48 protein-coding genes (2 of these 48 only partly in view) are annotated in these 57,325 nt (G+C 72.2%); 21 read left to right on the plus strand and 27 right to left on the minus strand.

Going from position 1 to position 57,325, the window contains the following annotated elements; all coding sequences use genetic code 11:
* Positions 1-12, minus strand: the 5' end (the start) of a protein-coding gene (locus tag ABGB17_RS13640; protein WP_347629153.1) for a VOC family protein. Its footprint begins 477 nt before the window's first position; the window shows 12 of its 489 coding nt (coding positions 1-12); the start codon lies at positions 10-12; its stop codon lies off the left edge, out of view.
* A gap of 129 nt (positions 13-141) precedes the next feature.
* On the opposite strand from ABGB17_RS13640, the gene ABGB17_RS13645 reads away from it, so the two are divergent.
* Positions 142-5,307 (plus strand): DEAD/DEAH box helicase, encoded by a 5,166-nt coding sequence (locus ABGB17_RS13645; protein WP_347629155.1) that lies wholly within the window; start codon positions 142-144, stop codon positions 5,305-5,307.
* Positions 5,308-5,366: 59 nt separating this feature from the next.
* On the opposite strand, the gene ABGB17_RS13650 is transcribed toward ABGB17_RS13645, so the two are convergent.
* A complete protein-coding gene (locus ABGB17_RS13650; RefSeq protein WP_347629157.1) occupies positions 5,367-6,035 on the minus strand; it encodes a M15 family metallopeptidase in 669 nt (222 codons plus the stop codon).
* A 221-nt stretch (positions 6,036-6,256) separates the two neighbouring features.
* Here ABGB17_RS13650 and ABGB17_RS13655 point away from each other — a divergent pair, with 221 nt between their 5' ends.
* Positions 6,257-7,207, plus strand: a complete 951-nt coding sequence (locus ABGB17_RS13655) for a hypothetical protein (protein WP_347629159.1) — start codon at positions 6,257-6,259, stop codon at positions 7,205-7,207.
* A gap of 13 nt (positions 7,208-7,220) precedes the next feature.
* On the plus strand, positions 7,221-8,456 hold the full coding sequence (locus tag ABGB17_RS13660; RefSeq protein WP_347629161.1) for a hypothetical protein: 1,236 nt from the start codon (positions 7,221-7,223) through the stop codon (positions 8,454-8,456).
* Between the two features lie 51 nt (positions 8,457-8,507).
* Here ABGB17_RS13660 and ABGB17_RS13665 read toward each other — a convergent pair whose 3' ends face one another.
* Positions 8,508-9,680 carry an ROK family transcriptional regulator gene (locus tag ABGB17_RS13665; RefSeq protein WP_347629163.1) on the minus strand — a complete coding sequence of 391 codons (1,173 nt, stop codon included), beginning with the start codon at positions 9,678-9,680 and terminating at the stop codon, positions 8,508-8,510.
* A gap of 213 nt (positions 9,681-9,893) precedes the next feature.
* Between ABGB17_RS13665 and ABGB17_RS13670 the strand changes: the two genes are divergently transcribed.
* The 4 genes from ABGB17_RS13670 to ABGB17_RS13685 are packed head-to-tail and all read left to right on the plus strand — an operon-like array spanning position 9,894 to position 14,616.
* Positions 9,894-11,228 (plus strand): sugar ABC transporter substrate-binding protein, encoded by a 1,335-nt coding sequence (locus tag ABGB17_RS13670; protein ID WP_347629165.1) that lies wholly within the window; start codon positions 9,894-9,896, stop codon positions 11,226-11,228.
* Positions 11,228-12,244 carry a sugar ABC transporter permease gene (locus ABGB17_RS13675; RefSeq protein ID WP_347629167.1) on the plus strand — a complete coding sequence of 339 codons (1,017 nt, stop codon included), beginning with the start codon at positions 11,228-11,230 and terminating at the stop codon, positions 12,242-12,244. The genes ABGB17_RS13670 and ABGB17_RS13675 overlap by 1 nt, the downstream gene beginning before the upstream one ends.
* Complete coding sequence (locus tag ABGB17_RS13680) at positions 12,241-13,092, plus strand: carbohydrate ABC transporter permease (protein WP_347629168.1); 852 nt, start codon at positions 12,241-12,243, stop codon at positions 13,090-13,092. The genes ABGB17_RS13675 and ABGB17_RS13680 overlap by 4 nt, the downstream gene beginning before the upstream one ends.
* Before the next feature lie 45 nt (positions 13,093-13,137).
* Positions 13,138-14,616, plus strand: coding sequence for a glycoside hydrolase family 3 N-terminal domain-containing protein (locus ABGB17_RS13685; protein ID WP_347629170.1), 1,479 nt, complete (start codon positions 13,138-13,140; stop codon positions 14,614-14,616).
* A gap of 283 nt (positions 14,617-14,899) precedes the next feature.
* Here ABGB17_RS13685 and ABGB17_RS13690 read toward each other — a convergent pair whose 3' ends face one another.
* Together ABGB17_RS13690 and ABGB17_RS13695 are read right to left on the minus strand one after the other, a co-directional pair.
* Positions 14,900-16,579 (minus strand): substrate-binding domain-containing protein, encoded by a 1,680-nt coding sequence (locus ABGB17_RS13690; protein WP_347629172.1) that lies wholly within the window; start codon positions 16,577-16,579, stop codon positions 14,900-14,902.
* A 133-nt stretch (positions 16,580-16,712) separates the two neighbouring features.
* Positions 16,713-17,891 (minus strand): ROK family transcriptional regulator, encoded by a 1,179-nt coding sequence (locus ABGB17_RS13695; protein ID WP_347629174.1) that lies wholly within the window; start codon positions 17,889-17,891, stop codon positions 16,713-16,715.
* Between the two features lie 142 nt (positions 17,892-18,033).
* Between ABGB17_RS13695 and ABGB17_RS13700 the strand changes: the two genes are divergently transcribed.
* The 3 genes from ABGB17_RS13700 to ABGB17_RS13710 are packed head-to-tail and all read left to right on the plus strand — an operon-like array spanning position 18,034 to position 21,276.
* Complete coding sequence (locus ABGB17_RS13700; protein ID WP_347629176.1) at positions 18,034-20,028, plus strand: endonuclease/exonuclease/phosphatase family protein; 1,995 nt, start codon at positions 18,034-18,036, stop codon at positions 20,026-20,028.
* 8 nt (positions 20,029-20,036) lie between these two features.
* Positions 20,037-20,486, plus strand: coding sequence for an Rrf2 family transcriptional regulator (locus ABGB17_RS13705; protein ID WP_347629178.1), 450 nt, complete (start codon positions 20,037-20,039; stop codon positions 20,484-20,486).
* Between the two features lies 1 nt (position 20,487).
* Positions 20,488-21,276, plus strand: coding sequence for a DNA-formamidopyrimidine glycosylase family protein (locus ABGB17_RS13710; RefSeq protein ID WP_347629180.1), 789 nt, complete (start codon positions 20,488-20,490; stop codon positions 21,274-21,276).
* Between the two features lie 331 nt (positions 21,277-21,607).
* On the opposite strand, the gene ABGB17_RS13715 is transcribed toward ABGB17_RS13710, so the two are convergent.
* The 6 genes from ABGB17_RS13715 to ABGB17_RS13740 all read right to left on the minus strand — a co-directional run bounded on the left by ABGB17_RS13715 (position 21,608) and on the right by ABGB17_RS13740 (position 28,248).
* Positions 21,608-21,973 carry a helix-turn-helix transcriptional regulator gene (locus ABGB17_RS13715; RefSeq protein ID WP_279778349.1) on the minus strand — a complete coding sequence of 122 codons (366 nt, stop codon included), beginning with the start codon at positions 21,971-21,973 and terminating at the stop codon, positions 21,608-21,610.
* A 253-nt stretch (positions 21,974-22,226) separates the two neighbouring features.
* Positions 22,227-22,724 carry a nicotinamide-nucleotide amidohydrolase family protein gene (locus tag ABGB17_RS13720; protein ID WP_347629183.1) on the minus strand — a complete coding sequence of 166 codons (498 nt, stop codon included), beginning with the start codon at positions 22,722-22,724 and terminating at the stop codon, positions 22,227-22,229.
* Entirely contained in the window at positions 22,721-23,326 is a 606-nt protein-coding gene (gene pgsA, locus ABGB17_RS13725; protein WP_347629185.1) for a CDP-diacylglycerol--glycerol-3-phosphate 3-phosphatidyltransferase, read from the minus strand. The genes ABGB17_RS13720 and pgsA overlap by 4 nt, the downstream gene beginning before the upstream one ends.
* Complete coding sequence (rimO, locus tag ABGB17_RS13730) at positions 23,323-24,729, minus strand: 30S ribosomal protein S12 methylthiotransferase RimO (RefSeq protein WP_347629187.1); 1,407 nt, start codon at positions 24,727-24,729, stop codon at positions 23,323-23,325. The genes pgsA and rimO overlap by 4 nt, the downstream gene beginning before the upstream one ends.
* Before the next feature lie 121 nt (positions 24,730-24,850).
* Positions 24,851-25,600 (minus strand): helix-turn-helix domain-containing protein, encoded by a 750-nt coding sequence (locus ABGB17_RS13735; protein ID WP_347629189.1) that lies wholly within the window; start codon positions 25,598-25,600, stop codon positions 24,851-24,853.
* Between the two features lie 113 nt (positions 25,601-25,713).
* The gene (locus tag ABGB17_RS13740) at positions 25,714-28,248 is read right to left on the minus strand and encodes a DNA translocase FtsK 4TM domain-containing protein (RefSeq protein WP_347629191.1); all 2,535 of its coding nucleotides are present in this window, start codon (positions 28,246-28,248) and stop codon (positions 25,714-25,716) included.
* Between the two features lie 131 nt (positions 28,249-28,379).
* Between ABGB17_RS13740 and ABGB17_RS13745 the strand changes: the two genes are divergently transcribed.
* Positions 28,380-29,879 carry a sodium:solute symporter family protein gene (locus ABGB17_RS13745; protein WP_347629193.1) on the plus strand — a complete coding sequence of 500 codons (1,500 nt, stop codon included), beginning with the start codon at positions 28,380-28,382 and terminating at the stop codon, positions 29,877-29,879.
* A 62-nt stretch (positions 29,880-29,941) separates the two neighbouring features.
* Here the strand turns inward: ABGB17_RS13745 and ABGB17_RS13750 are convergent, their stop codons facing one another.
* Positions 29,942-30,127, minus strand: coding sequence for a tautomerase family protein (locus tag ABGB17_RS13750; protein ID WP_184984263.1), 186 nt, complete (start codon positions 30,125-30,127; stop codon positions 29,942-29,944).
* Between the two features lie 75 nt (positions 30,128-30,202).
* Here ABGB17_RS13750 and ABGB17_RS13755 point away from each other — a divergent pair, with 75 nt between their 5' ends.
* Genes ABGB17_RS13755 through ABGB17_RS13770 form a run of 4 tightly spaced genes read left to right on the plus strand, consistent with a single transcriptional unit; the run spans position 30,203 to position 33,703 of the window.
* Positions 30,203-31,141: a sugar kinase gene (locus ABGB17_RS13755; protein ID WP_347629195.1), complete on the plus strand. Its 939-nt coding sequence runs from the start codon at positions 30,203-30,205 to the stop codon at positions 31,139-31,141.
* 40 nt (positions 31,142-31,181) lie between these two features.
* Positions 31,182-31,946, plus strand: a complete 765-nt coding sequence (locus tag ABGB17_RS13760) for an IclR family transcriptional regulator (protein WP_347629197.1) — start codon at positions 31,182-31,184, stop codon at positions 31,944-31,946.
* A 16-nt stretch (positions 31,947-31,962) separates the two neighbouring features.
* Complete coding sequence (locus ABGB17_RS13765) at positions 31,963-32,934, plus strand: NAD(P)-dependent alcohol dehydrogenase (protein WP_347629199.1); 972 nt, start codon at positions 31,963-31,965, stop codon at positions 32,932-32,934.
* Positions 32,935-32,944: 10 nt separating this feature from the next.
* Positions 32,945-33,703 (plus strand): GNAT family N-acetyltransferase, encoded by a 759-nt coding sequence (locus ABGB17_RS13770; RefSeq protein WP_347629202.1) that lies wholly within the window; start codon positions 32,945-32,947, stop codon positions 33,701-33,703.
* Positions 33,704-33,753: 50 nt separating this feature from the next.
* On the opposite strand, the gene ABGB17_RS13775 is transcribed toward ABGB17_RS13770, so the two are convergent.
* The 8 genes from ABGB17_RS13775 to ABGB17_RS13810 all read right to left on the minus strand — a co-directional run bounded on the left by ABGB17_RS13775 (position 33,754) and on the right by ABGB17_RS13810 (position 41,482).
* Positions 33,754-34,524, minus strand: coding sequence for an SDR family oxidoreductase (locus ABGB17_RS13775; protein WP_347629208.1), 771 nt, complete (start codon positions 34,522-34,524; stop codon positions 33,754-33,756).
* Positions 34,521-35,336 (minus strand): 5-dehydro-4-deoxy-D-glucuronate isomerase, encoded by an 816-nt coding sequence (kduI, locus tag ABGB17_RS13780; RefSeq protein ID WP_347629210.1) that lies wholly within the window; start codon positions 35,334-35,336, stop codon positions 34,521-34,523. The genes ABGB17_RS13775 and kduI overlap by 4 nt, the downstream gene beginning before the upstream one ends.
* Before the next feature lie 91 nt (positions 35,337-35,427).
* Positions 35,428-36,210, minus strand: a complete 783-nt coding sequence (locus tag ABGB17_RS13785; RefSeq protein WP_347629212.1) for an IclR family transcriptional regulator — start codon at positions 36,208-36,210, stop codon at positions 35,428-35,430.
* A gap of 42 nt (positions 36,211-36,252) precedes the next feature.
* Complete coding sequence (locus ABGB17_RS13790) at positions 36,253-37,020, minus strand: NAD(P)-dependent oxidoreductase (RefSeq protein ID WP_347629214.1); 768 nt, start codon at positions 37,018-37,020, stop codon at positions 36,253-36,255.
* Entirely contained in the window at positions 37,014-38,165 is a 1,152-nt protein-coding gene (locus ABGB17_RS13795) for an enolase C-terminal domain-like protein (RefSeq protein ID WP_347629216.1), read from the minus strand. Before ABGB17_RS13795 ends, ABGB17_RS13790 begins: the two co-directional genes overlap by 7 nt.
* Positions 38,166-38,348: 183 nt before the next feature.
* Positions 38,349-39,665 (minus strand): sugar ABC transporter substrate-binding protein, encoded by a 1,317-nt coding sequence (locus ABGB17_RS13800; RefSeq protein WP_347629218.1) that lies wholly within the window; start codon positions 39,663-39,665, stop codon positions 38,349-38,351.
* 27 nt (positions 39,666-39,692) lie between these two features.
* On the minus strand, positions 39,693-40,583 hold the full coding sequence (locus ABGB17_RS13805; RefSeq protein WP_347629220.1) for a carbohydrate ABC transporter permease: 891 nt from the start codon (positions 40,581-40,583) through the stop codon (positions 39,693-39,695).
* 11 nt (positions 40,584-40,594) lie between these two features.
* Complete coding sequence (locus ABGB17_RS13810) at positions 40,595-41,482, minus strand: sugar ABC transporter permease (protein ID WP_347629222.1); 888 nt, start codon at positions 41,480-41,482, stop codon at positions 40,595-40,597.
* A gap of 218 nt (positions 41,483-41,700) precedes the next feature.
* Here ABGB17_RS13810 and ABGB17_RS13815 point away from each other — a divergent pair, with 218 nt between their 5' ends.
* Complete coding sequence (locus ABGB17_RS13815; protein WP_347629224.1) at positions 41,701-42,642, plus strand: 5-dehydro-4-deoxyglucarate dehydratase; 942 nt, start codon at positions 41,701-41,703, stop codon at positions 42,640-42,642.
* A 65-nt stretch (positions 42,643-42,707) separates the two neighbouring features.
* A complete protein-coding gene (locus tag ABGB17_RS13820) occupies positions 42,708-44,027 on the plus strand; it encodes a pectate lyase (protein WP_347629226.1) in 1,320 nt (439 codons plus the stop codon).
* A 109-nt stretch (positions 44,028-44,136) separates the two neighbouring features.
* Here the strand turns inward: ABGB17_RS13820 and ABGB17_RS13825 are convergent, their stop codons facing one another.
* The 3 genes from ABGB17_RS13825 to dapA form a co-directional block, all read right to left on the minus strand.
* Positions 44,137-44,688, minus strand: coding sequence for a DUF402 domain-containing protein (locus ABGB17_RS13825; protein ID WP_347629228.1), 552 nt, complete (start codon positions 44,686-44,688; stop codon positions 44,137-44,139).
* 50 nt (positions 44,689-44,738) lie between these two features.
* Entirely contained in the window at positions 44,739-46,424 is a 1,686-nt protein-coding gene (locus ABGB17_RS13830) for a ribonuclease J (protein WP_347629230.1), read from the minus strand.
* Between the two features lie 234 nt (positions 46,425-46,658).
* Positions 46,659-47,573: a 4-hydroxy-tetrahydrodipicolinate synthase gene (gene dapA / locus ABGB17_RS13835; RefSeq protein WP_347629232.1), complete on the minus strand. Its 915-nt coding sequence runs from the start codon at positions 47,571-47,573 to the stop codon at positions 46,659-46,661.
* Positions 47,574-48,032: 459 nt separating this feature from the next.
* Here dapA and ABGB17_RS13840 point away from each other — a divergent pair, with 459 nt between their 5' ends.
* Positions 48,033-48,773 (plus strand): GntR family transcriptional regulator, encoded by a 741-nt coding sequence (locus ABGB17_RS13840; protein WP_347629234.1) that lies wholly within the window; start codon positions 48,033-48,035, stop codon positions 48,771-48,773.
* Positions 48,774-48,804: 31 nt separating this feature from the next.
* Here ABGB17_RS13840 and ABGB17_RS13845 read toward each other — a convergent pair whose 3' ends face one another.
* Entirely contained in the window at positions 48,805-49,743 is a 939-nt protein-coding gene (locus tag ABGB17_RS13845; protein ID WP_347629236.1) for a DMT family transporter, read from the minus strand.
* Here ABGB17_RS13845 and ABGB17_RS13850 point away from each other — a divergent pair.
* The 3 genes from ABGB17_RS13850 (at position 49,742) to ABGB17_RS13860 (ending at position 52,909) form a co-directional block, all read left to right on the plus strand.
* Entirely contained in the window at positions 49,742-51,169 is a 1,428-nt protein-coding gene (locus tag ABGB17_RS13850) for a PLP-dependent aminotransferase family protein (protein ID WP_347629238.1), read from the plus strand. The two genes, ABGB17_RS13845 and ABGB17_RS13850, sit on opposite strands and share 2 nt — an antisense overlap.
* 130 nt (positions 51,170-51,299) lie before the next feature.
* On the plus strand, positions 51,300-51,920 hold the full coding sequence (locus ABGB17_RS13855) for a GNAT family N-acetyltransferase (protein WP_347629240.1): 621 nt from the start codon (positions 51,300-51,302) through the stop codon (positions 51,918-51,920).
* Between the two features lie 119 nt (positions 51,921-52,039).
* Positions 52,040-52,909: a 1,4-dihydroxy-2-naphthoate polyprenyltransferase gene (locus ABGB17_RS13860; RefSeq protein WP_347629241.1), complete on the plus strand. Its 870-nt coding sequence runs from the start codon at positions 52,040-52,042 to the stop codon at positions 52,907-52,909.
* Positions 52,910-52,912: 3 nt separating this feature from the next.
* On the opposite strand, the gene dapB is transcribed toward ABGB17_RS13860, so the two are convergent.
* From dapB to ABGB17_RS13875, 3 genes are all read right to left on the minus strand, one after another.
* Positions 52,913-53,650: a 4-hydroxy-tetrahydrodipicolinate reductase gene (dapB, locus tag ABGB17_RS13865; protein ID WP_347629243.1), complete on the minus strand. Its 738-nt coding sequence runs from the start codon at positions 53,648-53,650 to the stop codon at positions 52,913-52,915.
* A gap of 63 nt (positions 53,651-53,713) precedes the next feature.
* A complete protein-coding gene (locus ABGB17_RS13870; protein ID WP_347629374.1) occupies positions 53,714-55,021 on the minus strand; it encodes a pitrilysin family protein in 1,308 nt (435 codons plus the stop codon).
* Positions 55,021-57,325, minus strand: partial view of a polyribonucleotide nucleotidyltransferase gene (locus ABGB17_RS13875; RefSeq protein WP_347629245.1) — the 3' portion only. The gene runs 20 nt beyond the window's last position; only the last 2,305 of its 2,325 coding nucleotides appear in the window; its start codon lies beyond the right edge, outside the window; its stop codon occupies positions 55,021-55,023. The genes ABGB17_RS13870 and ABGB17_RS13875 overlap by 1 nt, the downstream gene beginning before the upstream one ends.

Here is a 57,325-nt window from a genome sequence, read left to right on the forward strand (position 1 = left end):
GTCGATGTCCATGCTCCCAGGTGACGTCCCTGGTGTCCTGGATGTCAAGACCGGTGACGGTGGCGCCTCACGGCCGGGGTACGGCCCGTCCGGTGCCGGGCGACGGCCGTTTCTGTCGGTGGCGGGTTGCATGATGGGACGGTGACCGCTTCGGTGTTCGACCACTTCACGCCGGTGACCAGGCGATGGTTCACCGGCGCCTTCGCCGCGCCCACGGCGGCGCAGGAAGGCGCCTGGCGGTCCATCGCCCAGGGCGACAACACCCTCGTGGTGGCGCCCACCGGCTCGGGCAAGACCCTCGCCGCCTTCCTGTGGTCCCTGGACCGCCTGGCCGCCACCCGCATGACCGCCGGGTCCGGTGGCGTCTCAGGGTCCCGTGCGGCCGGGAAGGGCACCAAAGGGGGCAAGGGTGAGAAGGGTGCCGGGCGTGGGAAGAGCGGTGACGGGCCGCGGCGGTGCCGGGTGGTGTACGTGTCGCCGCTCAAGGCGCTGGCGGTGGACGTCGAGCGCAACCTCCGCGCGCCGCTGGCCGGCATCGGGCAGGCGGCCCGCGCCATGGGGCTGCCCGCGCCGGACGTCTCGGTGGCCGTCCGCTCCGGTGACACCACCACCGAGGACCGGCGCCGGTTCGCCGCCCGGCCCTCCGACATCCTGATCACCACACCCGAGTCGCTGTACCTGCTGCTGACCAGCAAGGCGCGGGACGCCCTGCGCGAGGTGGAGACCGTCATCGTCGACGAGGTGCACGCCGTCGCGGGCACCAAGCGCGGCGCCCACCTGGCGCTGACCCTGGAACGGCTGGACGCGCTGCTGCCGCGCCCGGCCCAGCGCATCGGCCTGTCCGCCACGGTCCGCCCGGTGAGCGAGATCGCGGCGTTCCTCGGCGGCTCCCGCCCGACGACGGTCGTGCAGCCCCCGTCCGAGAAGGTCATCGAGATCGAGGTGATCGTCCCGGTCGAGGACATGACCGAGCTGGACGGCCCACCGCGCGGAGCCCCCCGCCCCGGCGGACAGCTCGTCGATCCCGCTCTGTGGGAAACCGCCGGGCCCGGTCTCCCGGAAGACGGCCGGCCCGGGTTCCCCGCCGACGGCGAGCCCGCCCTGCGGAAGAACGGGGAGCCGGGGTTCCCCGAGGACGACGAGCTCGCTCTGGGGAAGAACGGGGAGCCGGGGTTCCCTGACGGCGACGAGCTCGCTCTGGGGAAGAACGGGGAGCCGGGGTTCCCTGAGGGCGGGGACTCGTCGTGGGCCGTGGAGGAGCCGCCGCGGCGGTCCATCTGGCCGCATGTCGAGGAGCACCTGCTCGGGCTGATCGGCTCCCATCGCTCCACCATCGTCTTCGCCAACTCACGGCGGCTCGCCGAGCGACTGTGTTCGCGCCTCAACGAGCTGGCGTACGAGCGTTCCGCCGCGGCGCAGGGAGGTGTCCCTGGTGAGCTCACAGGCGGGGATGGCGAGGGGGGGCCGGCGGCCCGGTCGGCGCCGGCCGGGGTCATGGCGCAGGCCGGGGTGACCAAGGGGGGTGTGCCCGAGATCGTGCGGGCCCATCACGGTTCGGTGTCCAAGGAGCAGCGGGCGCAGATCGAGGAGGCGCTGAAGTCGGGGCGGTTGCCCGCCGTTGTGGCGACGTCCAGCCTGGAGCTCGGCATCGACATGGGGGCGGTCGACCTTGTGGCGTGTGTGGAGGCGCCGCCGAGCGTCGCGAGCGGGCTGCAGCGCATCGGGCGGGCGGGGCACCAGGTCGGTGCGGTCTCCAAGGGTGTGATCTTCCCCAAGTACCGCGGCGACCTGATCCAGACGGCCGTCGTGTCCGAGCGCATGAAGGCCGGGCAGATCGAGGAGACCCGTTACCCCCGCAACCCGCTGGACGTCCTGGCGCAGCAGATCGTGGCCATGTGCGCGCTCGACGAGTGGACGGTGGACGAGCTGGAGACCCTGATCCGCCGCGCCGCCCCGTACGCCACGCTGCCGCGCAGCGCGCTGGAGGCCACGCTGGACATGCTGGCCGGGCGCTACCCGAGCGACGAGTTCGCCGAGCTGCGGCCCCGCGTGGTGTGGGACCGGGTCACGGGCCGGGTGACCGGCCGTCCCGGCGCCCAGCGGCTCGCGGTGACCAACGCCGGCACCATCCCCGACCGCGGCATGTTCGGCGTGTTCCTGGCGGGCGGCGACACCGGGCGCGGCGGCCGGCGGGTCGGCGAGCTGGACGAGGAGATGGTGTACGAGTCCCGCGTGGGCGACGTCTTCGTGCTGGGCGCCACCTCCTGGCGCATCGAGGACATCACCGCGGACCGTGTGCTGGTCTCCCCCGCCCCCGGCCGTCCGGGCAAGCTGCCGTTCTGGCACGGCGACACGCCGGGCCGCCCGGCGGAGCTCGGCCGGGCGCTCGGGGCGTTCCTGCGCGACATGTCCGGCGGGGACTCCTCCCGGCTCACCGACGCCGGGCTGGACGGTTACGCCGCCGCCAACCTGCTCGCCTACCTCGCCGAGCAGCGTGAGGCCACCGGCTACGTGCCCGACGACCGCACCGTGGTGGTCGAGCGGTTCCACGACGAGCTCGGCGACTGGCGGGTGGTGATCCACACGCCGTACGGCGCGCGGGTGCACGCCCCGTGGTCCCTCGCCATCGGGCGGCGGCTGCGTGAGCGGTACGGCATGGACGTGCAGGCCCTGCACTCCGACGACGGCATCGTGCTGCGCATCCCCGACACGCTGGAGGGCCCGCCCACCGACGTGGCGGTGTTCGACCCCGACGAGCTGGAGCAGATCGTCACCGAGGAGCTCGGCGGGTCGGCGTTGTTCGCGTCGCGGTTCCGCGAGTGCGCGGGGCGGGCGCTGCTGCTGCCGCGGCGCAACCCCGGCAAGCGTTCGCCGTTGTGGCAGCAGCGGCAGCGGGCCGCCGACCTGATGAAGGTCGCGAGCAGGTACGGCTCATTCCCCATCGTGCTCGAGACGATGCGTGAGTGCCTTCAGGACGTGTTCGACGTGCCCGGCCTGGTGGCGCTGATGCGTGACGTCGCCGCGCGCCGGGTGCGGGTGGTGGAGGTCGAGACCGGGCAGGCGTCGCCGTTCGCGGCGTCCCTGATGTTCGCCTACGTCGGCGCCTTCATGTACGAGGGGGACGCGCCGCTGGCGGAGCGGCGGGCCCAGGCGCTGGCGCTGGACACCCATCTGCTGGCGGAGCTGCTCGGCCAGGCCGACCTGCGCGAGCTGCTCGACCCCGACGTCGTGGCCGACACCGAGCGGGAGCTGGCCCGGCTCGACCGGCCGCTCCGCGACGCCGAGGACCTCGCCGACCTGCTGCGCACCCACGGCCCGCTCCAGGCGGAGGACGTCGCGGTGCGGGACGGCGCGCCCGGGTGGCTGGCGGACCTCGAAGGGGCACGGCGCGCCATCCGCATCCGGCTGGCCGGGGTGGAGCAGTGGGCTGCGGTCGAGGACGCCGCCCGCCTGCGCGACGCGCTCGGCGTCCCGCTGCCCGTGGGGGTCCCGCACGCCTTCCTTGAGCCGGTCGCCGACCCGCTCGGCGACCTGCTGGCCCGGCACGCCCGCACCCGGGGGCCGTTCGCCACCGAGACGGCCGCCGCGCGGTTCGGCCTGGGCGTCGCGGTGGTGGCCGACGCGCTGCGGCGCCTCGCGGCCGCCGGCCGGGTGGTCGCCGGGGAGTTCCGGCCGGGCGGCCGGGGCGAGGAGTGGTGCGACGCCGGGGTGCTGCGGTCGCTGCGCCGCCGGTCCCTGGCGCGGCTGCGCAAGGAGGTCGAGCCGGTACCACCCGAAGCCCTCGGGGCGTTCTCACCCGCCTGGCACGGCATCACCGGCGGCCGGTCCATGCGGGGCATGGACGCGCTGGTGCACGCCTTGGAGCAGTTGCAGGGTGCGGCGGTGCCGGCGTCCGCGCTTGAGACGCTGGTGCTGCCCGGCCGGGTGCAGGGGTACGAGCCCTCGCTGCTGGACGAGCTGACCGCCTCGGGCGAGGTCGTGTGGGCCGGGCAGGGGTCTCTGCCCGGCGGGGACGGCTGGGTGGCGCTGTTCTTCGCCGACACGGCGCCGCTGCTGCTGCCCCCGCCCGCCGAGATCACCATGACCCCGCTGCACGAGGAGATCATGACGGCCCTCGGCGGCGGCGGTGCGCTGTTCTTCCGTGACCTCTCCACGAAGGTGGGCTCCCTGGACGACGGCGCGCTGGCCACCGCGCTGTGGGACCTGGTGTGGTCGGGCCGCGTGTCCGGCGACACCCTGGCCCCCTTGCGTTCCGTGCTGGGCTCCGGCCGGCCCGCGCACCGCCCCTCGTCCTCGCGCCGCCGCCGGGCCGTCCTCCCCACACGCTCCGGCCCTCCCACGGTCAGCGGCCGCTGGTGGACCCTCCCCGAGCCGTCCACGGACGTCACCCAGCGCGCCCACGCACAGGCGGACGTCCTCCTGGAACGCCACGGCGTCCTCACCAGGGGCGTGATGGGCGCCGAACGCCTCGCCGGCGGCTTCGGCACCGTGTACCCGGTCCTGCGCGCCTTCGAGGAGTCCGGCCGCTGCCGCCGGGGCTACTTCGTCGAGGGCCTCGGCGGCGCCCAGTTCGCCCTCCCGGGCGCCGTGGACCGCATGCGCGCCATCGCCGCGTCCCTGTCCTCCCACGAGCCCAGCGGGTCGTGGCCGGGTACTTTGCCTCCGTCCGCGCAACCGGGCTCGCCGCCCCTGGACCAGCCCCCGGGCTCCGCCCCCCTCACCTGGACACCGGGTCCCCCGCCCGGGAACCGGACACCGGGATCGGCGTCCCCAACCTGGACACCGGGTCCCACGCCCGGCCTGCCGTACGGCGAGGCACCCTCACCCCAGGGACCGGCTTCCTCCGGCAGGCCGTACGGGGAGGCACCCTCGCCTCAAGGGCCGGGCTTTCCCGGCAGGTCGTACGGCGCCGTGCCGGGCTCGCGCTCCGGTGATGGCGGTCGTCGGGCGGTGGTGCTGGCCGCTGCCGACCCCGCCAATCCGTACGGCGCCGCGTTGCCGTGGCCGCCGCACCCGGGGGAGGTGACCCACAAGCCTGGCCGTAAGGCCGGGGCCCTGGTGGTACTCGTCGACGGGCACCTGGTCCTTTATGTCGAAAGGGGGGGCCGCACCCTGCTCTCCTTCACCGACGGCGACCGCCTCCAGCCCGCCGTGGACGCCCTCGCCCTGGCGGTCCGCGACGGCGCGCTGGGGAAACTCACCGTCGAGAAGGCCGACGGCGAGTCCATCACCACGTCGCCCTTGGCCACGGCGCTCGAATCCGCCGGCTTCCACCCGACCCCGCGCGGCCTGCGCCTACGTGCCTGACCACTCAGAAGGACAGACTGCTTCTACGGACCTGACCACCCAAAAGGGCAGGACTGCGCCTACGCGCCTGACCATTCAGGAGGGGGGAAGGCGAGGGGGCCGTAGCGGGCGGTGGGGGTGCCGGTGGTCATGGCCCAGTAGCGGTCGCCGTGCGACCAGTGCCACCACTCGGTGGGGTAGTTGACCATGCCCGCGGATTCGAGGGCGGCGGTGAGGATCTTGCGGTGTTCGCGGGCGGCGGGTGAGATGTTGGGCGCCGCCGTGTAGCAGGCGCCGTCACTCTGCTCGGGGGTGGCGTTGACCTCGGTGCCCATGTCGAGTTCGGTGCCGTCGCCGGTGGTGAGGGTGAGGTCCACGGCCGCGCCGGCGGTGTGGGGGGCCACTTCTATGGGGGAGACGTAGCGGCTGGCGGCTGCGTGGAGGGCCTCGGGCGACATGCCGGGGTGGAGGCCGCGGAGCTGGTCCTTGTACTCCTCGAAGTACTTGCGCTGGAGGACCGGAGGACGGTAACCCTCCACGACGCGCAGACGGTAGCCGTACGGGAGCGCCGTCTCGGCCTCGCGGAGGCGGGCGAGCAGGCCCGCGCGCAGATGGGCGTAAGCACCCTCCGGGTCGGCGAGGCGGCCGTCCACCGCCAGGACGCCCCGCACGTCGGCCAGCGGCTCGCCGCAGTCCTCGACGGGGATCGAGGTCACGCGGGGGTCAGAGATCAGCACGACATTCCGCATGACCGGCAATTCTGGCACAAGCCCAGGTAAGAGGTTCGCCAGTGGTCCGCCAAGGGCCCGGCACCCGCCCGGGGGCACACCGCTGCCGCTCGATCCCGGTGTCCCGCCGGATCCGCCGGGAGCCGTCCCGATCGCCGGGGCGGATGAGTACAGGGTTACTCATGCCCGCTGAACCCGGACGCCCCTACGGTCGAAGTCTCCCTTCCCGCAGGAGGCGGCACATGTCCACTGTCGAGAACAAGACCAACGGAAACGAAGAGCCGGCGTTCCATGGAGTGGCCAACGGCGCCGCCGCCATCGCGATCTTCGGCCAGGGGGCCGCGGTCGGCGTCAGAGGCGACGGCAGCACGTGGCACGGCGTCGCCGGGATCAGCACGAGCACGACCGGCGGCGCGGGGGTGTGCGGGATCAACAACACGGGTGGTGCCGGCGTCATCGGGGAGAGCTCCGTCTGGCACGGTGTGTACGGGAAGACGGAGAGCACCACGGGCGGCGCGGGTGTCGTCGGCGAAGGCGGCGCCGCGGGCGGGCCCGGGGTGATCGGCACGAGCCGCCACTGGCACGGCGTCTACGGCGAGACCTCGTCGCCGGGCGCGACCGGCGCGGCCGCGGTCTGGGGCGAGAACAAGAGCGACGGGTCGGGTGTCGTCGGCAAGAGCGCCTCCGGCGCGGGCGTGTACGGCACGAGCACGCGGGGACCGGCGGCCGTCTTCGACGGCAAGGTCGCCGTGCGCGGCGACATCGAGGTCTCGGGCGACATCCGGCTCCTCGGCGCCGACCTCGCCGAGCTGTTCGAGACCACCGCCCCCGCGGAACCCGGCACGCTCATGTGCCTGTCCGACGACGGCCACGTCACCCCCAGCACCGGGGCGTACGACAAGAAGATCATTGGCATCGTCGCCGGCGCCGGACGCTACCGGCCAGGGATCATCCTCGACTCCGGCTGCGGCGCGCAGGTGCAGCCGATCGCCATGGTCGGCAAGGTCTGCTGCAAGGTCGACGCGACGTTCGGCCCGATCGAGGTCGGAGACCTGCTCACCTCCTCGCCGACCCCGGGCCACGCGATGAAGGCGAACGACCCGGTCCGCGCCTTCGGCACCGTCGTCGGCAAGGCGATGGCGCCGCTGGACAGCGGCACCGGCCTGCTGCCCGTCCTCGTCACGTTGCAGTGACCGGAGGGATCCCATGGGCAGAATCCGGATGTACGTCTACATCCACAACGAAACCGACGCGGTGCTCCAGCTCATCGAGAACAACCTCCGGCACGGCAGCTACACCGAGGGCTGGGAGCCGCCCCAGCGGATCGAGGCCGGGCAGACCAGGGCGTTCCAGGGCGAGGGTGAGCTGATCCTGGTGCCGACCACCGGCACCGAGGGGGACGTGAGCTACCGCGTCGGCGGCGCCGACCGGCTCTACATCCACTGGAACAGCCCGCTGGTCGAGTCCCAGTACCAGAACACCTTCCACATCTGGGCACCGCCCGGCTGGGAGGTGACGCACTCCGGCGGCCAGGGGCACGAGGCCCGCCTCGACATACGGCTCCGCAGGACCGCCCCCCGCCTCGTCCGCGGCTTCCACCCCGCGCGCAACGGCCTGCCGTTCCCCAACGCCGGCTGGGCCGGCGGCCTGCCGGTGATGACGGCCGGCTTCCTGTGGAACCGGCTCCTCGACGCGTCGGGCGACGTCGGCGACGCCCTCGGCATCCTGCGCGCCGACGAGAACTGGCTTCCGCTCACCCACGCCGACGCCGGCATGTGCGGCGGCATGGTCTACGCGGTGATGGACCACTTCGTCCATAACCTCGACCCCACCCAGCGGCGGCAGCCCACCACCGCCGACGACCCGTTCTTCCGCTATCTGCGCGACCGGCTCTGGGAGAGCTTCGACGTCGGCGGCCGGGGGATCCGGTTCCTGGCCTACTCCTCGCCGCACTACCCGAACGGCGACGAGGGCGTCATCCAGACCCTCGGCCTCACCCGGGGCAGGAGCTGGGTCACCTACCGCGAAGCCTGGCCGGAGATCCAGGCGGACATCGACGCCGGCCGGCTCTCCCCGGTCGGCCTGATCCAGAGCGACGACCTCGACATCGGGACCAACCACCAGGTGCTGGTGTACGGGTACAAGAAGGACGGCCAGGACGTCGAGCTGTACGTCTACGACCCCAACTATCCGCGCAAGGAGGTCGTCCACCGCTTCAACGTGACGGCGACCGACGGGGAGGTGCACGTCAGCGTCTCCGGCACCGGCACCACCTACCCGCACCGCATCTTCGCGTTCTTCCGCACCGACGGGATCCGCGCCGACCGGCTCCCCGTGGGCGCACCCCGCTCCGTCCGCGTCGCGGCCGCCAGAGCCGGCCTGTCCTCCGTCCGCCAGGCCATGGGGCACGGCGGATCCGTCCGCCGATGGATCACTGTCTGAACCGGCACGCCGCTCCCGCCCGCCAGACGCCGGCGCGGGGGCCCGCTCCGCTCAGGCGTCCACGGTGCTGGAGAAGACCTCCTCCCTGGCCTGGGCCAGGGCGGCGGTCAGGGCGCCGCGCAGGACGGGGGCGCCGGGGACCTCGGTGACCGTGACACGGGGGCGGCTGGGGCAGATGCGGGCCACGGCGTCCTCGACGCGGGTGGCCAGGGCGGGGCCGCCCGCCCGGCCGACGTCGCCGCTGAGGACGACCAGGCGGGGGTCGAGGACCACGGTCACGGCGGTGACGCCGATGGCGAGGCGCAGGGCCAGGGCGTCCAGGAACGGCTCGTGGCCCTCGGTCACGGCGGTGCGGACGATCTCGGCGGCGGTGGGGGCGGGGGGGACGCCGTGCTCGCGGGCCAGTCCGGTCACGGCCGCCAGGCCGACCAGGCGCTGGAAGGAGCCGGACTGCGGTGCCGTGACGTCCACGGGCAGCGGCTCGCCGGGGACCGGCAGCCAGCCGATCTCCCCGGCTCCTCCGGTGAAGCCCCGGTGGAGGCGGGACCCGAGCATCACGCCGAGGCCCTGCCCGACACCCGCCCAGACCAGGACGAAGTCCTCCACACCGCGGGCGGCGCCGTGGGAGTGCTCGGCCAGGGCGGCGAGGTTGACGTCGTTCTCGATCATGACGGAGGAGCCCAGGGCGGCACGCAGGTCGGCGAGGACGCCGGCGTGCCAGGCGGGCAGGTCGAAGGAGAAGCGGACGTCGCCGGTGCGCGGGTCCACGACGCCGCGGGTGCCGATGACCAGGGCGCGCAGCTTGGCCAGGCTGATCCCCGCCTCGTCGCACACCCGCCGCACGGCGGCGTGCACGGCCTTGACCGGGTCCACCGACCCGGCGACGTCCACGGTGCGCTGCGCGACGACCGTCCCGGTGATGTCGGCGACCCCGGCGGTGACGCTGCCGGGCAGCACCTCCAGGCCCGCGACGTAGGCGCTGGACGGCACCACGGCGTACAGCGCGGCGTTGGGCCCGCGTCCGCCGGGCCGTTCCCCGGAGATGGCGACCAGGCCGCGTTCCTCCAGGCGGGCCAGGAGCTGGCCGGAGGTCACCTTGGAGAGCCCGGTGTGCTCGCCCAGTTCGGCCCGGGTGAGCGGCCCGATGGACAGCAGCAGTTCGAGCGCCGCCCGGTCGTTGAGCTTGCGCAGCAGCCGGGGTGTTCCGGGATGTCCCTGGGGCATGGGGCGGGCCCTCTCGTCACGATCCGCTAACGGGCGTTTTTTTTAAGAAAGTTTCTTGTTAGTTTAGCGGCAGTCGCCCCGCAGGCAAGGGATCAGGGCCTCGGGGTGCCGCAGCGCAGAGCGCGAGGACGGCGCTTCACCTGGTCGCACGCCCTGACACGTGCCCGAGTGAGCGCGATGCCCGACGCGAAGCCGGGAAGGGAGAAACCAGACGTGAAGATCGCGAAGATCACCGCCACGGCGGCCGCCACCGCCGCACTCGCCCTCGCCGTCACCGCGTGCGGGAGCGGCGGTTCAGGCGAGCCGGCCCAGCCGCAGGCCTCGGCCAGTTCCTCAGGGCCGAAGTTCGCCGGCCAGACCCTGACGGTCTGGCGGCTAGGCGCGCCCAACGACGTGCAGGACAAGTACATGCAGGACGTCAACGCCGCGTTCAAGCAGCAGACCGGCGCCGACGTCACCGTCCAGTGGATTCCGTGGCCGGACGCCCAGAAGAAGTGGACCGCCGCGCTGGCCGGCGGCGAGGGCCCCGACGTCACCGAGTTCGGCAACGACCAGGTCGCCGCCTGGGTCGCGCAGGACGCCCTCACCGACATCACCGACCTGGTGAAGTCCACGCCGGACTTCCAGCAGATCCCGCAGAACCTGTGGGGCTACGAGACGATCGACGGCAAGATCTACGCCGCGCCGTGGGGCGGCGGCACCCGGGCCGTCCTGTACCGCAAGGACTGGTTCGACGACCTCGGCCTCAGCGCACCCAAGACCTGGGACGAGCTGGTGACCGCGGCCAAGAAGATCGTCGCCGAGAAGGGCAAGGACGTCGACGGCTTCGCCTTCAACGGCGGCTCCGACGCCAACATGTCGCTGTCGCCGTTCGTGTGGTCGGCCGGCGGCGACTTCGCGGCCTTCGAGGGCGGCAAGTGGGTCGGCAAGCTGACCGAGCCCGGCTTCAAGGAGGGCTTCCAGTTCTACACCGACCTGGTGACCAAGGACGGCGTGTCCGGCAAGGGCCGCCTGTCGCAGAACTCTGTGGACATCAGCCAGCGCTTCGCCGCGGGCAAGGTCGGCATGTACGTCACCGGCGGCTGGGACATCGCCACCATCAAGGAGCAGAGCAAGGGCAAGGTCGGCGACGACCAGATGGCCTTCTTCTCGCTGCCCGCCAAGGACGGCAGCGGCCCGGCCCCGGCGTTCCAGGGCGGCAACGACATCGCCATCTGGAAGGACGCCAAGAGCCCCGAGCTGGCCGCCGAGTACGTCAAGCTCGCCGCCGGCAAGGAGTACGGCACCCGGTACGCCAAGGAGGGCGGCCTGCTGCCCCTGTACCCGGACGCCCTCTCCGAGTACGCGAGCGACCCGGTGCAGGCGCCGTTCGCCGAGACGTTCAAGGTCGCCAAGGGCTTCCCCGCCGACCCCAACTGGGCCGAGGCCAACGACACCAAGGCCGTGCTGCAGAACGCGGCCCGCGCCGTCATCGAGGGCAAGAAGAACGTCGACACCGCCCTCGCCGACGCCAACACGGAACTCGAAGCCATCCTGAACCAGCAGTAATGATGGCCCAGACGTCCACGATCGCCCGGGGCGGGGGCACCTCCCCCGCCCCGGCGCGGCACCGGTCCGGCGGGCCGCGCCGGCGCGGCACCCTGTCCCCCAGGGCCGTCCCCTACGTGCTGCTGATCCCGGGCCTGCTGGTCATCGCGGCGCTGCTGCTGTACCCGCTGTACCAGATGACCGACATGGCCTTCCACAAGGTGGGTCTGCGGCAGATCCGCCCCAACCCCCAGCCGGCCGAGTTCGTCGGCACCGGCAACTTCACCCAGGTCTTCTCCTCCGACCTGTTCTGGACCTCGCTGCGCAACACAGTGGTGTTCGCCGCGGTCACGGTGGCGCTGACGCTGATCGGCGGCACCCTGGTGGGGCTGCTGCTCCACCGGCTCGGCAAGAAGATGTCGACCTTCCTGATCGTCGGCATCATGGCCGCCTGGGCGACGCCGCCGACCGCCGCGGCGATCATCTGGAAGTGGTTGTTCGACTCCGACGCGGGCGTCGTCAACTGGATGCTCAACCTGCTGCCGGACTGGTTGTCCTCGCTGGTGTTCGGCCGGTCGGACTGGTCGGGGCACCCCTGGCTGAACGACGCCGGCACGATCTACCTGGTGCTGGTCGTCGCGGTGGTCTGGGCGTCCTTCCCGTTCATCGCGGTGTCGGTGCTGGCGGGCCTGAAGAGCATCCCGTCCGAGCTGTACGAGGCGGCCCGGGTGGACGGGTCCACGCCGGTCAAGACGTTCACCCGCATCACGTTCCCGCTGCTCAAACCGGTGTTCTCGGTGCTGCTGGTGTTGTCCGTCATCTGGGACTTCAAGGTGTTCACCCAGCTCTACGTGCTGGCGGGCGGCACCACCAACCGCGACGCCTTCAACCTTTCGCTGTGGGCGTACACCGAGGCGTTCAGCGCGCCGCCCAAGATGGGCATCGGCGCGGCCATCGCGGTGCTGCTCACCGTCATCATGCTCGTGATCACCGCCGTGTACGTGCGGCAGATCGTCAGGACGGAGGACGTGCGATGAACCCGCGGACCGTCAAGCGCCTGAAGGGGTTCGGGCTGAACGGCCTGGCGATCGCGGTGTTCCTCGGCGCGGTGTTCCCCGTCTACTGGATGGTCGCCACCGCGTTCAAGCCGAACGACGAGATCTTCACCACGCGGTTCATCCCCTTCCCGCTGGCACCGACGTTCGACCACGTGGCCCGGGTGCTCACGCGGGGCGTCGCCGGGCACTCGATCTGGCAGTACCTCTGGAACAGCGCGATCGTGGCCGGCGGCACCGTGCTGATCGGCTCGCTGTTCGCGCTGCTGGCGGCGACCGCGGTGGCACGGTTCCGGTTCCGGTTCCGCACCTCGTTCCTGATCATGCTGCTCATCGTGCAGATGGTGCCCGCCGAAGCCCTGCTCATCCCGCTGTTCCTGATGGTGCGCCGGCTCGGCCTGTACGACCACCTGCTCGGGCTGATCGTCGTGAACGTCGGTTTCACCCTGCCGTTCGCGATCTGGATGCTGCGCACGTTCGTCGCGGCGGTGCCCAAGGAACTCGAGGAAGCGGCCGCCATCGACGGCGCCGGAAGGTTCGTCACCTTCTGGAAGGTATTGTTTCCCCTGGTGGCGCCGGGTCTGGTCGCGACAAGCATCTTCTCGTTCATCACGGCGTGGAACGAACTGGTCTTCGCGCTGACCCTGATCAACGACCAGGGCAAGTACACGATGCCGGTGGCGCTGCAGTTCTTCACCAGCCAGAGGTCCACGGACTGGGGCGGCATCATGGCCGCGTCCACGCTGATGACCATCCCGGTCGTCGCGTTCTTCCTGCTGGTGCAGCGGCGCATGGTGTCCGGCCTGGTCGCGGGCGCCGTGAAGGGCTGATCAACTTCCGCGCTTCCCCTTCTAGTCAAGGAGTCGAGTACAGCCATGTCTGAGTTCTCCGCAACGTCCGCCGGCGCGTCCGCCACGGACGGGGACGACCCGGGGCTGCGCCGCCTCGCCGCCGGCACGCTGCTCGCGGCCTTCCCCGGCACCACCGCGCCCGACTGGATCCTGCGCGACCTCGAGAACGGCCTCGGCGGGGTGACGCTCTTCGGCTTCAACGTCGCCTCGGCCGAGCGGCTCGCCGCGCTGACCGCGCGGCTGCGGTCCGCCGGCGACCCGGTCATCTCGCTGGACGAGGAGGGCGGGGACGTCACCCGGCTGGCGTACCACGTCGGCAGCCCCTACCCGGGGAACGCGGCGCTCGGCGCGGTGGACGACGTGGAGCTGACCCGCGGGGTGTACCGCTCCATCGGGTACGACCTGCTGCGCTGCGGGGTGAACCTGGACATGGCGCCGGACGCGGACGTCAACACCGCGGAGGACAACCCGGTGATCGGCACCCGGTCGTTCGGGGCCGATCCGGCGCTGGTCGCCCGGCACACTGTCGCCGCCGTGGAGGGGCTGCAGGAGACGGGGGTCGCGGCGTGCGTCAAGCACTTCCCCGGGCACGGGGCAACCCGGCAGGACTCCCACCTGGAGATCCCCACGGTGGACGTGACGCGGGAGGTGCTCTGGGAGCGGGAGCTGCTGCCGTTCCGGGCGGCGATCGGCGCGGGGACACGGTCGATCATGACGGCGCACGTGCGGGTGCCCGTGCTGACCGGTTCTGCGCCCGCGACACTGTCGTCCGCGGCGTTGACCGAGCTCCTCAGGGGTGAGCTCGGGTACGACGGCGTGGTGGTGTCGGACGCGCTCGACATGCACGCGATCAGCCGCAGCGTGGGGCTCGGGGGCGGGGCCGTGTTGTCCCTCGCCGCGGGGTCGGACCTGCTGTGTCTCGGGCCGCTGCCCACGTACGAGGAGATCAGGGAGATCGAGTCCGCGATCGTCTCCGCGGTACGTGAGGGGCGGTTGCCGGTGTCGCGGCTGGAGGAGGCGGCGGAGCGGGTGGCGCGGCTGCGCGCCTGGTTCGGGACGGCCCGCCGGGAGCCGCGTGACGGGCAGGTGATCGGGCTGACCGCCGCACGCAGGGCGGTGCGGGTTTCCGGTACGGCCGCTCCGCTGGTGGATCCGTTCGTGATCGAGGTCGACACACCACCCACCATGGCCGTCGGCGACGTCCCCTGGGGCTTCGCCCCGTGGCTTCCGGACGCCGAGATCACCCGGGTCAAGCCCGACGAGGCCGACGCCCCGGCTCTGCTGTCCCGGGCCAGGGACCGTTCCTTGATCATCGTCGTGAAGGACGCCCACCGCTACCACGAGAGCCAGTCCTTCGTGTCGGCTCTGCTGAACGCCCGCCCTGACGCGACCGTGGTGGAGATGGGCCTGCCGATCTGGCGTCCCTCCGCCGCCACCTACATCGCCACCTACGGCGCCGCCCGCGCCAACGCGCAGGCCGCCGCGGAGTTGCTCACCGCGTAGGCGACCGGTCCGGCGCCGTACGAAGGCGCCGGATTCGCCGTACCGCCTCCCGCCGCGTCGGCGCCGATCAAGCTCGGCCACGACGCGGCGGGAGGGGCCGGCCCCGGAGGGCGGCGGCACGGCGGGGGCCGGGGCGGCCGAGAGGGACCGGAGGCCGGGGGCGGCCGAGAGAGGCCGGAGGCCGCGGGAGGCCGGGAGGGGCGGCGGCACGGCGGGAGGCCGGGGCGGCCGAGAGGGGGCGGAGGCCGCGGGGGGCTGGGAGGGGGCGGAGGCTGCGGGAGGGCTAGCGGAGGGTGCAGAGTTGCAGGGGGCCCTCGGGGGTGGTGCAGGGGCGGAGGCCTGCGTCGGTGAGGTGGGCTCGGGCTGTGGGGTGGTGGCGGAGGAAGTCGATGAAGGACGCGGCCAGGGTGCCGGGGGTGGGGGTGGACTTGGTGTACAGGTACTCGACGGTCCAGAAGGGGTAGCCGGAGTCGACGGCCGTCGAGGTGTCGAAGGCGCGGCCGTCGAGGGTGAGGGCCGTCACCCGGTTGGCGCGGCGGGCTTCCACCAGGGACTGGGCGTCGGAGTAGCCGATGGCGCCGGGGACGTCGGCGATCTTCTGCACGATCTCGGAGTTGTGGTCGCGCTGGCACCTGACGGTGGGGGCGTCGGGGGCGCGGTCCTTCTCCAGGCAGAGGTCGGAGGAGAGGGAGCCTTCGGGGGCGCCGAGGACCTGGCGCTCGAAGAGTTTGCGGGTGCCGGAGTCCTCGCCGCGGCCGACGATCCTGATGGGCAGGGAGCCGGAGCCCGCGCCGGGGACCTGGCTCCAGTCGGTCCAGGTGCCGTCGTAGATCTTGCGCAGGTCGGCCGTGCTCAGCGTGGTCAGCTTCACGCCGCTGTTGACGACCACGTAGAAGACCACGATCGCGATCTTCTGGCTGTAGAGGCGGTCGTGGAACTGGCTGACGCCGTCGGCGAACGCGATGCGCTCGTCCGCCTCCCCCGGGCCGGCCTCCACGACGCCGCGCACCCCGTCGAGCGAGCCGTTGTCCTCCAGGGTGATCCGCGCGTCGTCCCCGCACACCCGGACGTACTGGTCGCGGATGGTCTCCATCGTCGGCATCACCACCGTGGAGCCCTCGATCCGCAGGTTCCCCGAGGCGCACGCCACGCTGCCGTCGGCCCGCGGCGGGTCGGAGACCAGGCTGAGCAGCAGCAGGACGGTGAGCACCGCGGCCAGCGCCCCGCTGACCCGGGACAGCGTGAACCGCCGCCGCATGCGCTCGTCCTTGATCAGCCCGGCGTCCCGCAGCTTCCCTGAGTGCCCGACCGTCTTGGTGACGTCCCCGTCCTTGTCGTCGTCCCCGTGCTCGCGCAGCACCACGACGAGCTTGGCCTTCTGCCCGGGCCGCAGCGTCAGCCCGTCGATGCGCACCCCGTGCCAGTGCGGCTCGGCGACCTCCTGCCCGCTCGGCGCCCCGAGCCAGCGGGTCATGCGCTCCGACAGCCGCTGCCGCACGGTCAGCAGGTTGTCGCGCGGCGGCGGGTTCTCCTCGGTGGAGAAGAACCGCAGGGCCTCCCGCAGCCGGGCCCGCAGCTCGGGTGTGCTGGCCTCCGACACCCGGGCGTTCCACACCACGCGCCCGCCGAAGGTGAACGACAGCGGTGTGTCGAAGTCGTCGGGTTCGATGTCGTAGCTGCCGCTGTTGCGGATCCGGATGACGACCATGCTCATGCGGTCCAGCAGCCGCATCACCTGGCGCAGTTGCGGCGGCCCCGACCGCGCCGGGTCGCCCCCGTCGTGCAGCGTCTCGGGCCCAAGGCCGATCTTGGAGTTGTACAGCACGCGGAACGCGAGGCGTTTGCGGCGCACGAGCAGCCGGTCGAAGTGCGGCGTGGCGATCAGCAGGGCGATCGAGAACAGCACCGGGCCCGCGCCACCGAGGAAGTCGACCAGCCTCGCCAGCCACTCCAGTACGGCCACCGATGCCACCCCCTCGCGACTGCTTCGATTCTCGTGGTCGTGAGGCGACCGGCCGCGACAGGGGCGATCAGTTCATTGGGAATTCAACCAGCGGACACCGTTCGTCCGGGAAGCGGACCGGAAGGTCATCTGCTCAGGACGTGAAGATCTCCTCGCGCGCCTGCTCCAGCCCGGCCAGCACGGCGCCGCGCAGCACCGGGCGGCCGCGTACCTGGCTCACCACGACCTCGGGGCGGATCGGGCAGATGCGGGCCACGGCCTCCTCGACCCTGCCGGTCAGCTCGTCGCCGCCGGCCCGCCCGACCTCGCCGTTCAGCACGACCAGGGTGGGGTCCAGCACCACGCAGACCGACGCGACGCCGAGCGCGAGCCGATGTGCCAGCTCGTCCAGGAACGCCGCGCCCGCCGGGCCGCTCTCGACCGCGGCGCGCACCGCGTCGGCCGCGGTGCCGCCCGCGAAGCCGTACGGCTCGGCGAACTCGGCCACCGCCTCGGCGCTGATCAGTGACTGCAGGCCGCCGGCCAGCGAGGGAAGGCGCCCCGGCACGGCCCGCACGTCGCCGGCGGTGGGCACGCCGGGCACCGGGAGGTAGCCGATCTCCCCCGCGCTGCCGGACCGCCCGCGGTGCAGCCGCCCGCCGAGCACCACGGCGAGGCCGACGCCCCGTTCGACCCACAGCAGCACGAAGTCGTCCACGCCCTTGGCCGCGCCCTCGGAACGCTCCGCTATGGCGGCGAGGTTCACGTCGTTCTCGATGGTCACCGGGCGCCGCAGGTCCCGGGCCAGGGCCTCGTGGCTGCCCTCGTGCCACCCCGGCAGGTCGAAGGAGAACCGCACGTCCCCGGTGCGCGGGTCGACCACGCCGGGGGTGCCGATCACGATGCTCTTGAGCCGGGACAGGCCGACCTTGGCCGAGCGGCAGGCCTTGACGACGGCGTTGTGCACCACCGCCACCGGGTCGTCGTGCCCGTCGGTCGGGACCGTGACCTCGGCGACGACCTCGCCGTTGATGTCGGATATGGCGGTGGTGACCGACTCGGGGCCGACGTCCAGGCCCGCGACGTAAGCCGACGAGGGGATGACGCCGTACAGCGCGGCGTTCGGCCCGCGGTTGCCCGCCTGCTCCCCCACCACCTCGACCAGGCCGCGTTCCTCCAGCCGGGACAGCGTCTGGGACGCGGTGACCTTGGACAGGCCGGTGAGGTCACCGATCTGCCCGCGGGTCAGCGGACCCGAGGTGAGCAGCAGCTCCAGCGCGGCCCGGTCGTTGATCTCCCGCAGCAACCTGGGCACGCCAGGACGTCGCTCCATCGCATGCTTTCTTGTCGTCTGATCCCCGTTCGGTCTACCCCAGAGCGGGCGGGCCGTTCGTTCGGTAAACCTTCCTGGGAGTTTAGCGCCATCACCTGCGGCGTCGGCTTGCGTTCGGCCCCGGCAGATCCGAGGATCACTCATGTCCCCGGCCGAGGAGTGCCCCATGCGCGACCCCGACACCGACGTCCCCGAGCGCTCCCCGCTCGCGTCCTACCTGTCCGCCGCGCTCACCCCGCGCCGGGCCGCGGCGCTCACGATCGCCCTCGGCGTGGTGCTGTTCACCGACGTGCTCAAGGTGTTCCTGCCGTCGCTGATCACACTGTTCGGGCAGGCGGGGTCCACTCCCCCGGAACGTATGGGGCTGTTCGCCGCGCTGTGGTTCGCGATTCCGTTCGCCGCGATCCCGGTGGCACGCCTGACCGGGCCGCGCGCGGTGCTGCTCGGCGGGGCGGCGGTGCTGTGCGCGAGCCGCCTCGCGCTCCAGGAGCCGGCGGCCGGCCCGCCGCAGCTCTACCTGGCCGGCACGGGGGTCACCGCGGCGCTGGTCTTCCTGTACGGGTGCGCCAGGATCGCGCCGCGGCGGGCCGTGCCCGCCGGGCTGGCGGGTGGGCTGGCCGCGGCCGGGGTGGTGCACCTGGCGCTGGACCAGGTGGACCTGGTCTGGCGGGACGGCCCGCTGATCTACCTCGTGGTCGTCCTCGTGTGCGTCGTCTTCCTGGTGTGCGCGTGGCACGTCACGGCCTCCGGCGACCTCGCGCCCGCCGGGGTGTGGGGCGTGCTCGGGCCGGTGGTCGCGATACACGGGATGCTGCTCACCCTGCTCGGGCTGGCGGACCGGCCGGGCACGGAGCAGGCGGGGCCGTGGCAGGTGGCCGTCGTGGCGGGGGCGCTGGTGGCGGCCCAGTTCCTGCTGGTGTCCTTCGCGGTACGGCCGCCCCGGCCGGCCTGGGTCATGGCCGTGCTGCTGCCGGTGGCGGCGGGGGCGCTGCTGCCGCTGGAGTCGCCGCTGATCGCCCTGCTGGCCGCGCCCGCGCTCGGGGCCTGCCTCGGGACGGCCGGGCTGCCGCGGGCCGGCGGCCCCGCGCGGGGCGGGGTGGCGTTGCTCGGCGGGATGCTGGTGTTCCTGGTGGCGGTGTTCCTCTACTACGCCGCCTACGACGTCGACCTGGGCTTCCCCAACGCGGTGGTGCCCGCGGTGCTCGGCGCGCTGGTGGGCCTGGTGGCGGCGCGGGCGGCCAGGCGGGGCTCCCCCGGCTCGGCGGCGCGGCCGCGGCCGTACCGGCTCGCTGTGGTGGCGGCGGTGACGGCGGTGACGGTGGCGGCGCTGACCTGGCGGCCGCTGCCCGAGGTGCGGCCGGTGGCGGGGCCGGAGTTCACGCTGATCGCCTACAACATCCGGATGGGCTTCGGGCTCTCCGGCACGCTGGACCTCGACAAGATCGCGGACTGGGCGCGCGGTGAGCGGCCGGACGTGGTGCTGCTGAGCGAGGTGGACCGGGGGTGGCTGCTCAACGGCGGGCACGACGACCTGGCCAGGATCGCCAGGGGACTCGGCATGCGGTACCACTTCGCGCCGGCCGCCGACGCGCTGTGGGGGGACGCGCTGCTCACCGGCCTGCCGGTGCGGCAGATCACCTCCCATCCGCTCGGGCGGCACGACTACCCGACCGGCGCGCAGGCGCAGGCGGCGGTCGTGGAGGTCGGCGGGCAGGAGGTGGGGATCGTCAACACCCATCTGCAGGCCCCGGCCGGGCAGGCGCCGGAGGTCGCGGCCATCGCCCGGGACCTCGCGCGCGGGGCCACCACCGAGGCGGCGGGCACGGGCGGCGCGGGCCCGGCGGCGGGAGGCACCGGGGAGCCGGTGACGCGTCGCGTGCTGCTGGCCGGAGACCTCAACGTCACCAAGGACTCCCCGGAGATGCGGGTGCTGGAGGATGCCGGGCTCACGGATCCGCTGGTGGGGCTGGGGGATCCGCCGACGTCACCCGCGGACGATCCGGTCGAACGAATCGACCATGTGCTTCTCGGGGCGGGGCTGACCGCGGTGTCGGCGAAGGTCCCGCGGGTGCCGTACTCCGATCACCTGCCCGTTGTCGTACGGGTGCGGCTGAGCGACCTGCCGCAGGCTGGATAATCAACTACATGCGACTTTCCGCCCGCGTCGACTACGCCCTGCGAGCCGCCGCCGAACTGGCCGCGGCAGGCAGCGGTCCCACCACGGTGGGCGAGCTCGCCAAGGAGCAGGACCTTCCCCCGAAGTACCTGGAGAACATCCTGCTCCAGATGCGGCGGGCGGGCCTCGTCCGTGGTCAGCGCGGCCCCGAAGGGGGGTACGTGCTCGCCCGGCCGGCCGGGCAGATCACGCTGGCCGACGTCATCCGCGCCGTGGACGGCCCGCTGGCCAACGTGCGCGGCGAGCGGCCCGAGCACGTCGGCTACCGGGGCGCGGCCCGCTCGTTGCAGGAGGTGTGGATCGCGCTGCGCGCCAGCGAGCGCATGATCCTCGAAGAGGTCACCCTGGAGCAGATCGCCTCAGGCGTGCTGCCCGCCCGGGTGATGGAGCTCTCGGCCGACCCCGCCGCCTGGGACTGACATGCCGGAGGGCGACGCCGTCCACCGGACCGCGGCCCGCCTGCGCGCCGCCCTGGACGGCCGCGTCCTGGCCCGCAGCGACTTCCGCGTGCCCCGGTACGCCACGGCGGACCTCTCCGGCCGCACCGTGCTGACCACCGTCCCCCGCGGCAAACACCTGCTGACCCGGGTGGAGGGCGGCCTGACCGTCCACACCCATCTGCGCATGGACGGAAGCTGGCGGATCCAGCGCGCCGGCACCCCTGTGCGCGGCGGCGACGCCGTACGCCTGGTCCTCGTCAACGACGTGCGCCAAGCCGTCGGCGTCAAACTGGGCATGGTCGACCTGGTCCCCACCACCGAGGAACACCGCCTGGTGGGCCACCTGGGCCCCGACCTGCTGGACCCCGCCTGGACCCAGGCCCACGCCGCCCACGCCGCCGCCAACCTGGCCCGCCACCCCACGACGCCCATCGGCGAGGCGTTGCTCGACCAGCGCAACGTCGCGGGCCTCGGCACCATCTGGCGCGCCGAGACCCTGTTCCTCGCCGGCGTCTCCCCCCACCGCCCCGTGGCCGAGGTGGCCGACCTGCGGAAACTGGTGACCCTGGCCCACCGCCTCCTGGACGCCGGCAAGGACACCCCCGGCGGCCCCCTGACCACAGGCGACCCCCGCCCCGGCCGCCGCCTCTGGGCCTACGGCCGCCCCGGCCGCCCGTGCCTGCGCTGCGGCACCCGCATCCTCACCGGAGAACTGGGGAACGCCCCCTACGAACGAGTGATCTACTACTGCCCCCACTGCCAGCCCTGACCAGGAGGGGGACTTGAGCGGTGGTGGGGTGCCGCGCGTGGGCTTGAGGGGGTGGTGGGGTGCCGCGCGGAGGGCTTCAGCGGGTGGCGGGTGCACGCGGGAGCCGGGTGTGGGCGGGCGGGATCGGCGGCTTGGGTGCGGCCGTGTGGTGGGTGTGGTGGCCTGGCGCCCGGGGTGGGTGAATGATGTGTGGCCGCGTGCCGGGGCGCGTCATGGCGCCAAAGGTCTCGCGGGGGGGACGGGGCGAGACATAGGTGGTAGAGGGCTTGGCGGCTAGGACCGTCGCTCGGTCGCGAGGGCCAGGGCGCCGGGACTCAGGTGGCCGGGGTGGTCAGGCGGCGACCATGTCCTTGACTTCGGGGAAGCCGTCGAATTCCGGACCTGAGATCGTGGTGGACACGGTCTCGGAGATGGGTAGACGCTCGTGTTCGGGAACGTCCGCCAGAACGGGTGCGTGCTGGAGTTCGGCCAGTGCGAACTGGTCGGACACCTCGCGGAGCACCTGCGACAGCGGGACGCCGAGAGCGCCGCAGATCGAGGCCAGCAGCTCCGAGGAGGCCTCTTTCTGGCCACGCTCGACCTCGGACAGATAGCCGAGGGACACACGGGCCACGGTGGAGACCTCACGCAGGGTGCGCGCCTGCCGCACCCGCAGCCGCCGCAGGACGTCACCGAGCAGCTGACGCAGCAGGACCATCTGTCGCTCCCTCCCGGGCGCAGGCGTTTTCACGACGCTCCGCGCGGTCGGTTCGTATCGCCCATTCTTCGAATGCCCTTCGTGCATGCTCCTCGCCGTCATCCTGGGTTCGCTCGGCCCCGTCGCCGGGCGCACGCCGGACCTACTGCTCACCGATGGGTCACGAACCTCGCTCACAGCTCCACCGTACCTGCATCGACCAGCAGGGCGGCAGACCGTGCTGAGCATGTTCGCTGGTGACGTAACGCGGTAATCATCCGGTATGTTCCCCCACAGTGGTGTCCAGCACACTTCTCAGAAGATCCAAACTCTCCCTGACGGTGTTTTCGCGGATCTGTTCCCGGGAACCGGCCAGTGACACATCACGATGCCATAAGGACGGCTCCGGGCCGCTCAGCGCGATATGGACGGTACCGACGGGCTTGCCGTCCTGTTCGTCCGGCCCCGCGACGCCGGTCACGGCGAGCCCGTACGTGGCGCGGGCGAGATCGCGGACACCGCGGGCCATGGCCGCCGCGACCGCCGGGTGCACGGCACCCTCCCGATCGAGTAGATCTTCGGGAACGCCCAGCAACGCCGCCTTCAGGTCGGTCGCGTACGCGATCACCCCGCCCCGGAACGCCGCCGAGGCACCCGCCGCCGTGGTGATCGTGGCGCCGAGGAGCCCCCCGGTCAGCGACTCGGCGACCGCCACGGTGGCCCCGCGGCGCACCAGCGCCGCGAGCACCCCGGCCGCCGCCGCGGTGGTCATCCGCCGCGCGCCTTCCGGGCCACGGCCCGCAGCCGCACCGCCCGGTTGACGTAGTCCGCTCCGGTCACCACGGTCACGGCCAGCGCCGCGCCCATCGCCACCCACCGCAGCGGCTCCGGCACGCCCGGCAGCACGTACAGCGCGATGGCCACGATCTGCAGCACGGTCTTCACCTTGCCGCCGTAGCTGGCCGGGATGACGCCGTGCCTGATCACCGCGACACGCAGCGCGGTGACGCCGACCTCCCTGGCGAGGATCGCGGCGGTGACCCACCAGGGCAGCTCGCCGAGGATGGACAGCGTGACCAGCGCGGCGCCGATCAGGGCCTTGTCCGCGATCGGGTCGGCGATCTTCCCGAAGTCGGTCACCAGGCCGTACCGCCGGGCGAGCCACCCGTCGAGCTGGTCGGTGAGCGAGGCGAACAGGAAGATCACCAGCGCGGCGTACCGCCAGCCGGGGCCGTCCAGGAACATGCCGGCGACGAACACCGGGACCACCAGCAGCCGGAGCACGGTGAGCACATTGGCGACGTTCCACGGGCTGACCCGGCGGCCCGTGGACGACGCGAGAGGCTCGGTGCCGGTCTCCGAGTCGTTCGTCATGGCCCGGCCTTGATGCGGGCGATGAGGTCGACGCCCTCGGCGTCCACGACCGTGGCCCGCACGATCTGCCCCGGCACCAGCCCGATGCCCTGCACGGTCACCGAGCCGTCCACCTCGGGCCCCTGGTGGGCCGCACGGCCCTCGTAGCCGCCGTCCCCGAGGTCCTCCTCGATGAGGACCTCGATCTCGGTCCCGATGCGCTCCTCGGCCCGCTGGGCGGTCAGCTCCTCGGCGAGCTCGCTGAGCACCGCGACCCGCTCGTCGATGACGTCCTGGCTGAGCTTGCCGCCCAGCCCGGCGGCCTCGGTGCCCTCCTCGTCGCTGTACCCGAACACGCCGATGACGTCCAGCCGGGCGCCGTCCAGGAAGCCCACCAGATCGGCGAACTCCTCCTCGGTCTCGCCGGGGAACCCGGCGATGAAGTTGGACCGCACGCCCGCCTCGGGGGCCAGCGCGCGGACCGACTCCAGCAGCTCCAGGAACCGCGCGGGGTCGCCGAACCGGCGCATGCGGCGCAGCACCGTGCCGCTGGCGTGCTGGAACGACAGGTCGAAGTACGGCGCGACGCCCTCGGTGCCGGCGATGACCTCGATCAGGCCGGGGCGCAGCTCGGCGGGCTGGAGGTAGCTGATCCGCACCCGCTCCACGCCGTCGACCGCGGCGAGCGCGGGCAGCAGCTTCTCCAGCGCCCGCAGGTCGCCGAGGTCCTTGCCGTAGGAGGTGGAGTTCTCGCTGACCAGCACGAGCTCCTTGACCCCGTGGGCGGCCAGCCACTCGGCCTCGGCCAGCAGCTCCTCGGGGTGCCGGGAGACGTACGCGCCGCGGAACGCCGGGATGGCGCAGAAGCTGCACCGCCGGTCGCACCCGGAGGCGAGCTTCAGCGACGCCACCGGCCCGCCGGACAGGCGCTTGCGCAGCGTGCGGGGGCCGCTGGCGGGCGCCAGGCCCGCGGGCAGGTCGCCGTGCCCGGGGACGTGCGCGGCGCGCTGCCCGCGCGCCACAGGCGTGATGGGCAGCAGCGTGCGGCGGTCCCGCGGCGTGTGCGGCGTCAGCGACCGGCCGGCCACCACGTCGTCCAGGCGGACGCCGATGTCGGTGTAGTCGTCGAACGAGATGACCGCGGCGGCCTCGGGCAGCGCGTCGGCCAGCTCCTTGCCGTAGCGCTCGGCCATGCAGCCCGCGGCGACGACCTTGGCGCCGGAGTCCGCCGCGGCGAGCAGCGTGTCGATGGAGTCCTTCTTCGCCGAGTCGATGAAGCCGCAGGTGTTGACGACGACGACGTCGGGGTGGTCGTCGTCGAGCCGCCACCCGGCGGCCTCCAGGCGCGCGGCCAGCTCCTCGGAGTCGACCTCGTTGCGCGCGCAGCCCAGTGTGATCAGCGATGCGGTTCGGCGGGAAGACATGATGGCTCTACGGTATCGGCAGTCAGCCCCCGCACGGCGCACTCCCCCCGTAGTTGCGCCGGTATCCCCGCCTGACGCGACGAGCGGTGATGCCGAACGGGCATGGCTCCGGCACCCGCGATCACCGCGAGCGCGGCGGCTCCGGGCCGAACGACCGGGTGACGAGCTCGCCCGCCTTGCCCGGCACACCGAGGCGTTTGCCGTTGACCTTCAGCACGACGCCGCCGGCGTTGCCGATGGTGACCTGCACCCTGTTGCGGGCCTTCCAGGTGGAGGTGACGCCCGCGGGCAGGGTGCCGCGGAACATCTGTCTGCCCTTGCTGTCGCTGACCTCCAGCCATGAGGGCTTGGTGGCCTTCACCTGGAGCGTCACCATGTCGCTGACCGGCGCGACGGGGGCCTTGGCGGCGGCGGGCGGCCGTGACGGCGGCGCCGGGGCCTTGGCGGTGGGGGTGGGCTTGACGCCCTCCACCGTGGCGACCGGGGTGCCCGACCCGCTCATCACCCGGGTGACGCCGAACACCGCGACGATGGCCAGGGCGATGGCCATGGCGGCGGACCAGTTGGGGCTGCGCCGCTCGCGCAGCTTGATGCGGCTCTCGGCCTGGAAGACGGCGGCGGCCCGCACCGGGCGCGGCGCGCCGCCGTGCTCCTCGTCGAACTGGTGCACGATCGCGTCGGGGTCGAGCCCGAGCGTCCGCGCGATGTTGCGCACGTGGCCCCGGGCGTAGAAGTCGCCGCCGCACATCGAGAAGTCGTCCCGCTCGATGGCGTAGATCACCGTCTCCCTGATCCGCGTACGGCCGGCAAGTTGCGCGACCGTCATGCCCGCCGCGTTGCGTGCCGCGGCCAGCGTCACCCCGATGCTCATGCGTCCCCCTCGCCGGGCGCCCGCGCTCCCGCCCACTTTCCCATTTCCCACATTCCGACGATGCGTAGTCATTCATATTCAACCAGTTATCGTGCGGGGGGAGCGCGGAGGGGTCACCCTCCGCGCAAGTCGGCGAGCAGGCCGGGCAGTTCATCCGGCTTGACGAGCACCTCGCGGGCCTTGGAGCCCTCGCTCGGGCCGACGACGTTCCTGCTCTCCAGCAGGTCCATCAGGCGGCCGGCCTTGGCGAACCCGACGCGCAGCTTGCGCTGGAGCATGGAGGTGGAGCCGAACTGGGTGGTGACGATCAGCTCGGCGGCCTGCACCAGCAGGTCGAGGTCGTCGCCGATCTCCTCGTCGATCTCCTTCTTGGCGGCCGCGACGACGGCGACGTCGTCGCGGTACTCGGCCTGCATCTGCGCCTTGCAGTGCGCGACGATGTCGTTGATCTCCTTCTCGGAGACGAACGCGTTCTGCAGGCGCATGGGCTTGCTGGCGCCCATCGGCAGGAACAGCGCGTCACCCTGCCCGACGAGCTTCTCGGCGCCCGGCTGGTCGAGGATGACCCGCGAGTCGGCGAGCGAGGAGGTGGCGAACGCGAGCCGTGACGGCACGTTCGCCTTGATCAGGCCGGTCACCACGTCCACGCTGGGACGCTGGGTGGCGATCACCAGGTGGATGCCCGCGGCCCGGGCGAGCTGGGTGATGCGGACGATGGAGTCCTCGACGTCGCGGGGGGCGACCATCATCAGGTCGGCCAGCTCGTCCACGATCACCAGCAGGTAGGGGTAGGGCTGGTACACCCGTTCGCTGCCGGGCGGGGCGGTCAGCTTGCCCGCGCGCACCGCCTTGTTGAAGTCGTCCACGTGGCGGAAGCCGCTGGCGGCGAGGTCGTCGTAGCGGCGGTCCATCTCGCCGACCACCCACTCCAGGGCCTCGGCGGCCTTCTTGGGGTTGGTGATGATCGGGGTGATGAGGTGGGGGATGCCCTCGTAGGTGTTGAGCTCGACCCGTTTGGGGTCCACCAGCACCATGCGCACCTCGTCGGGGGTGGCGCGCATCAGCACCGAGCAGATGAGACCGTTGATGCAGGTCGACTTGCCCGCGCCGGTGGCGCCCGCGATGAGGATGTGCGGCATCTTGGCGAGGTTGGCGACGATGGTGCGCCCCTCGACGTCCTTGCCGAGGCCCACGATCATCGGGTGGTGGTCGGCCTGCGCCACCTGGGAGCGCAGCACGTCGCCCAGGCTGACGAGGTCCTTGTCGGTGTTGGGGATCTCGACGCCGATGGCCGACTTGCCGGGGATCGGGGACAGGATGCGCACGTCGGCGGACTTCACGGCGTACGCGATGTTCTTGGTGAGCGCGGTGACCTTCTCGACCTTCACGGCGGGGCCGAGCTCGATCTCGTAGCGGGTGACCGTCGGGCCGCGGGTGAACCCGACCACCTGGGCGTCGATGGTGAACTGCTCCAGCACGCTGCTGAGGGCGTTCACCACGAGGGTGTTGGCCTTGGTCTGCGGCTTCGGCGGCGTGCCCGGCCGCAGCGTGCCGACGTCGGGCAGCACGTAGGGGCCCTCCTGGGAGGACAGCACGAGCTGCTCGACCTTGCGGGGCGCCGGGGTGGGCGGCGGCGGCTCGACGGGCCGATGCTCCACGGGCGGGGGCGGCTCGTCGTCCACGAGACCCGGCACGATCTCCGGCGAGTGGTCGGGGCGCCGGCCGGGACCGTCCTCGACCAGCGGCGTGTCGTACGGCTTGACGTGCTCGCCGACCTCGCCGTCCCCCTCCCCCGGCGGTGTGGCGCGGGGCCGGCGGGAGCGCTTGACGGGCGGCTTGGCGTCGCCGGCGGGGCGCTTCTGGAACAGCATGTGGTGGATCTCGGCGAGCCGCTCGGGCACCCGGTGCACCGGCGTGGCGGTGATCACCAGCACGCCGAACCCGGACAGCAGCATGAGCAGCGGGATCGTGATGAAGGCCGGCAGCACGCTGGAGGGCGGTGCGGACACGATGAACCCGATCATGCCGCCCGCCGCGGAGAGCTTGTCCATGCCGTCGGTCGGCGCGGGCCCGGAGGGGTAGGGCGTGGCGTGGGCCACGTGCACGATGCCGAGCACCCCGGCGAGCAGGGCGGTCCACCCGATGATCATGCGCCCCGTGTCGGCGTTCTGGTCGGGGTGGCGCAGCAGCCGCCAGGCGATCAGCGCGAGCAGGACGGGCACCGACCACGCCAGCGAGCCGAGCACCCCGCGCAGCACCGCGGTCACCACGGTCGCGACCGTGCCCTGGCCGGTGCGCCAGGTCATGGCGGCCAGCACGATCGCCCCGGCGAGCACGGCGAGGCCGAGGCCGTCGCGGCGGTGCGCCGGGTCCAGCTCGCGGGCCTGCTTGCCGAACGCGCGGGCGGCGGTGCCGATGCCGTTGGCGAAGAGCAGCCACACTCCGGCGAAGAGTTTGCCGATCGCGAGGAACACCCAGCCGATCGGGTCGGGCTGGGTGTGCGCCGGGCGGGCCGGGGCGCGGCCGCCGGAGCGTGCGCCCGATGACCGCGCGGCCTTGGCGGGCGGGCGCTTGGCGGGGGACGTACGCGACGGCGCGGACCGCTTCGCCGACCCCTTTTGGGTGGATTTCGACGTACGGGTGGCCATGGTACCGAGGGTACGCACGGTGCCTCCTCTGCCTGAGGAGGCGCGCCGGATCTCACCTGTGTTCTATGTATTGACATGACGTTCCGTGTAATGGAATCTCCATCCAACGAGACGTTGGAAGGAGGAGTGAGATGTCCGCACTCGACTGGTCCGTGCTGGGGGCCTACTTCGCGGTGATGGTCCTCATCGGGGTGTGGTCCAAGAACCGCATCAAGAGCGTGATCGACTACTTCACGGCCGGCGGCAGGATCCCCTGGTGGTTGTCGGGGATCTCCCATCACATGTCGGGCTACAGCGCGGTCATGTTCGTCGCCTTCGCGGCCGTCGCGTACGACCACGGGCTGACCGTGTACGTCTGGTGGGCGATGACCATCGGCATCGGTGTCGGCATCGGGGCCTTCCTGTTCGCTGCGCGCTGGAACCGGCTGCGGTCCAAGCACGGCGTCGTCTCGCCGCTGGAGTACCTGACCCGGCGCTACAACCTGCCGACCCAGCAGGTCATGGCCTACAGCGGCGCCCTGCTGAAGGTCGTGGACATCGCGGCCAAGTGGGTGGCCATCTCGGTGCTGCTCAAGGGCTTCGCCGGCATCCCCATCCAGTACGGCATCGCGCTCACCGGCGCGGTCACCGTCATCTACGTGACGGTCGGCGGGCTGTGGGCGGACGTGCTCACCGACTTCGGGCAGTTCGTCATCCAGGCGGTGGCCGGTGTGGTGATGTTCGTCGCGGTGCTCGGCCACCTCGGCGGCGTGTCGACCCTGTGGACCATGTGGGACCGGCTGCCCGAGGGGCACGGCGACCCGCTCACCGGGCCGTACACCACGACCTACTTCTTCGCGTTCCTGCTGATCAAGACGTTCGAGTACAACGGCGGCATGTGGAACCTGGCCCAGCGCTACATGGGCGCGCCGTCCGGCTCGCAGGCCAAGCGGGCGGCGCTGCTGTCCAGCGCGTTGTGGCTGGTCTGGCCGCTGATCCTGTTCATCCCGATGTTCGCGGCGCCGCTGATCGTGCCCGGTCTCGCCGACTCCGACCAGTCCTACGTGCGGCTGGCGCAGGAGCTGCTGCCGGCGGGCCTCATCGGCCTGGTGCTCGCCGGCTTCTTCTCGCACACGATGGCGATGGTGTCCTCCGACGCCAACGTGATCTCCGCGGTCATCACCCGCGACATGCTGCCGGTGTTCGTCAGGCGGGTGCGCGACATGTCGCGCGAGGGGGCGCTGCGGCTCGCGCGGATCACGACGTTCCTGTTCGTGGCCGTCAGCATGGTCATCGCGATCACCACGCAGGGCCAGGGCGTGGTCCTGAAGATCGTGGTGGACGTCGTGGCGGCCACCATGGGCCCGATCTCGATCCCGCTGATGCTCGGCCTGCTGCCGTGGTTCAAGCGCAGCGGCCCGACCGCGGCCATCATCTCCTGGGCGGCGGGGCTCGGCGTGTGGGTGGTCGTCAAGTGGGTGGTCGCCTCGGCCGACCAGACGCTGGTGGTCGCGGCGCCGCTGGTGACCTCACTGATTCTCTACGTGGTGATCGGCCTGCTGAAGCCGGAGAACCGTCCGGACCGGGACGAGCTGGTCGACTCCCTCGGCTCCGACTCCCCCGGCGAGCGCTCCACGGCCGCCGTGGCGTGACACGAGGTGCGGGGCGGGAGAAGGGTGCCCTCCCGCCCCGCGCCCGCGCTCGTCGGCTAGGGTTATTTGTCCGACTCCAGGGTGCCGCCGTTGGCGACGTCCGACTTCTCGATCTCCCAGAACACGATGCGGACCGCCTCGCGGCGCGCCTTCAGGATGTCCACGGCGGCCTCGGTGACCGCCGCCACGAACTCCCGGCGCTGGTCCATCGTCCGGCCCGACAGCAGTTCCACGGTGATGTTCGGCATGATGTCCTCCGGTCGCAGATGTGTTGCATTACATAACACCAAATTCCACTACATGAACCAATAAGGAGATCCGGCGTGGACGTGGTGGTGATCGGCGAGCCGCTGGTCGAGTTCTCGGCATCCGCACCGCTGACCGACGCGGACACCTTCCACCTGTCGTTCTCCGGCGACGCGCTCAACGCCGCCGTGGCGGCCGCCGCCGCGGGCGCGCACGCCACCCTGGTCACGCTGGTGGGGGACGACGAGTTCGGCGAGCGGCTGATCGCGTTCGCCCGGCGGCGCGGCGTCGACACCACCTGGATGGCACGCGGGCCGGGCTCCACCGGCGCGTACGCCGTCGGCGCGGACCCGAGCGGCGAGCGCGCCTTCGCGTACCTGCGGGCGGGCAGCGCGGCCTCCCGCATGGCGCCCGCCGACCTGGCGCGGATCCCGCTGGCGCGGGCGTCGGTGCTGGTGGTCAGCGGCATCACCGCCGCGTTGTCCGCCTCGTGCGCGCAGGCCGTGCGGTACGCCGCCGTGGCCGTGGGCGCCGCGGGGGGCACGGTGGTGTACGACCCGAACTTCCGGTCGCGGCTCACCACGCCGTTCGCCGCCGCCCGGTTCCTCACCGACCTCGCGCCGCACGTGGACGTGATGACGCCGTCCTGCCCCGGCGACAGCCTGCCGCTGCTCGGCACGGCAGACCCGCGCGAGGCGGCCCGCGCGTGCCTGCGCCTCGGGACCCGCGCCGTCGCCGTCACCCGCGGTCCCCAAGGGGTGCTGCTCGCCGCCGGGGACGGCCACATGGAGGACGTCCCGGCGATCCCGCCCGGCGAGGTCGTGGACCAGACCGGCGCGGGCGACGCCTTCGCGGGCGTGCTCGCGGCCCGCCTCGCCCGGGGCGACCGCCTGCCCGGCGCCGTCCGTGCGGGCGCCGCGGCCGCCTCGATCAGCCTCACCGGCCGGGGCGGCACCGGGAAGGTCGCCACCGCCGAGGAGATCGACCGCCTCGTCGACTCCGCCCCCCGGCCCTGAGCCGCTCCCCGGGGCGATCGGCTGTTAGTAGGCTCAGGGGGTGGTCAGGGAAGGCAGCTCCATCGACAAGGCGCTCGCGGTGCTCGAGGCGATCGCCGAGCACCACCGGGTGACCGACATCGCCGCGGCGACCGGCGTCTCCAAGTCGACCGTGCACCGCATCCTGCAGTCGCTCGTCGAGTGGGGCTTCGCCCGGCCGGACGGCGCGGGGGGCTACGAGCCGGGGCCGCGCATCCTCACCCTCGCGGGCAAGGTCATGAGCAGGTTCGACCCGGCGCGCCAGGCCGACGCCGCGCTGCGTGCCCTGCACGAGAGCACCGGCTACACCACCCACTTCGGCATCCGCGGCGGCGACGAGGCCGTGTACGTCGCCAAGCTGGAGGGGCGCCGGCCCTACCAGATGCCGTCGCGGGTCGGCATGAGCCTGCGGCTGCACAGCACGGCCATCGGCAAGGCCATCCTCGCCGAGCTGCCCGACGCCGAGGTGCGGGCCGTCTGCGCCCGCACCGGCCTTCCGGCCCTCACGCCCAGCACCCGCACCGGGGTCGAGGAGCTGCTCGCCCACCTGAAGGACGTCCGCGCCGCGGGCCACGCCCTGGACGACGAGGAGAACGAGCCGGGGGTGCGGTGCGTCGGCGCCGCCGTGTTCGACCACACCGGCGCGGTGCTCGGCGGCATCTCCATCTCGGCGCTCGCCATGGACATGAGCCGCGCCGCCCTGGAGGAGCTGGCCCCGGCGGTCGTCGCCGCCGCCCGGGACGTCTCCCTGGCCCTCGGCGCCCCTCAGGCCGCTCTCAGCCGCTGATCGTTAGACTCCGGCCATGAAGGCCGCGATACGCACCAGGTACGGCTCCCCTGAAGTGGTCCGCGTCGGCGAGACCGCCAAGCCCTCCGTCAAGGAGGGCGAGTTACTTATCAAGGTGCGCGCCGCGACGGTCAACCGCAGCGACTGCGGGGTCCGGGCGGCCAAGCCCTTCATCTACAGGTTCGCCCTCGGCCTCGCACGGCCCAAGCTGACGATCCTCGGCACCGAGTTCGCCGGCGAGGTCGAAGAGGTCGGCCCCGGAGTCACGGCATTCCGGCCCGGCGACCGGGTGTTCGGATTCAACGACAAGACGTTCGGCACCCAGGCCCAGTACATGACGATCGCGCAGACCGGCACGCTGGCCCTCGTCCCCGAGGGCCTGAGCTACGAGGAGGCGGCCCCGAGCACCGAGGGGTCCCACTACGCCCTCACGATGATCAAAGGGGCGAAGGTCGAGGCCGGCCACCGCGTGCTGCTGAACGGCGCCACCGGGGCCATCGGGTCCGCGGGGGTCCAGCTCCTGCGGGCCATGGGCGCCGAGGTGACGGCGACCTGCGACACCAAGAACCTCGACCTGGTGCGGAGCCTCGGCGCCACGCGGGTCATCGACTACACCGCCGAGGACTTCACCAAGGACCCCCACCGCTACGACGCCGTCATCGACGCCGTCGGCAAGAGCACGTTCGGCCGCTGCCGCCGCCTGCTGAAGCCACGCGGCGTCTACATCGCCTCCGACGTCGGCCCGTTCTGGCAGAACCTTCTCCTCGCCCTGGTCACGCCGCTGTTCGGCGGCAGGAAGGTCAGGTTCCCCATCCCGAGTCACGGTCCCGCGACGGCCCTGTACTTCAAGGAGCTGATCGAGACCGGGAGGTTCACGCCGGTGATCGACCGGCGTTACCCGCTCGACGAGATCGTGGACGCCTACCGCTACGTCGAGAGCGGGCGGAAAACGGGAAACGTCGTCATCGTCGTGGGGCACCCGGACTAAGGTTCCGCCCATGAGCGGTCAAGTGACGGTGCGGGGCCTGCAGGAGAGGGCGGCACGGGCCCTGCCCGCCGAGCACGTCGAGGACGCCGACGGGTGGTGGCTGCGCCACGCCCCGAGCTGCGCCTGGTGGGTGGGCACGGTACTGCCGCACGGGGACACCGAGCCGGGCGAGCTGGCCCGCCGGGTCGACCGGGCCGAGGAGTTCTACGCCGCGCGCGACGCCGCCGCGCGCTTCCAGATCAGCCCCGGGGCCTGCCCGGACGGCCTGGACGCCGTGCTCGCGGAGCGGGGCTACCGCCGCAAGAGCCCGGTGTCGTTACAGGTGGCGCCCTCGGAGCAGGTCGCGCGGCGGGCACCCGCGGGCGCGCCGCGGGTCCGCCTCGACGACCGGCCGACGCGCGCGTGGTTCGAGGTGTGGCAGGCCGTGGAGGAGCACGGCGGCGACTCCCGCTCCGCGTGGGACCTGCTCGGCCGCGTGCGTGGCGCGTGCGCGTACGCCTCCGCGATGATCGGCGACGACGTCGTCGCCGTGGGCCGCGCGGTCACCGACACCGGCTGGGCGGGGGTGTTCGGCATGGCCACCCTCCCCGAGGCCCGGGGCCGGGGCGCCGGCCGCGCCGTCCTCGCCGCCCTGGCCACCTGGGCCGTCGCCCGCGACGCCGGCCGCATGTACCTCCAGGTGGAGTGCGACAACACCCCGGCCCTGCGCCTGTACGACGGCATGGGCTTCCGCGAGGTGTGCGGCTACCACTACCGCACGGCGGAGTGACCCTCCCCGGCCCCGTCGCCCCCTCCCGGCCGGCGCGGTGAGCGCAGCCCTCAGCGGGCCAGCCAGCCGCCGTCCACGGCGAGGACGTGGCCGTTGACGTAGGCGGCGGCCGGGGAGGCGAGGAAGACGGCGGCGCCCGCCAGGTCCTCGGGGGTGCCCCAGCGGCCGGCCGGGATCCTGGCGCGGATGGCGGGTTCACGGCCGGGGTCGGCACGCAGGGCCTCGGTGTTGTTCGTGGCGATGTAGCCGGGGGCGATCGCGTTGACCTGGACGCCGGCGGCGGCCCATTCGCAGGCCAGGGCCCGGGTCAGGCCGGCGAGGGCGTGCTTGGAGGCGGTGTAGCCGGGCACGGTGACGCCGCCCTGGAAGGACAACATCGACGCGATCATGATGATCTTGCCGGCGCCTCGCTCCAGCATGGGGGCGGCGACGGCCCTGGTGAGCAGGAAGACGGCGTCGAGGTTCACCGTGAGGACGTCGCGCCAGTCGTCGTAGGAGTGGGTGGCGGCGGGGGCGCGGCGGATGATCCCGGCGTTGTTGACGAGGATGTCGACGCGGTGGCGCTCCAGCAGGGCGGCGACGGCCTCGGGGAGGCGCTCCACGTCGGACAGGTCGTGGACCCACCGCCAGGTCCGCCGGCCCAGTTCGCGGATCTCAGCCTCCACCTCGTCCAGGTCGTCGTGGTGGCCGTGCAGCACGACGTCCGCGCCGCCCCGGGCGAGGCCGAGGGCGACGGCGCGGCCGATGCCCGTGCGGCTGCCGGTGACCAGGGCGGTGCGGCCCGCCAGGGAGAACATCTCCTCCACCGGCGAGGACGTCATCGCATCTCGCCGATCGCGACCTGCTCCATGTCCTCGTACGCCTGGTTCTCGCCGCCCATCGCCCAGACGAAGGAGTAGTTGCGGGTGCCGAACCCGCAGTGCACCGACCAGCACGGCGAGATGACGGCCTGGCGGTCGGCGACGATCAGGTTGCGGGTCTCGTCCGGCCGGCCCATGAGGTGGACGATCCGCTGGTCCTCGGGCAGGTCGAAGTAGAAGTAGACCTCGGTGCGCCGCTCGTGCGTGTGGCACGGCATGGTGTTCCACATGCTGCCGGGGGCGAGCACGGTCACGCCGAGCACGAGCTGGGAGCTCTGGATGCCCTTGGCGTGGATGTACTTGTGGATGGTGCGCTCGTTGGAGCCCTCCTGCCCGCCGAGGCGGACCGGCTCGGCGTCGTCGAGGCCCGCCTTGACGGTGGGGTGGTCGCCGTGCGCGGGGGTGGAGACCAGGTAGAACGGCCCGCCGGTGAAGGTCACCGAGCGCGAGCCCCGTCCGGCGTACAGGCACTCCTTGGCGCCGAGGTCGTGGGCCGTGCCGTCCACGGTGACCGTGCCGGGGCGGCCGACGTTCACCACGCCGAGCTCGCGCCGCTCGAGGAAGTACTCGGCGCGCAGCGGGTCCGGGCAGGGCAGTTCCAGGGCCGTGTCCCCGGGGTACGCGCCGCCGATCACGATGCGGTCCTCGTGCGAGTAGACGAGCTTGATCTCCCCGGGGGCGAACAGGTCCTCGGCGAGGAACCGGGCGCGCAGCCGGTCGGTCGTCATGCCGGGCACCTGGTCGGGCGCGGTCGCGTGCCGTATCTCCACCATGCCTCCAATTCCATTACATGAAATCTTGTACCACGGTATAGAACGATCTTAGGGCGTGCGGGAGCCGCCCGGCCGCGGCCCGCGAGGCGGGTCAGTACGTGCGGCGTACGCCCCGGGCCGCGACCTCGATGCGGTCGCGTGCCTCAAGCAGGCAGGCGGCGATCTCCTTGTCCCTGCCCGCCGTCAGCCGGGGCACCGGCACCGAGACGCTCAGCGCGTCCCGCGGCGGGTAGGCGATGTCCAGGGCCGCGCCGAAGCAGCGCAGGCCCTCGGTGTTCTCCTCGCGGTCCACGGCGTAGCCCCTCTTGCGCACCCGCCGCAGGTCCGCGATGAGCTGGCCCTGGTCCACGATGGTGTTCTTGGTGAGCCTCGGCAGCTCCGCGGGCAGCAGGCGGCTCACCTCGGCGTCGTCGCGCGTGGCGAGGATCGCCTTGCCGAGCGAGGTGGTGGAGGCCGGCAGGCGGCGGCCCACCCGGGTGAACGGCCGCAGGTAGTGCCGCGAGGCCCGGGTGGCGAGGTAGACGACGTCGAAGTGGTCCAGCCGGGCGAGGTGGACGGTCTCCCCCGTCACCTCGGCCAGCCAGTCCAGCGCGTCCCGGGCGATCTGCACGACCGGGTCGCCGTCGATGTAGGTGGCGCCCACCAGCAGCGCGCGCATGCCGATGCGGTAGAGCGTGCCGGTGACGTCGGTCTCGATCCAGCCGAGACCGACCAGCGTGCGCAGCAGGGCGTGCAGGCTGCTCTTGGGGTAGCCGAGCTTGCCCTGCAGGTCGGAGAGGCTGTGCAGGCCGGGGTACTGCGCGAAGAAGTCGAGCAGCTCCACGGTCCGCACGGCGGACTTGACGTGCGGCACGGTGGATCCCTGCTCGGTCATGTCCGCTTCTCCCTGCCGCACCTCGTCCTCCATTCTGGCCTGTCAGGCCTCCACGACGCACCCGCCGAGCCAGGCGTACTCCGGGTCGCCGGTGTCCATCTCCTCGAACTCGGCGGCGTACGCCTCGGCGTCGTCCTGCGGCTCGTAGCCGAGCGCGCGGCCCGCGGCGTGGTCCCACCAGTTTCGCGTATTCGCCGACACTCCCCACACGATGGCGTACGTCAGGTCGGGCGACGTGAGGCACGCCTGCGTGAGCCGCACCATGTCCCCCGGGCTGAGCCAGGTGGACAACCCGCGGGGCAACATCGGCCGCGGCGCGAACGACCCGATGCGCAGCGCCGCCACGCGCAGGCCGTACCGGTCGGCGTAGAACCGGCCGAGCGCCTCACCGTAAGCCTTCGACACGCCGTACAGCGAGTCGGGCGCCACCGGGGTGTCGGCGGGCACCCCCGGCTGCCGCCGGGTGAAGCCGGCGGCGTGGTTGCTGCTGGCGAAGATCACCCGCTCGACCCCGGCCCGGCGCGCCGCCTCGAACACGTGGTAGGTGCCCTCGATGTTGGCGGACAGCACCTTCTCCCAGGGGGCGCTGGTCGCGGCGACGCCCGCCATGTGGACGACGGCGCCGACGTCCTTCATCGCCCGCTCCAGCAGATCCAGGTCGTTGACGTCACCGCGGATCGTCTCGAACCGCGGGTGGTCGAGGGGTTCACGGTCCAGCAGCCGCAAGGTGTGACCGTGGTCGGGAAGCCCTTCGGTCAGGCAGGTCCCGATCCGCCCCGCCGCCCCGGTGACAAGCACACTTTTCACCATGTGACCACCGTATGGGCGGCGATGTGGTCCTCGTCAAGATCGTCGCCCAGCCCGGGGCGGGACGGCAGCGTGACCATGCCCGACTCGTCGATGGGATCGACGACGGATCTCAGGTGCGGCGGCGGGGAATCGTAGTCCGAGTGCGGGTGCAGCAGGCCGCGCTCGTACCACTCCCCGCACAGCGTGGCGCCGATCACGGCCAGCGCCCCGGAGCCGTTGCCGTGGATCTCGCAGCCCATGCCGAACGACTCGGCGGTGTGCACCGCCTTGATCGCCGGGATGATGCCGCCGGACCCGACGACCCCGACGCGCAGGATGTCGCACGCCCCGGCGGCCACCCACTCGGCCCGCGCCATGTGCTTGCCCCAGGAGGTCTCAGGGCCGAGCACCGGCGTCGCGATCTGGTCGGCCAGCCACTTGTACGACTGCACCGAGGCCTCCTCCATCGGCTCCTCGTACCAGGCGAAGCCGAGCTCGTCCAGCGCCCGGCCGAGGCGCAGGGCCTCGGTGCGGCTGTACCAGTGGTTGGCGTCCAGCATCAGCGCGACGTCCGGCCCCACCGCGTCCCGCACGGCGGCGCACGCCTTGATGTCCAGCGCGACGCCGTGCGGCATCGGCGGCATCCAGGTGTGCAGCTTGATGCCGCGGTAGCCCCGGGCGACGAGCTCCTTGCAGAAGCCGGCGTAGTCGGCCGGGGTGGCGAGGCCGCCGGGGATGTCGTCGCCGCACATGGTGCTGGCGTAGGCGGGGATCGTGGACCTGGCCCCGCCGAGCAGGCGCCACACCGGCAGGCCCAGTCTGCGGCCCATGAGGTCCCACAGGGCCTGGTCGACCGTGCTGAGCAGACGGTCGGTCAGGTGGCCGTGCGCGCCCCGCTGGCGACGGGCGAGGCCGTGCCACAGGCGCTCGCGGTCCACGGCGTCCTGGCCGACGAGCACCGGGCGCACGTGGGCGTTGATCATGCTTTCGCGCAGGGTCTCCGGCGCGCCGAGGCACCGCCCGGTGGCGCCGTCGCTGTCGGTGATCTCCAGCAGGGCCTCGCGGACCTCGCGGGGCGGCCCGGGGTGCCGGTGCCCGTGCCCGTCCACCACGGACCGGGTGACGGTGGTGAACACCGTCACGGTGACGCGTTCGATGACGGCCATGACGCTCCCTTCCGGTGGGTCTTCGGTGCCGGGCCCGGCGTCCGCGGTCAGGCGGGGGACGCCGGCCCCGGCGGGCGGGGGTGCGGTGGGCGGGGTGCGGTGGGCGGGGGTGCGGCACGCCGGTCCCGCCCCGCCGATCGGTGCCGATCGATCAGTGCCGGTACCGATCCGCCGCCGGCCCGGTCAGTTCGGGTTGGCCTTCTTCCACTCCGCCTGGGCCTCGGTGAGCTTCTGCGCCATGGCGTCGAGGAACTCCTGCGGCGTCATCTGCTTGAGCAGCACCTTCTGGAACAGCGGCTCGGTGTCGGCCTTGGTGATCGAGGAGAACTGCGGCAGGTGGTACGGCGGCGACACGACCACGGTGGCCGGGTCGGCGAGCACCTCCACCGCGTTCTTCAGGTACGGCCGCTCGCCCAGCCACGCGTCGCCCTGCGCGTCCTTGTTGGCCGGGATCTGGCCGGTCTGCTGGTTCCAGTAGCTGTTGCTCTCCTTGGAGACCAGGAACTCCACGAACTTCCAGGCGGCCTCCTTGTGCTCGCTGTTCTTGAACACCCCGAAGCCGTCCACCGGGTTGGCGACGATGGTGCGCTTGCCCGACGCGCCCACCGGCAGCGGGAACGCGTCCACCTTGTCGGCGCCGAACGCCTTGACGTGGTCGTTGTAGGAGCCGAGGTTGTGGTGCATCATCGCGACCTTGCCGCTGGTGAACTGCGCCACCATCTTCGGGAAGTCGTTGGTGACGTCCGCCTCGGGCGTGTCCTTCTTGAACAGCTCAGCGATCTTCCCGACCAGCTCGGCGTTCTTCGGGTCGTTCACCGTGCTCTTGCCGGAGGCGTCGAAGAACTGCGTCACGCCGGAGTAGGCGTACGCCTCGGCGAGGAGCTGGAAGATCGACCCGGCGCCGCCGCGGATGGTCCAGCCGTACTGGTCGGGGGCCTTGGTCAGCTTGGGCACCGCGGCGAAGAACTCGTCCCACGTCCGCGGCGCCTCGACACCCGCCGCGGAGAGCTTGTCCTTCTGGTACCACACGACGTCCAGGTTGGAGGTGGACGGCACCATGTACGCCTTGCCGTCCGGCGTGGCCGCCTTCACCGAGGTCAGCATGCTGTCCAGCAGCGTGCCGCCCATGCCGCTGGAGGACAGCCACCCGTCGGCGGGCTCCAGGGCCTGCTGGCCGACGAGGCCGGCCAGGTAGCTGGTCGTGACACCGCCGACGTCGGGGGTCTCGCCGCCCGCGATCGCGGTGTCGTACTTCTGCTGCACCGACGCGATCGGGATGCCGACGTACTCCACCTTGATGGTGGGGTTGGCCTTCTCGAAACGCTTGATGAGCTCCTGATAGATCGGCGTGCGCACGCCGCCGTTGTTGTCCCAGAAGGTGATGGTGGTGGGAGCCGCGCTGGTGCCCGGTGCCCCCGAGCCGGATCCGCAGGCCGTGGCGGCCACGGACAGGGCGAGGACGGCGAGGGCGGCCGTCGCGGCCTTGGTGATGCTTCTCATGGATCGGTGTCCTCCAGTCGGGGGGTGCTATCCCTTCACGGCACCGGCGCTGATGCCGTGCACCAGGTAGCGCTGAATCACTGCGAACACACACACGACGGGCAGGGCGGCGACCACGCCGCCCGCCGCCAGGGCCCCGAAGTCGGCGCTGTACTCCCCGATCGTGTAGCTCAGGCCGACGGGGATGGTGAAGTTGTCCTGCCGGCTGATGAACATCAGCGCGAAGAGGAAGTTGTTCCAGGTGTGGATGAAGGCGAACGACCCCACCGCGATCAGACCGGGCCGTAGCTGCGGCAGCACGACCGCGAAGAACGCCCGCAGCCGCGAGCAGCCGTCCACCATGGCGGCCTCCTCCACCTGGAAGGGGACCGCGGTGACGAAGCCGCTCATGAGGATGATGGACAGCGGCAGGTTGAACACCGTGTCCGCGACGACCAGGCTCCACAGCGAGTTGATGAGCTTGAGCTCGCGGAAGATCGTGAACAGCGGGATCAGCATCATGGCGCCCGGGATGAACTGCGTGCACAGCAGGACGACCATGAACACCCCGCGCCCGCGGAACCGGAACCGCGCCAGGGCGTACCCGCCCATCAGCGCGATCACGGTGGTGAAGAACAGCGACAGCACGCCGACGATCACGCTGTTCTTGAAGAACACCGCGTAGCCGATGTCATTCCACACCGTGGCGAAGTGCTCGAAGGTGATCGGCCAGGGCACCGGGGAGGTGGACCCGGCGGGCCGCAGCGCGAAGACGATCATCCAGTAGAACGGGATCAGGGTGAACGCCAGGTAGAGCCCGAGCGGCACGTACAGCCGCAGCACCCGGCCGGGGTCGCGCACGCGCCGCGCGGGCGCGCCCCCCGGTGGGGTGCCCGGCGGGGCCTGCGCCGCCTGCCGCGGGATCACCTCGGTCGCCATGGAACCGCCCCTCATGCCTTGTGGTCCGCGCCGAACCGGCTCAGCCGCAGGTACACCAGCGAGAAGAACAGCAGGATCACGAACCCGGCCGTGGTCAGCGCCGAGCCGTACCCGAAGTCCTTGGAGTCGATGGCCCGCTGCGCCACGTACAGCGGCAGCGTGGTGGTGACCTGGGCGGGACCGCCGCCGGTCAGCGTGTAGATCAGGTCGACGTTGTTGAACTCCCACACCGCGCGCAGCAGCGTGGCGAGCACGATCGCGTCGCGCAGGTGGGGCAGCGTGACGTGCAGGAACCGCCGCACCCGGCCCGCGCCGTCCACCGCGGCGGCCTCGTACAGCTCGCCCGGGATGCCCTGCAGGCCGGCGAGCAGCAGGATCGCGAAGAACGGCACCCCGCGCCACAGCTCGGTGATGACGAGCGCGCCGAACACGGTGTCGGGGTTGCCGAGCACCGCGGCCTCCGGCGCGCCGAGGTAGCGGACGATACCGGTGGTGGGGTTGTAGAGCAGGATCCAGATGCCGGTGGTGAGCACCCCGGAGACCGCCCACGGCGAGAACACCAGCGACCTGGCGAGGCCACGGCCGATGAACGTTTCATTGACGATCAGCGCCAGCGCCATGCCGAACACGAGCTGCAGGCCGATCTCGACGGTCACCCACTTGGCCGTGAAGCCCAGGCTGGCCCAGAACAGCGGGTCCTCCAGCAGCATCTGCCGGAAGTTGTCCAGGCCGGCGAAGCCGTCCGACCATGGCCGCGTCAGGTTGTAGTGCTGCAAGCTGTAGTACAGGACGCTGCCGATGGGGTACACGAGGAAGATCGCGATCAGCAGCACGGTCGGGGAGATCAGCAGGTACGGAGCCCAGCGCAGCGCCCGGGGGCGTCCTGTTGCCAAAGCCACCTCGCGCTCCGTTCGATAGTCACACACATTCCTGAACGACGTTCACGCATGTGGACGCGCCGTCAACGTAGGAACGCCGCCCGGCGGCTGTCAAGCCTTCACCAGGTAACCGAAACATTTCGAATCCTGGTCGCCCGGGTTTCCGCCGCTCTCTTGACCGCGGGGGGTTGGCCGCCATACGTTCCCTGTGTTCATATACATGAATTAGGTTCTCGCATATGGACATCGGAAAGGACCGCATGACAGTGCTGGCGGACAGGGCCGGCGGGCCGCTCTTCTTCCCCGTCACACCCTGCGACCCTCGTGAGCGGCTCAACCTGGACGCCTTCCGCGCACACGTCCGCGAGGGGGTCGCCGGGGGGTGTGCCGGCGTGTTCGCCTGTTGCGGGACCGGCGAGTTCCCGGCCCTCGGCCTTGACGACTACGCCGCCTGCGTCGAGGCCGCCGTCGAGGAGACGGCCGGGCAGGTGCCGGTGATCGCCGGCACCGGGTACGGCACCTCGATGGCGCTGACGTTCGCCGCCGCCGCCGAGAAGGCGGGCGCCGACGGGCTGCTCGCGCTGCCGCCCTACCTCGTGCACGCCGACCAGGAGGGGCTGCGGCGGCACTACGAGAACCTCGCCGACAACACCGCGCTGCCGGTGATCCTCTACCAGCGCGACAACGCCGTGTTCGAGCCGGACACCGTGGTCGCGCTCGCCCGGCACCCGGGCATCGTCGGCCTCAAGGACGGCTACGGCGACCTCGACCTGCTGCAGCGCATCGTCAGCGCGGTGCGCTCGGCGTCCGGCGAGCTGCTGTACTTCAACGGCCTGCCGACCGCCGAGATGTCCGCGCTGGCCTACCGCGGGCTCGGCGTCACGCTCTACTCCTCCGCGGTGTTCTGCTTCCTGCCCGCCCTCGCGACCCGGTTCCACCGCGCCCTCGTGGAGGGCGACGACGTCACGTGCGCGCGGCTCATCGACGAGTTCTTCCGCCCGTTCGTCGAGCTGCGCCGCCAGGGCACCGGGTACGCCGTGTCGCTGGTCAAGGCCGGCGTGCGGCTGCGCGGGCTGGACGCGGGGCCGGTGCGCGCCCCGCTGTGCGAGCCGGCCCCCGAGCACGTCAAACGGCTCGGCGAGCTGATCGAGCGGGGGCTCGCGCTCGCCGAGGAGCTCTGACCCGACAGCGACGCCCCGCCCGCCCCGGGCGGGGACCTCCGCCTGACCCAGGAGGTACACCCCCCATGAGAACACCCTCACGCCGGGCCGCCGCCCTCGCCGCGGCGGCCCTGTGCGCGGCCACCGTGATCGCCGTACCGGCCGGGCCGGCGTCCGCCCACGGCGTCCCCCTCGGGCGGCGGACCCTGCCGGCCGGCGACGGGTGGGCGTCCGCGACCACCGGCACCACCGGCGGCGCCGCGGCCGACGCGGCACATGTCTTCACCGTCACCACACGGGCCGGGCTGATCGCCGCACTGAACGGCGCCGACCCGACCCCGAAGATCATCTATGTGAAGGGCGTCGTCGACGCCAACACCGGCGACGACGGCCGCCGGCTGACCTGCGCCGACTACGCCACCGGCGGCTACACCCTGGAGGGCTACCTCGCGGCGTACGACCCGGCGGTGTGGGGCCGCGACAGCGAGCCGTCCGGGGCCCTCGAGGACGCCCGCGCGGCCTCCGCGGCCCGGCAGACCGCGCGGATCAAGCCCAAGGTGGGGTCGAACACCACCATCGTCGGGCTGGGGCGCGCGGTGCTGAAGGGCTTCAACCTGCACGTCGACAAGGCCGACAACGTCATCATCCGCAACATCCACTTCCAGGACGCCTACGACTGCTTCCCGCAGTGGGACCCCACCGACGGCGCGGACGGCAACTGGAACTCGCTGTACGACAACGTCTCGGTCACCGGGTCCACCCACGTGTGGGCCGACCACAACACCTTCGACGACGGCGACAACCCCGACTCCGCCCAGCCGCTGTACTTCGGGCGGCCCTACCAGGTGCACGACGGTCAGCTCGACATCACCAACGGCTCCGACCTCGCGACCGTGTCGTGGAACCGGTTCGCCGATCACGACAAGACGATGCTGATCGGCTCCACCAACAACCCCGCCACCGACCTCGGCAAGCTCAACGTGACCGTGCACCACAACGTGTTCGACACCGTGCTGCAGCGGGCGCCGCGGGTGCGGTTCGGGCAGGTGCACGTGTACAACAACCACTACGAGGTGCCGGACGGCGCCGGGTACGTCTACAGCCTCGGCGTGGGCGTGCAGTCCAAGATCTACGCCCAGGACAACTTCTTCAAGCTGGGCGCCGCCGTGCCGCTCAGCGAGATCGTCTACAACTGGGGCGGCACCGCCGTGCACGCCGAGGGCAGCCTGGTGGCGCAGGGACACCGCGTGCGCGCCCTGGACGTCCTCGCCGCGCACAACGCGGCGCACGACCCCGACCTCTCGCCCGACGTGGGCTGGACGCCCACGCTGCACACCCGGATCGACCCGGCCTTGGTGGTCCCGCTCACCGTGCCCCTGCTGGCAGGGGCCGGCCGGCTGCGCTGAACCGCGGGACCCCCGGGCGGCGGCCCGGAGCCGGGCGGGCAACCGGCTCCGGGCCGTCCCGGGTGCCGGGCCGGCCCGGCCGCCGGCGCCGTCCGGCACCAGGGCACCGTCAGGTCACCTCGGCCAGCCAGCGCTCGTGGGTGCCGTCGAACGGCGGGCGGCGCTCACGGACGGCGTCCATCAGCCACGCGGCCGACCGCTCCGCCTCGGCGACGACGTCCGGCGGGTAGCCGTAGCGCACCCGGTGCTCGGCGAACTCGTCGGCGTCGTCGAGCAGCACGCGGCCGTCGCGCAGGCGCAGCACGTCGAGGTCCAGGTCCACCATGGTCACCCGGCCGTCCCGCCAGACGGGGACGGTCGTGATGTCGCAGTAGATCTCCATGTGCTCCGGAGGAGCGTTGAAGTTGACGGTGAACCACGCGTCCCTCGGGAACAGCATGACGAACGCGTGGTCCCACACCAGGGACAGCTCGGTGCCGCGGGCGCCGGGCGTGCCCGCCGGGCAGCCGGTCCACCGGCCGTGCTCGTCCTCACCGAGCAGACGCCCGCGGTGGTGCCAGTGCAGGGAACCGTCGAACTTGGTGTAGGTGACCTCGATCGCGGTGCCGGTGACGCCGGAGGAGCCGGCGGTCACCGGCGGACCGGCTTCGATTTCGGGCATGACGGCTCCTCACATGGCGGAAGGGGTCCCGCCAAGGAACCTACGCCCCATCAGACCTCCACGACCACCGGAATAATCATGGGCCGGCGGCGGTAGCTGTCGTTGACCCAGCGGCCGACGATGCGCCTGGTCACCCGGCGCATCTGCTGCAGGTCGGCGACGCCGTCGGCCGCCGAGTCCTCCAGGGCCTTCTCGATCAGCGGGATCACCGCGTCGAACGCCTCCAGCTCGATGCCCGAGCCGCGGGCGTACACCTCGGGGCCGCCGGTCACCTTGCCGGTGGTGGAGTCCACCACCACGACGACCGAGATGAAGCCCTCGTCGCCGAGGATGCGCCGGTCCTTCAGCGCGACGTCGGTGACCGAGCCCACCGAGGAGCCGTCCACATAGACGTAGCCGCACTGCACCGCGCCGGTGATGCGCGCCCGGCCGTCCACCAGGTCGACCACGACGCCGTCCTCGGCGATCACGATGTGGTCGTCGGGCACGCCGGTGAGCGCGGCCAGTTTGGCGTGCGCCCGCATGTGCCGCCACTCGCCGTGCACCGGCATGAAGTTGGACGGCTTGGTGGCGTTCAGCACGTACAGCAGCTCGCCCGCGGCGGCGTGGCCGGAGACGTGCACCAGCGCGTTGCCCTTGTGCACCACGCGTGCGCCCCAGCGGGTGAGGCCGTTGATGACCTTGTTGACCGCGGTCTCGTTGCCGGGCACCAGCGAGGACGCCAGCACCACGGTGTCGCCCTCGGCCACCCGGATCGGGTGGTCGCGGTTGGCCATGCGCGACAACGCGGCCATCGGCTCGCCCTGCGACCCGGTGCAGATCAGCACCACGTCCTCCGGCGGCCACTCCTCGATCTCGCGGGAGTCGACCAGGATGTCCGCGGGGACCCGCAGGTAGCCGAGCTCGCGGGCCACCCCCATGTTGCGCACCATCGAGCGGCCGATGAGGGCGACCTTGCGGCCGTTCTCCTCGGCGGCGTCGAAGATCTGCTGGACGCGGTGGACGTGGGAGGCGAAGCACGCCAGGATGATGCGCTTCTCGGCGCTGCGGAAGACCTCGTCGATCACCGGGCCGATGGTGCGCTCGCTCGGCACGAAGCCGGGCACCTCGGAGTTGGTGGAGTCCGACATCAGCAGGTCGACACCCTCGGCGCCGAGCCTGGCGAAGCCGCCGAGGTCGGTGAGGCGGCCGTCCAGCGGGAGCTGGTCCATCTTGAAGTCGCCGGTGTGCAGCACGAGGCCCGCCGGCGTGCGCAGCGCGACGGCCAGGGCGTCCGGGATGGAGTGGTTGACCGCGAAGAACTCGCACTCGAACGGGCCGAAGCGGCGCCGCTCCCCCTCGGCGACCTCGACCTTGACCGGCTGGATGCGGTGCTCGGTGAGCTTGCTCTCGATCAGGCCGAGCGTCAGCACCGACCCCACGAGGGGGATGTCGGAGCGTTCGCGCAGCAGGTAGGGCACCGCGCCGATGTGGTCCTCGTGCGCGTGGGTCAGCACGACGGCCTCGATGTCGTCGAGACGGTCGCGGATGTAGTCGAAGTCCGGCAGGATCAGGTCGACGCCCGGTTGCTCGGGCTCGGGGAACAACACGCCGCAGTCGACGACCAGCAGCCTGCCGTCGAACTCGAAGACCGCCATGTTGCGGCCGATCTCGCCGAGGCCGCCGAGCGCGACGATGCGCAGGCCGTGCTCGGGGAGCGGCGGAGGCGGGCCGAGCTCGGGATGCGGATGGCTCATGTTCTACCCCCGTGTGCACCGGCCCGGCGCGCGGTTACGGCCCCCTCGCCGAGCCGTCGCGCGCGGCGCGGGCCTACTTCGCGGTATCTCTGTCGCAAACTATTCCGTTCCTCCTTGCCGCGTTCAGCGCGCGGCATCTTTCCGACATTTCCCAATATCTCTACGTTTTGTGGTCCAGGCCGGCTGCGCGGTGGCCCGTTGGGGCCGGGCCACCGCCGCACGCCGCGGGACCGCTCAGTCGACCAGCTTGACGCCGCCGGCGACCAGGTCGGCGCGCAGGGCGGCGAACTGCTCCTCGGTGGCCTCGATCAGCGGCAGCCGCAGCGGGCCACCCGCCTGACCCACCAGGTCCAGCGCCGCCTTCGTCATGATCGCGCCCTGGGTGCGGGTCATGATGCCCGCCACCACCGGGATCAGTCGCTGGTGCACGTCCCTGGCGCCCTCGACGTCGCCCGCGCGGTAGCGGGCGATCATGTCGGCGAGCTGCGCGCCGACCACGTGGCCCACCACGCTGACGAAGCCGGCGGCGCCTACCGAGAGCCAGGGCAGGTTCACGGCGTCGTCACCCGAGTAGAACGCCAGATCGGTGGCGAGCATGACCTGGGACGAGGCGAAGAAGTCGCCCTTGGCGTCCTTCACCGCGGCGATGCGAGGATTCTGGGCCAGGCGGATCAGCGTCTCGACGGCGATCGCCGTGCCCGTACGGCCCGGGATTTCGTACAGCATAGCGGGCAGGCCGGTCGAGTCCGCCACCGAGGCGAAATGGTGGTACAGGCCCTCCTGCGGGGGCTTGTTGTAGTACGGCGTCACCAGGAGCAGGCCGTGGGCGCCCGCCTGCTCGGCGGCCCTGGCCAGCTCGATCGAGTGGGCGGTGTCGTTGGTGCCGACACCCGCCACCACCGTGGCGCGGTCGCCGACGGCCTCAAGCACGGCCCGCAGGAGCAGGTCTTTCTCGGCATCGGACGTCGTGGGGGACTCCCCCGTGGTGCCGCTGACCACCAGGCCGTCGTTCTTCTGCTCGTCGACGAGGTAAGTGGCGAGCCGCTGGGCGCGGTCGACATCGAGGGCGCGCTCGGCGGTGAAGGGGGTGACCATGGCGGTCAGCATGCGGCCGAAGGGCGCGCCGGAGGTTGCGAGTGGCGATGCCATAGACCGAACGGTACCCGGATACCGGGGAAACGGTGGACCCCGCCACCCCGGTTCACCACAGTCCGCGGACCGTTCCCCCGCGTCCCCCCGGCGGCGACATGGATAGAGGCCGCCGATATGTGCTCGGGGGTACACACATCGGCGGCCTCTATCCCAAGAATCGGAGCGGCTTACGAGTGCGTTACACGGTTCTACGGAGAATTTTCGGATGCTTCGGCGCGGGGGGTGCCCAGGGGCGCGGCAGGGCTTCGTCGCGCCGGGCGGCACCAGCAGGCCTCACGCATCGCCGCACCTCGGCGGCGTGCCCGCCTGGACCGGTCCCATCGGCGGTCACCCACTGTTCCCCCAGAATCGCGTTTGGTAAAGTTGGGGCTCCAAGTTTCGGTCATTACTCCTAGTTGTCCCACGGTTACGGCAAGATAGGGAAACGATCTCCGAGCTACTCCCAGGGATGGACGGATGACTGGCAACGACCCGGTGTATCTACGTGTCGTCGAAGAGCTGCGGGGCCAGATTGCCGACGGCACTTTGCCACCAGGCGCGCCGATCCCCTCCCGCGCACAGCTCACCCAGCGCTTCCGCGTCGGCGAGACCGCCGCCCGTCACGCCCTGCGCGTGCTCGCCGCCGAAGGCCTGATCGTCGGCAAGGTCGGCTCCGGCCACTACGTCCGCGAGAAGTCCGTCCTCCATCCGTTACAGCGCTGCCGCAACATCGACCACGATGCCCCCTTCGCCGCCGACATGCAGGCCGCCGGCCGCCGCGCCACCTGGGACTGGCGCACCGACCAGATCAAGGCGACCCGCGACCTCGCCCGCCGCCTCTCCCTCCCCGAGCTCACCCCCGTGATCCGCACGCGCTACGTCTACCGCACCGACGGCAAACCCATGCAACTGGCCACCTCCTACGAACCCGCCGACCTGACCCGCACCCACTCCACCCCCGAAGAAGGCACCAACGGCCGCAAGAGCCTCCTGTCCCGCCTCTCCGCCGCCGGCGTCAAAGTCACCGACATCCGGGAGAGCGTCCACACCAGAGTCCCCCAGCCTCACGAGAGCGACCTCCTGGACCTCCCCACCGGCGTCCACGTCCTCCACGTGGAACGCACCCACTGGTCCCTGGACCGCCCCGTGGAGACCAGCGACGTCGTGATCCCCGGCAACCGCTTCCGCCTCGTCTACACGGTCCCCCTGGGCGTCTGACCTCTCTCCGGCCGGCTCAACCGCGAGCTGGTCAGGAGCGAGTGCGCTGAGTGGCCGCCACGCAGAGCAGGACGGCCAGGGCGGCGGTGACCGTGGCGGCGTCGACGGACTCCGACAGCAGGAGCCACGCCCAGATCAGGGTGAGCAGGGGCTGGAGGAGCTGGGTCTGGCCGGCGCGGGCGATACCGCCGCGCGCGAGACCGGCGTACCAGGGCACGAACCCGAGGAACATGGAGATCAGGCCGACGTAGAGGAAGCCTCCGAAGGCGGGCACGGAGAACGACTGGTGGCCGAACAGGAGGAGACCCACGGTCACCGGGATGGTCACCGGGGCGGCGACCACCAAGGCGTACGAGATCACCCGGAGACCGGGCGTGTCGCGGGCCAGCCGCGCACCCTCCGTGTAGCCGACCGCGGCGGACACCAGCGCCCCCACCAGCAGCAGGTCGGCCACGGCGAACCGCCCCCCGCCCCGGCTGAGCGTGAAGACGGTGACCGCCAGCGCCCCGCCCACGCACGACACCCAGAACAGCACCCGAGGCCGCTCACCGGCCCGCAGCACCGCGCACACGGCCGTGGCCAGCGGCAGCAGCCCCACGATGACCGCGCTGTGCGCCACACTGGCCCCCGCGTCCAGTGCCAGCGCGCTGAGCATCGGGAAACCGAACACCACGCACACGGCCGTCACCGCGTACGACCCCAGGCGAGACCACGGCGGCAGCACGGGCGCCCCGGTCGCCACCAGGCACACGACCGCCGCGACCACCGCCAGCGCCCCTCGCCCGATCGCCACGAAGTACGGATCGAACCCCCGCAGCGCGAACGCCGTCGCGGGAAACGTCATCGAGAACGAGAGAACCCCGATCCCGGCCAGCGCCGTCCCCCATCTCAGCTCGCTCCGGGCGGCGGCCGGTTGCCGGCGGGGAAGTGATATCTCAGATGTGAGGATAGCGCTATCGTTGTCTTTCATGAATGACGATAGCAGTATCGCCCGGATCGCCGCGATCCTCCGGGACGAGGCCGCCCGCCTGGGCGCCGGCGCACGACTGCCATCGATGCGGGAGGTGTCACGCCGGTACGGCGTGGGCCCGGTCACCGTCTCACGAGCACTGGCGGCACTGGCCGCGGAGGGCAAGGTCGTGACCCGCCCGGGCAGCGGAGCCTTCGTGGCGGGAAGCACCCCCGGCGGCACGGGCGACACGGCCGACTTCTCCTGGCAGACGCTGGCCCTCGGCGACCGGGCGGTCGGCGACTCCGAGGTGACGACGCTGCTCAGCCCGGCACCGGAAGGAGTGATCCCCCTCACCAGCGGATACCTGCACCCGGACCTGCGCCCCGTGAAGGGCCTCACGAGCGCCGCGGCCCGCGCGGTGCGGCGCGCCGACGTCTGGGGCGTGCCCCCGCTCGGCGGCATCGCCGAGCTGCGCCGCTGGTTCGCCACCGAGGCGGGCGGCGACGTCACCCAGACCGACGTGCTGGTCGTGAGCGGCGGCCAGGCCGCCCTCGCGCACGCCTTCCGCGCACTGGCCGGCCCGGGACGGCCGATGCTGGTGGAGACCCCCACCTACCCGGGGGCCCTGGCGGCGGCCCGCGCGGCAGGGCTGCACGTGACAGGGGTACCGGTGGACGAGCAAGGCGTACGTCCCGACCTGCTGGCCGAGGCGTTCGCCGTCACCGGCGCCCGGGTCTTCTACTGCCAGCCCACCCTGCACAACCCCACAGGCGCCACCCAGCCCGCCCCCCGCCGCGAGCAGGTCCTCGCCGTCGCCCGCGCGGCCGGCGCCTTCGTCATCGAGGACGACTACGCCCGCTACCTCACCGTCGGCGCCACCCCGCCGTCCCTGATCTCCCGGGACGCCCACGGCACCGTCGTGCACGTCAACTCGCTGAGCAAGGTCACGGCCCCGAGCCTCCGGGTCGCCGGGGTGACCGCCAGGGGCCCGGCGGCGCGCCGCCTGCGCGCCGCCCAGCTCGTGGAGTCGTTCTTCGTGCCCCGCCCCCTCCAGGAGACCGCGCTGGAGTTCCTCACCTCCCCCGCCTGGCGCCGCCACCGCGCGACGATCGCGGCCGAGCTGCTCGCCCGCCGCGACGCGCTGGCCGCCGCCCTGGAACGCCACCTGCCGGACGCCCGGGTACGCCTGCTGCCCTCCGGCGGCCTGCACCTGTGGGTGCGCCTGCCCGGCGAGACCGACGAGACCGCCCTGGTGGAGAGCGCCCAGCGGGAGGGCGTGCTGGTCGGCCCCGGCGCCATGTACCACCCCGCCGAACCCCCGGCCCCGTACCTGCGCCTCACCCACACCGCCGCCGCCCACACCGGCGAACTCGCGGAGGGCGTCCGCCGCCTGGCCGCCGCCTACGCCCGCGTCACCACCCGCCCCACGACCGCTTCCCGCTGAGGACCACCTCGGCGATCGGCCGAGCGCGCCCGCATCCGTGTGGCGTTTTCCCCGACCAGGCGTGGGTCCCGCTCACGCGATCCCGATACGGTGGGGAAGGCAGGACCGGAAAGGAAAAGGGGTCGTCGAAATGGCAGACGTGGGGGTACGCGCCGCGCGACGCGAGGACGTCCCGGCGGTGACCGCCACCCAGATCCGCGCGTGGAAGTCCCGGTACGCCGGCTTCCTCCCCGAGGGCCCGCTGGAGCAGATGACCGGGCCCTCCGCCGAGGCCCTGTGGCGTCAGCAGTGGGAGGAGGCCGTCGTCGCCCCGCCGACCCCGCGCCACCGCCTGCTGGTGGCCGTCGAGACCCTGGACCCCCTCAGCTCCCTCGACCCCGACCCGCTCCCCGGCGACGACCTCGGCCTCCCGAGGCTCGACCCCGTCGCCCCGGGCCAGTACGTCGTCGGCCTGGCCTCCCACTCCCCCGCCGAGGACCCCGACCTGGACTCCTCGACCACCGCCGAGTTGCTCACCCTCCTGGTGGACCCCGGCCACACCCGCCGCGGCCACGGCAGCCGCCTGCTCAACGCCACCGTGGACCACCTGCGCGAGGACGGCTTCTCCACGGTCGTCACCTGGATCTTCGCCGAGGACCAGGCCATGCCCGGCTTCCTGGCCTCCGCCGGCTGGGCTCCCGACGAGGCCGAGCGGGTGCTCGACCTCGGCCGCCCCATCCGCATGATCCGCCTCACCACCGACATCAGCTGACCCGCCACGCACGGCCGGGCCGGTCAACCGCTCACGCGCCGCCCGGCCGGGCGGGGGCCGGGTCCTGCCCCCCTGGGTCATGGGCTAGCCTGCTGGGCGGTCTGGATCGGGAGGTATCGGTGGCTACAGCGGGTCAGTGGGTCGCGGGGGCGCGGCCTCGTACGTTGCCGGCGGCGGTCGTGCCGGTCGCGGTGGGCACCGGGGTGGCGGTCTCCTACGGGGACGGGGTGTGGTGGCGGGCGGTGCTGGCGCTTTCGGTGGCGTTGTTGTTGCAGGTCGGGGTGAACTACGCCAACGACTACAGCGACGGGGTCCGGGGGACGGACGAGGGGCGGGTGGGGCCGCTCCGGCTGGTGGGGTCGCGGGTGGCGTCGCCGCGGGCGGTGCTGACGGCGGCGGCCGGCTGTTTCCTGGCGGCCGCGGTCGCGGGACTGGTGCTGGTGGTCGTGACGCGGGCGTGGTGGCTGCTGGCCGTCGGGGGGCTGGCGATCGCGGCGGCGTGGTTCTACACCGGGGGGGCGCGGCCGTACGGGTACCGGGCGCTCGGGGAGATCTCGGTGTTCGTGTTCTTCGGGCTGGTCGCGGTGGCGGGCACGTCGTACGTGCAGATGGAGCGGCTGCCGTGGCTGCCGGTGGCCGCCGCCGTCCCGGTGGGGCTGCTGGCCTGCGCGCTGCTGGTGGTCAACAACCTGCGTGACATCGCCACGGACACCCCGGCGGGCAAGCGCACCCTGGCCGTGGTGCTCGGCGACGCCCGCACCCGGGTCCTGTACACCGCCTGCCTGCTGCTGCCGTTCGCGGTGGCCGTGGCGCTGGTCCCGGCCCGGCCTTTCGCGGCCCTGGCCCTGCTGGCCCTCCCCCTGGCCGTGCCCCCGGTGCGGGCCGTGCTGGGTGGCGCCACCGGCTTCGCGCTGGTCACCACCCTGCGGCAGACGGGCCGCGTCCAGCTCGTCTACGGCCTGCTGCTGGCCCTCGGGCTGGCCCTGTAAGCCTCAGAGGTCCAGCAGGTGCTCCAGGCCCACGGTGAGGCCGGGGAGCTCGCGGACGCGGCGCACGCCGAGCAGCACGCCCGGGGTGAAGGACGCGCGGTTCATGGTGTCGTGGCGGATCGTCAGGGTCTCGCCGCCCCCGCCGAGCAGCACCTCCTGGTGGGCGATCAGCCCGGCCAGGCGGATGCCGTGCACCCGGACGCCCTCGACGTCCGCGCCGCGGGCGCCGGGCAGCTCGGACGTGGTGGCGTCGGGCATGGCGGGCATGCCGGCCTTGCGGCGGGCCTCGGCGACCAGCTCGGCGGTACGGCGGGCGGTGCCCGAAGGCGCGTCGGCCTTGTTCGGGTGGTGCAGCTCGATGATCTCGACCGAGTCGAAGAACCGGGCCGCCTGCTGCGCGAAGTGCATCATCAGCACGGCGGCGATGCCGAAGTTCGGGGCGATCAGGGCGTTGACCCCGGGGTTGCCCGCGAGCCAGCCCCGCACGACGTCCAGGCGGGCGGCGTCGAACCCGGTGGTGCCGACGACGGGATGCACGCCGTGCTCGATGCACCACTTGAGGTTGTCCATGACGACGTCGGGGTGGGTGAAGTCGACCACCACCTCGGCCGCGGACAGCTCCTCGATGGCGTCGCCGGCGTCGACCGCCGCCACGAGCCGCATGTCCTCGGCCGCGTGCACGGCCTTGCACACCTCGACACCCACGCGCCCCTTGGCGCCCAGCACTCCTACCCTGATCACGCCCCATAGCGTAGCGCCCGGCCACGGGTCGCAAGGACCGTGACCGGGCGCGTACGCGAAGGATCAGGCGATGTGCGAGGAGAAGTCCTTGTCCGCGTACGGGCCGATCACGGCGAGGCTCATCGGCTGGGTGAGGATCTCGCGGGCCACGGCGTCGATCTCCTCGGGGGTGACCGCGTCGATCCGGGCGAGGACCTCGTCCACCGGCATCAGCGTGTCGTACACCAGCTCGCTCTTGCCGATGCGCGACATGCGCGACCCGGTGTCCTCCAGGCCGAGCACGAGACCACCGCGCATCTGGCCCTTGCCGCGCGCGATCTCCTCGTCGGTGAGGCGGTCGGCGACGACGCGGTCCAGCTCCTCGCGGCAGATCTTCAGCACATCGTCGATCTTGCCGGGCAGGCAGCCGACGTACACGCCGAACTGGCCGGTGTCGGCGTACTGCGCGGTGTAGCTGTACGCCGAGTACGCCAGGCCCCGCTTCTCGCGGATCTCCTGGAACAGCCGGGACGACATGCCCCCGCCGAGCGCGGCGTTCAGCACGCCGAGGGCGAAGCGCCGGTCGTCGGTGCGGGACAGGCCGGTGGTGCCGAGCACGAGGTTGGCCTGCTCGGTCGGCCGGTCCACCACACGCACCCCGGAGCGGGGCGCGGCGCCGGGGCCGGTCAGCCGGGGCGGCTGGGGATCGGCGGGCCCGCCGAGGGCCCCCGCGCGCTCGTAGGCCGCCACGACCTGCTCCACCACCCGCTCGTGGGTGATGTTGCCGCACACCGACACCACGGTGTACGGCGGCAGGTAGTAGCGCTGGTAGTACTCGGCGATGCGGTCGCGCGACAGCGCCTGGATCGACTCGGCCGAACCCAGGATGGGCCGCCCGAGCGGCGCGTCGCCGTACAGCACGGCGGAGAACTGCTCGTGCACGACGTCGGAGGGGTCGTCGTCGTGCATGGCGATCTCTTCGAGGATCACCCCGCGCTCGGACTCGACGTCCTCGGCGGCCACCAGCGACGAGGTCACCACGTCGGACAGCACGTCGATGGCGAGCGGCAGGTCCTCGTCGAGCACCCGCGCGTAGTAGCAGGTGTACTCCTTGGCGGTGAACGCGTTGATCTCGCCGCCGATGCCCTCGATGGCGGCGGAGATCTCCAGCGCGTCCCGCGTGGGGGTGCCCTTGAAGAGCAGGTGCTCCAGGAAGTGGGTGGCCCCCATGTGCTCGGACGCCTCGTCGCGCGACCCGATGCCGACCCACATGCCGACCGCCACGGAACGCACGGTCGGCATGGTCTCGGTCACCACGCGGAGTCCGCCGGGAAGGACGGTGCGGCGCACGACGCCCGCACCGTCCTTGCCGGGGTGCAGAGTGGTGGTGATCACGAGTTGCGGTCGTCCCGTCCGCCGCGGGTACGGGTACGGCGCGGCCGGTCGCCCCGCTCGCCGCGGTCGGGCCGCTCGGCGCGCTCCTCGCGCGGCTCGGCGTCGCCGTCGCCGCCCTCGTCGGCACCGGACTCGGCCTTGGCGGCGTTCTCCTTCTCGATGACCTCGACCGGCACCAGGGACAACTTGCCCCGGGCGTCGATCTCGGCGATCTCGACCTGGATCTTGTCGCCGACGTTCATGACGTCCTCGACGTTCTCGATGCGCTTGCCGCCGTGCAGCTTGCGGATCTGCGAGACGTGCAGCAGGCCGTCCTTGCCGGGCAGCAGGCTGACGAACGCGCCGAACGCCGCGATCTTGACGACCGTGCCGAGGTAGCGCTCGCCGATCTCCGGCATGTGCGGGTTGGCGATCGAGTTGATCGTGCTGCGCGCCGCCTCGGCGGACGGGCCGTCGGTCGCGCCGATGTAGATCGTGCCGTCGTCCTCGATCGTGATCTCGGCGCCGGTGTCGTCCTGGATCTGGTTGATCATCTTGCCCTTGGGGCCGATGACCTCGCCGATCTTGTCGACCGGCACCTTGATCGTGATGATGCGCGGCGCGGTCGGGTTCATCTCCGCCGGGGAGTCGATGGCCTCACGCATGACGTCCAGGATGGCGAGCCGCGCCGCCCTGGCCTGCTTGAGCGCCGCGGCGAGCACCGTCGCCGGGATGCCGTCCAGCTTGGTGTCGAGCTGGAGCGCCGTGATGACCTCACGGGTGCCGGCGACCTTGAAGTCCATGTCGCCCATGGCGTCCTCGGCGCCGAGGATGTCGGTCAGGGTGACGTACTGGTCGCCCTCGCCGATCAGGCCCATCGCGATGCCCGCGACCATCTCCTTGAGCGGCACACCGGCGTCCAGCAACGCCATGGTGGAGGCGCAGACCGAGCCCATGCTGGTGGAGCCGTTGGACCCGAGGGCCTCCGACACCTGGCGGATGGCGTACGGGAACTCCTCGCGGCTCGGCAGCACCGGGATCAGCGCCCGCTCGGCGAGCGCGCCGTGGCCGATCTCGCGGCGCTTCGGCGAACCCACGCGGCCGGTCTCACCGGTGGAGTAGGGCGGGAAGTTGTAGTTGTGCATGTAGCGCTTGGTGCGCTCGGGGTTCAGCGTGTCGATCATCTGCTCCATGCGGAGCATGTTGAGCGTGGTGATGCCGAGGATCTGCGTCTCGCCGCGCTCGAACAGGGCCGACCCGTGCACCCGGGGCACCACGTGCACCTCGGCGCTGAGCTGGCGGATGTCCTTGGTGCCCCGGCCGTCGATGCGCACGCCCTCGCTGATCACGCGCTCGCGCATGAGCTTCTTGGTGAGGCTGCGGAACGCCGCGGAGATCTCCTTCTCGCGTCCCTCGAAGTCCTGGCCGACCTTCTCCAGGGCGAGGGCCTTGACGCGGTCCAGCTCGGTCTCGCGCTCCTTCTTGCCCCCGATGGTGAGGGCGGAGGCGAGCTCGCTCTTGACGGCGCCGGCGACGGCGTCGTAGGCGTCCTCCTGGTAGTCCAGGAAGATCGGGAACTGCTGGGTCTCCTTGGCGGCGGCCTCAGCGATCTTGCTCTGCGCCTCGACCAGAACCTTGATGAACGGCTTGGCGGCCTCGAGGCCCTCGGCCACGGTCTCCTCGGTGGGCGCGACCGCGCCCTCGGCGACCAGCTTCAGCGTGTCGCGGGTGGACTCGGCCTCCACCATCATGATCGCGACGTCGCCGTCCTCGAGCACCCGCCCGGCGACGACCATGTCGAACGTCGCGCCCTCGAGCTCGCTGTGCGTCGGGAACGCCACCCACTGGCCGCTGATCAGCGCGACGCGCACGCCGCCGATCGGGCCGGAGAACGGCAGGCCCGCGAGCTGCGTGGACAGGCTGGCGGCGTTGATGGCCACCACGTCGTACAGGTGGTCGGGGTGCAGCGCCATGATGGTCGCCACGACCTGCACCTCGTTGCGCAGCCCCTTGACGAAGGACGGGCGCAGCGGGCGGTCGATCAGGCGGCAGGTGAGGATGGCGTCCTCGGACGGCCGGCCCTCACGGCGGAAGAACGAGCCGGGGATGCGGCCCGCGGCGTACATCCGCTCCTCGACGTCAACGGTGAGCGGGAAGAAGTCCAAGCTTTCCTTAGGATGCTTGGACGCGGTGGTGGCGGACAGGACCATCGTCTCGTCGTCAAGGTGGACGACGGAGCTTCCCGCCGCCTGGCGCGCGAGCCGCCCGGTCTCGAACCGGATGGTACGCGTGCCGAAAGAGCCGTTGTCGATCACGGCCTCT

Origin of the sequence: Sphaerisporangium sp. B11E5 (genome assembly GCF_039871875.1) — a bacterium.
Lineage (GTDB): Bacteria > Actinomycetota > Actinomycetes > Streptosporangiales > Streptosporangiaceae > Sphaerisporangium.

Bases quoted from the DNA above. Each gene is read 5' to 3' on its own strand.
- ABGB17_RS13765 (WP_347629199.1), top strand. From the start codon at position 31,963: ATGAAGGCCGCGATACGCACCAGGTACGGCTCCCCTGAAGTGGTCCGC.
- pgsA (WP_347629185.1), bottom strand. From the start codon at position 23,326: ATGACGAACGACTCGGAGACCGGCACCGAGCCTCTCGCGTCGTCCACG.
- ABGB17_RS13695 (WP_347629174.1), bottom strand. From the start codon at position 17,891: ATGGAGCGACGTCCTGGCGTGCCCAGGTTGCTGCGGGAGATCAACGAC.
- ABGB17_RS13855 (WP_347629240.1), top strand. From the start codon at position 51,300: ATGGCAGACGTGGGGGTACGCGCCGCGCGACGCGAGGACGTCCCGGCG.
- ABGB17_RS13845 (WP_347629236.1), bottom strand. From the start codon at position 49,743: ATGAAAGACAACGATAGCGCTATCCTCACATCTGAGATATCACTTCCC.
- ABGB17_RS13750 (WP_184984263.1), bottom strand. From the start codon at position 30,127: ATGCCGAACATCACCGTGGAACTGCTGTCGGGCCGGACGATGGACCAG.
- kduI (WP_347629210.1), bottom strand. From the start codon at position 35,336: ATGGTGGAGATACGGCACGCGACCGCGCCCGACCAGGTGCCCGGCATG.
- ABGB17_RS13740 (WP_347629191.1), bottom strand. From the start codon at position 28,248: ATGGCCACCCGTACGTCGAAATCCACCCAAAAGGGGTCGGCGAAGCGG.
- ABGB17_RS13825 (WP_347629228.1), bottom strand. From the start codon at position 44,688: ATGCCCGAAATCGAAGCCGGTCCGCCGGTGACCGCCGGCTCCTCCGGC.
- ABGB17_RS13735 (WP_347629189.1), bottom strand. From the start codon at position 25,600: ATGAGCATCGGGGTGACGCTGGCCGCGGCACGCAACGCGGCGGGCATG.
- ABGB17_RS13675 (WP_347629167.1), top strand. From the start codon at position 11,228: ATGATGGCCCAGACGTCCACGATCGCCCGGGGCGGGGGCACCTCCCCC.
- ABGB17_RS13710 (WP_347629180.1), top strand. From the start codon at position 20,488: ATGCCGGAGGGCGACGCCGTCCACCGGACCGCGGCCCGCCTGCGCGCC.
- ABGB17_RS13665 (WP_347629163.1), bottom strand. From the start codon at position 9,680: ATGCCCCAGGGACATCCCGGAACACCCCGGCTGCTGCGCAAGCTCAAC.
- ABGB17_RS13700 (WP_347629176.1), top strand. From the start codon at position 18,034: ATGTCCCCGGCCGAGGAGTGCCCCATGCGCGACCCCGACACCGACGTC.
- ABGB17_RS13715 (WP_279778349.1), bottom strand. From the start codon at position 21,973: ATGGTCCTGCTGCGTCAGCTGCTCGGTGACGTCCTGCGGCGGCTGCGG.
- ABGB17_RS13815 (WP_347629224.1), top strand. From the start codon at position 41,701: ATGGACATCGGAAAGGACCGCATGACAGTGCTGGCGGACAGGGCCGGC.
- ABGB17_RS13685 (WP_347629170.1), top strand. From the start codon at position 13,138: ATGTCTGAGTTCTCCGCAACGTCCGCCGGCGCGTCCGCCACGGACGGG.
- ABGB17_RS13660 (WP_347629161.1), top strand. From the start codon at position 7,221: ATGGGCAGAATCCGGATGTACGTCTACATCCACAACGAAACCGACGCG.
- dapA (WP_347629232.1), bottom strand. From the start codon at position 47,573: ATGGCATCGCCACTCGCAACCTCCGGCGCGCCCTTCGGCCGCATGCTG.
- ABGB17_RS13655 (WP_347629159.1), top strand. From the start codon at position 6,257: ATGTCCACTGTCGAGAACAAGACCAACGGAAACGAAGAGCCGGCGTTC.
- ABGB17_RS13830 (WP_347629230.1), bottom strand. From the start codon at position 46,424: ATGAGCCATCCGCATCCCGAGCTCGGCCCGCCTCCGCCGCTCCCCGAG.
- ABGB17_RS13850 (WP_347629238.1), top strand. From the start codon at position 49,742: ATGAATGACGATAGCAGTATCGCCCGGATCGCCGCGATCCTCCGGGAC.
- ABGB17_RS13805 (WP_347629220.1), bottom strand. From the start codon at position 40,583: ATGGCGACCGAGGTGATCCCGCGGCAGGCGGCGCAGGCCCCGCCGGGC.
- ABGB17_RS13775 (WP_347629208.1), bottom strand. From the start codon at position 34,524: ATGACGTCCTCGCCGGTGGAGGAGATGTTCTCCCTGGCGGGCCGCACC.
- ABGB17_RS13650 (WP_347629157.1), bottom strand. From the start codon at position 6,035: ATGCGGAATGTCGTGCTGATCTCTGACCCCCGCGTGACCTCGATCCCC.
- ABGB17_RS13790 (WP_347629214.1), bottom strand. From the start codon at position 37,020: ATGGTGAAAAGTGTGCTTGTCACCGGGGCGGCGGGGCGGATCGGGACC.
- rimO (WP_347629187.1), bottom strand. From the start codon at position 24,729: ATGTCTTCCCGCCGAACCGCATCGCTGATCACACTGGGCTGCGCGCGC.
- ABGB17_RS13680 (WP_347629168.1), top strand. From the start codon at position 12,241: ATGAACCCGCGGACCGTCAAGCGCCTGAAGGGGTTCGGGCTGAACGGC.
- ABGB17_RS13720 (WP_347629183.1), bottom strand. From the start codon at position 22,724: ATGACCACCGCGGCGGCGGCCGGGGTGCTCGCGGCGCTGGTGCGCCGC.
- ABGB17_RS13705 (WP_347629178.1), top strand. From the start codon at position 20,037: ATGCGACTTTCCGCCCGCGTCGACTACGCCCTGCGAGCCGCCGCCGAA.
- ABGB17_RS13745 (WP_347629193.1), top strand. From the start codon at position 28,380: ATGTCCGCACTCGACTGGTCCGTGCTGGGGGCCTACTTCGCGGTGATG.
- ABGB17_RS13840 (WP_347629234.1), top strand. From the start codon at position 48,033: ATGACTGGCAACGACCCGGTGTATCTACGTGTCGTCGAAGAGCTGCGG.
- ABGB17_RS13795 (WP_347629216.1), bottom strand. From the start codon at position 38,165: ATGGCCGTCATCGAACGCGTCACCGTGACGGTGTTCACCACCGTCACC.
- ABGB17_RS13800 (WP_347629218.1), bottom strand. From the start codon at position 39,665: ATGAGAAGCATCACCAAGGCCGCGACGGCCGCCCTCGCCGTCCTCGCC.
- ABGB17_RS13785 (WP_347629212.1), bottom strand. From the start codon at position 36,210: ATGACCGAGCAGGGATCCACCGTGCCGCACGTCAAGTCCGCCGTGCGG.
- ABGB17_RS13820 (WP_347629226.1), top strand. From the start codon at position 42,708: ATGAGAACACCCTCACGCCGGGCCGCCGCCCTCGCCGCGGCGGCCCTG.
- ABGB17_RS13770 (WP_347629202.1), top strand. From the start codon at position 32,945: ATGAGCGGTCAAGTGACGGTGCGGGGCCTGCAGGAGAGGGCGGCACGG.